Genomic DNA, 48,523 nt, shown 5'->3' on the forward strand with positions numbered 1-48,523 from the left:
TCCGTCGACGCCGGTGATCGTCACTCCCCCGGCGCGTTGCGCTCGCTCGAGGGCGTCGCGGTCGACGGGATAACTCTCGAAGACGGTGAGGGTGTCGAACAGTTCACCGATCCCGACGGCGCGCTGCACCTCGGACAGGCCCAGGTACTGGTGATCGACGGTGCGCGACTGCTCGAGCTGTACGCGTCGCAACAGTTCGGTGACGGTCGCGGCGGGATCGAGCCGCACCCGCACCGGAACGGTGTTGATGAACAGCCCGATCATCGATTCCACGCCGACGAGTTCCGGAGGGCGGCCCGAGACCGTCGCGCCGAAGACGATGTCGTCGCGGCCGAGCAGACCGGACAGGAGCATCGCCCACGCGGTCTGCAGCACCGTGTTGAGCGTGACGCCGCTCGCGCGGGTGAGCTCCGCGAGCTTCGCGCCGAGCCCGTCGGGGACCGGAACCTCGAGTTCGCCGCAGCGTTCCGACGAGCGGGTCGCTCCCGGCGGTGCCACGAGCGACGGCTCGCTCACACCGTCGAGCGCCTCCCGCCACAGCGACCGGGCGGCCTCGTGGTCCTGGCGCCCGAGCCACGCGAGATAGTCGCGGTAGGGGCGCACGGACGGCAGGCCCGACGCCGATCCCCCGGCGGCGTAGATCTCGAGCAGCTCGCGCACGAGAATCGGGGACGACCAGCCGTCGACGACGATGTGGTGGGCGGTGAGCAGCAGGCGCACCTCGTCGGCGCCGAACCGCACGAAGGTCCAGCGAACGAGCGGCGGTTGCGTCAGGTCGAACCAGTCGTACAGGTCGTCCTCGACGATCCTCAGGAGCCGACGTTCCGCCTCGGCGCGTTCGAGACCGGACAGATCCTCGCTGCGCCAGGGATTCTCCACACCCGACACGACGAGACCCGCCGTACGGCCGTCCTTACGGGGACGGAAGCACGTGCGCAGCGCCGGATGACGGTCGAGCAGCGCCTGCGCGGAGGCCGCCATCCGCTCCTCGTCGACCGCCCCCGAGAGTCGCACCACCGATTGCACCGTGTAGGCGTCGGGATCGGCCGCAGCCGTGTCGTCGGATGTCGAGCCGGTCGGCGCCGCAACGGTACTCAGGTAGAGCAGGCCCTGTTGCAGCGGCGAGAGCGGAACGATGTCTTCGAGCGCAGTGGAACGGGTCATCTGTCGCTTTCGGTATGGACGGTCATTTCGGGCACGGACGACGAACGGCCCCCGCGCCGGGACGTCGGGGGCCGTTCGGTCGGTGGTGCGGGGCGGCCCGCAACAGCGACTACTCCTGGTTCTGGTTGGCCGGAAGTTTCGCCAACTCGGCATCGATGGAATCGAGTGCCAGCAGAGCGGTTTCGTAGGTCGCTGCACTGGAGTGCTTGACGGCGACGAGGTTGCCGGCCTTCACGGCGGGAAGATCCTGCCACAGCGGGGAGGCGAACAGTTCCTCCAGCTCGGGCGGCAACGAACCGTCGGCCTCGACACCGTAGACGATCACGTCGGCCTCGCCGAGGTTCTCGGGCAACTGCTCGACCGACAGGTACTCGGCGTGAACTCCCTCGGGATCGGTCGGCTCACCGAAGAAGTCGAACCCGAGATCGTCGAACAGGTTGGTGGTGTACGACGAGGCGTATTCGCGGGAGAACTCACCGGGCTCGGTACCGCACACACCGCAGACGCCGGCGAACTTCAGGCCCCCGAGCGAGTCGGCGTACTTGTCGGCGATCTCGGCAGCGCGATCCTCGTACTCCTCCTTGAACTCCCCGTAGGAGTCGCTGACGTTCGCGGCATCGGCGTACTGCTCACCGAGTTCGCGCCACTCGCCCGGGACCGTGAGTCCGACGAAGACCACCGGGGCGAGCGCCTCGAGCTTGGCCACGTCGACCTGCTCCTGCACGCGGGCCGGGACGCCCATGATGATGAGGTCGGGATCTGCGGCGGTGACTGCCTCGTAGTTGAGCTCCGAGACGGCGCCGTCGGGAGCGACCTTCGGCAGCGCCTCGTAGGCGGCCAGGGTCTCCTCGTCCATGTTGTCGAGCTCGCGGCTCCACTCGCATACGGCGGCGAGGTTCGCGCCGGCCTGGATGAGCGGGAGGGTTGCGTAGCCGCAGGACACGATCCGCTGGGGGTCGGCCGGGATCTCGATGCTGCCGTTCTGCGCTTCGAAGGTGCGCGTCGCGGCGGAGTCGGTGCCGCTCTCCGCGCTGCTGCTGTCGCCGTCGCTCGAACATCCCACAAGTCCGACGGCCAGCAGGGCTGCCGCGCCGAGCGCCGCGGCGCCCCGCGCGCGCTTGCGTTCCAGAACGCGCATCGTTGTTCTCCCAGAGTCTCCCGCCGGGGCGCGTTGCCCCGGTCATGATTGGTTAGGCTAACCGAAAGAGACCGCCCCGCCAAGCGCTCCGTCCTCAGCCGAATTCGAGCGCGAAATCGTCGATCTCCGACTGGTCGAGGTCGTCGAGCGTGAGGTCGGACGGTGTGAACCCGCCCGCGTCCTCGTCCGACGCGTGCCCGGCGAGCGCACGCAGCGCCGCGATCCACTCGTCGGCCAACGCCGACACTCTCTCCGCAGGAACGAGATCGGGGCTGTACCCGAACATCCCGCGCAGCACCGGCTCGGCACCGGAATCGTCGGTGAGCACACCGATCTCGACGGCGTGCGCTACGGGCATGTCGGCTTCGGTGGCCCCACCGAGCGCCGAACCCTCCGGAGCACCGGCCCACGCCTGCCCTTCGGTCTCGCCCAGCGTGAACCGGCCGAGATAGTTGAATCCGATGTCCACAGCGCCGACGCTCGCGAGTTCCGGACCGCCCACGGGATCGAGGTGCCGCAGCATCCCGAATCCGATTCCACTGTCGGGGATCTCCCGCAGCTGTTCCTTCACGCGTTTCAGAGCGTCACCCGCGCTCGCTCCGCCGGCATACGCGTCGGCCACATCGAGTCCCGCGACGTCCAGGCGCACCGGATAGAGCGTGGTGAACCAGCCCACCGTGCGCGACAGATCCGCCCCCGGAACGGCCTGTTCCTCACGGCCGTGCCCTTCGAGGTCGACCGCGACCGCCCCTTCGCCGCACACCCGCGCGGAGGCCAACGCCAATGCTGTGAGCAGGACGTCCTCGACGCCGGCGTGGAACCGCTCGGGAACGGTGGTGAGCAGCGCGTCGGTGAGCTCGGAGGGAACCTCGACCTGCACCCTCGCGGTTTCTGCCATGGTGTGCCGCGTGGGATCCGGATCACCGGACGCCAGACGCACGCGTCCCGCCGGGGCGAGGATCCGCCGCCACAACGACAGTTCGGATCTGCGCGCCGGCACCCCGTCGAGCAGTCCCCGCGCCCAGCGGCGCAGCGACGTGCCTGCGCGCACCGGGGCGACACCGTCGACCGCACCGGCGAGATCGGGCACCAGGATGCGCCACGACACACCGTCGACGACGAGGTGATGCACTGCGACGAACACCCGTCCCGGCGCGTCGGGACCGGCGTCGAAGAAGATCACGCGCACGAGCGCGCCGGCGGCGGGATCGAGTTCGGCATAGGCGATCCCGGTCGCAGCGACGATCGCCTCCTGCAGGTCGGTCGAGTTCGAGACGTCCACGCGGGTCACGACATCGGCGGCGTCGACGGAACCGACCGGGCGGACGTCGAACGTGCGTGCCTGCGGATCGAAGACGGCCCGCAGGGCGTCGTGCGTGTCGAGCAGGGCCTGGACGCCGTCGGTCAGCCGGTCGAGCGTCAGCCCTGCGGGCGCGAGGAGCAGCCGCGACTGCGCGTAGCGGGCGTACGGTCCACCACGGTCGAGCATGTCGTGGACGATCGGAGTCGCCGGGACGTCCCCGAGTGCCGCCTCGACGTCGACCGTCCCGGGCCCGTCCTCGATCTCCGCGACGCGGGCGAGTCCCGCCGGGCTGCGGTGTTCGAAGACGTGCCGCGCGGTGAACCGGATCCCGGCGGCGCGCACCGCGGACACCAGCTGGATGGACACGATCGAATCGCCACCGAGAGCGAAGAAGTCGTCGTCGGGGCCCACGGCATCGAGTCCGAGCACCGACGCCGTCAGCTCGCACAGGCGTTGTTCGAGTTCGTCCGCCGGCAGGCGACTCTCGGTGGCCGGCGTGAAGACCGGCTCGGGAAGTGCTCTGCGGTCGATCTTTCCGTTGCGGGTAACCGGGAGCTCGTCGAGCACGACCGTGACGGCGGGGACCATGTGGTCGGGCAGCCGGTCGGCGACGTACATCCGGAGGGTGTCGGGGTCCGTCGTTCCGGCCGCGTAGGCGACGAGCCGCTTTCGACCCGGTTCGTCCTCGCGGACCACGACCGCCGCGGCACTCACCGCGGGATGGCCGCCGAGCACGGTCTCGATCTCACCGAGTTCGATGCGGAAGCCGCGGATCTTCACCTGGTCGTCGGTGCGGCCGAGGTAGTCGAGCACCGGGCCGTCGGTGCCGGAGATCCTCCAGCGCACCAGATCGCCGGTGCGGTACAGGCGCTCGCCGCCGGTGCCGAAGGGGTCGGCCACGAACCGTCCCGCGGTCTGCGCGCTCCGGCCGAGATAGCCGCGGGTGACGTGCGGGCCGCCGACGTACAGTTCGCCGGGCACGCCCGGGGGCACCTGCCGCAGGTGCGCGTCGAGGACGTACACCCGGCCGCCGTGGATCGGCGTTCCGATGTTCGGGGTGCTGCCCGAGGTGAGTACGACGCCGGTCGCGTCGACGGTGCATTCCGTCGGACCGTACATGTTGCTCACGCGCACATCGGTTTCCGCAGCGAGCCGCGACCACAGCTCACCCGGTACCGCCTCGCCGCCGAGCACCATGGACTCGGGACGGTGCGGCGCGGCGGGGTCGAGGAGCCCCTCGGTGAGCAGGCGACCGGCGAGCACCGGACCGCAATCGAGTGCGTCGATGCGGTGCCTCCGGACGTACCGGACGATCCCCTCGGCATCGGCCATGAGGTCCTCGGCGAGCACGTGCACGGTGTGGCCGCCCAGCATCGCGAGGAGAGGCTCGACGGACGAGTCGAACGCGAAGGTGTAGCTCAGCAGCACGGTGCGTCGGCGCGTCGCGGGATCGCCGACGGTACGGGTGCGCACCGTCTCCCACAGGTTCACGACACCGCGGTGCGGTACCACCACACCCTTCGGGGTGCCGGTGGATCCGGAGGTGTAGACGAGATAGGCGGTGGTGTCCGGGTGCACGTCCGGCAGGTGCACGTCCGGGCCGGGGCCGGTGATCGATCCGGCCGCGTCGACGTCGAGCAGGACGCCCACACCCGCGTCGCGGAGCATGAACTCGTTCCGGTCGGCCGGTTGCTCCGGGTCGAGCACCAGATAGGCCGCTCCCGACTTCCACACGCCGAGGATCGCCGCGACCAGCACGGATTCGCGCGGAAGACTCAGTCCCACGACGTCTTCGGGACCGATCCCGTTCGCGACGAGGTGACGGGCGATCCGGTCGGACCACGCATCCAGGTCACGGAAGGTCAGACGGCTCGACGACGTGACCAGCGCGGTCTCCTCGCCGTAGCGCTCCACGGTGCGAGCGAACAGTGCGGGCAGGCTCCGCGGTCCGGAGCGATCCGGGAGCGCGGTCGCATCACCGGCGCGCAACACCTCACGCTCGGAGGCGGTGAGCAGAGCGAGCTGCGAGAGCCTCGCGTCCCGATCGGCGCACACCGCGGCGAAGGCCCGCTCGACCCGCGCGGCGAAGGCCTCGGCGGACGACTCGTCGAACAGGTCGCGGGCGTACTCGACGCGCACGCACAAACCACCGTCGGATTCCTCGATGACGCCGAAGGTGAGGTCGAACATCGCGGTGTCGTTCGCGACGAACGAGGGTGTAGGCGTCAGGCCGTCGAATCCCGTGATCGCCGGCGGGCTCTGGTACTGCACCATCACCTGGAACAGGGGGTGCCGGGCCGCGCTGCGCTCGGGGTTGAGGGTCTCCACGACGCGGTCGAACGGGACGTCCTGGTGCGAGTACGCCGCGACGTCGGTGTCCTTGATCCGGGCGAGCAGCTCCCGCACCGTGGGGTCGCCCGAGAGGTCGGTGCGCAGCACCACCATGTTGACGAAGAAGCCGACGAGGTCCTCGAGTTCGGGTGCGGGCCGTCCCGCGGTGGGCGATCCGAGCGGGATGTCCTCGCCCGCGCCGCTGTGCGACAGTGCGACCGCCACCGCCGCGTGCACCATCATGAACATCGTGGTGCCGGTCGTGCGCGCGGCCTCCCGGATCGTCGCTGCGCGGTCGGCGGGGATCCGGTGCTCGACACCGCCACCCGCGTAGGAGGCCACGGTCGGGCGCGGGCGGTCGACGGGGAGGTCGAGTTCGGCCGGGAGACCGTCGAGCTCCTTGCGCCAGAACGCGAGTTGTCGTGCGGCGAGCGAGTCCTCGTCGTCCTGGTCGCCGAGGAGTTCCCGTTGCCAGATCGCGTAGTCGGCGTACTGCACGGGCAGCGGTGCAGGCTCGTGGGAGTCGCCACGTACGTGCGCGGAGTAGAAGGTGCCGAGATCGCGCAGCAGCAGCGGCGTGGACAATTCGTCGCTCGCGATGTGGTGGGCGAGCACGAGCATCACGTGCTCGTCGGGCGCCATCGTGAACAACCGGATCCGCAACGGGATCTCGCGTTCGAGATCGAACGCGTGCCGGGCCTCGGAATGCAGGCGCCCGGTGAGCGCGTCGCGGTCGACGGCCTCGACCGCGAAGGGAACTGCGACCCCGGCAACTTCTTCCACTCCGCGCACCTGCTGCATCCCCACGCCGTCGCGTTCGACGAGAACGGTGCGCAGACTCTCGTGGCGCGCGAGCACGTCGGAGACCGCCTGCCGCAAAGCATCCGGGTCGACCGGTCCGTGCAGGTCCACCGTGATGGGGACGTTGTAGGTCGGACTGGGCCCTTCCATGCGGTACATGAACCACAGCCGCTGCTGCGCATACGACAGTGGTGCAAGGGACAGGGCCGCCGGATCGTTCTCACCGCGCGGGACGAGCGCCGGTCCGGCCGGAGCGGCGGTCGGGTGGTCTCCACAGTGCGCGGCGAGCGCGACGACCTGCGGATGATCGAAGACCGTCCGGATCGGCAACTCCACACCGAGCTCGTCACGGATGCGGGCGAGCAGTGTCGCGGCGCTGAGCGAGTGCCCGCCGAGCGCGAAGAAGTCGTCGTCCGCGCCCACCGTGTCGAGACCCAGGATGTCGGCGTAGATCCGGCACAGCGTCCGTTCGGTCTCGGTCTCCGCGACGCGGGACGAGACCATCGACGAGAAGTCCGGTTCGGGCAGCGCCGTGCGGTCGAGCTTGCCGTTGGAGGTCAACGGCATCTCGTCGAGGACGACGAGGGCCGCGGGAACCATGTACCCGGGCAGGAACTCGGCGACGAGACGGCGCGCCTCGACCGGTTCGGGCACGTCCTGCCCCACGAGATAGCCGACGAGCTGCGCAGCACCGGAGGGATCGGTGCGCACCACCGTCGCCGCACGGGACACGCCGGGGATGCGCAGCAGAGCGGCGTCGACCTCACCGAGTTCGATGCGGAATCCTCGGACCTTGACCTGGTTGTCGACCCGGCCGCGGTAGACGATGCGGCCGTCCTCGGTCCACTGCACGAGGTCGCCGGTGCGGTACAGGCGGGCGTACGGACCCGAGGAGTCCTCCGAGTACGGATTCGCGACGAACCTCGTGGCGGTGAGTGCAGGCGCGTCGAGATATCCCCGGACCACACCCGGCCCGGCCACGTACAGCTCGCCCTCGGTTCCGGCCGGCACGGGTGCGAGTCCCGCGTCGAGGACGTGGACGCGCAGGTTGGCGACGGGCCGGCCGACCACCGGTGTCTCGGCGTCGGCGACCTCCGCGACGAGGACGTCGACGCTGCACTCGGTGGGGCCGTAGAAGTTGAAGGCCGCGCCCCGGCGTTCGCGCAGGCGGTTCCACAACCGCTCGGAGACGGCGTCGCCGCCGAAACCGAGGGTGGGCACGGTGCCGTCCGGGAACAGGCCGTCGTCGACGAACTGCTCGAGTTGACTCGGTGAGAACTCGACGAAATCCCATCCCTCGTCGAGGGCGCGGCGTGCGAGCGCCGCCGGGTCGCGCTGAGTCGCCTCGTCGACGATGTCGACGGTGTGCCCGGCGAGCATCCACAGCAGCGGCTGCCACGACGCGTCGAACGCGAGCGACCAGGCCAGGCCGAGGCGGACGGATTCGCGGCCGGCCTCGCGGGCGGCACGGGTGAACACCTGGGCGCGGTGGCTGTGGAACAGGTTGACCAGCCCACGGTGGGGTACGACGACGCCCTTCGGTCTGCCGGTGGAGCCGGACGTATGGATCACGTAGGCGATCGAGTCGGGTGTCAGCGGGCCGCGCTCCGAGTCGTCGAGCGGAGCGTCGGACACGGCGTCGAGGTCGAGATCCTCGAGCACGACGCGCTTCGGCACCCCCGTCACCTCGGCGACCCGGTCGTCGGTCGTGCGGGTGGTGAGGATGCAGACGGGGTCGGTGGAGCCGAGGATGTGAGCGAGGCGTTCGAGGGGCTGATCGACGTCGAGCGGGACGTAGGCGGCGCCGGTCTCGAGGACGGCGTGGATCGCGATCAGCGCGTCGACGGTGCGGGGCAGCGCGAGGGCCACCCGCGCGTGCGGCCGGTCGAGATCGAAGCTCGAGACGAGGTGGCGGGCCAGGCGGTGCACCCGCGCGCCGAACTGTGCGTAGGTGAGCGTCACATGGGCGTCCGCCGCGGCCGGTGCGTCGGGGGCCGCCTCGATCCTCTCCCGCAGCAGGTCGACGAGGGTCAGGCCGGGGTCGAACGGGATGTCCGGGCTGCGGCTCCAGTCGTCGAGGATCGTCCGTCGCTCGTCGGCGGTCAGGACGGACACCTGCGCGAGCGGGGTGTGCAGATCCCGCTCGGCCACCGAACCGAACAGCATCTCCAGCCGCTCGGTGTGGATCGTCAGATCCGCCTCGCTGTAGACGTCGGCGTCGACGTCGACGAACACTTCGAGTCCGGCACGGCCGTCGAGGGGCCGCACGGTGACCATGAAGTCCTGCAGGGGTCCTCGGGCGACCGAGTGCACGGCCGCACGCATGTCGCCGAACCGGAGCGAGTCGCCGAACGGTTTGACGTTGACCGACGGGCCGATGACGCCGCGGGATCCGGTCGGTAGTCGCAGGTCGCGCTGTATGTCCTCGGTGCGGTAACGATAGTGGTTGCGGCACAGCGCCACTCCGTCGCGCACCTGCGCGACGAGCTCGACGAGCGTGGCCGATGCGGTCGGATTCAGGCGCAGCGGAACGACATTGACCGCGGTGATCGGCACCCGCAGTGCGGCGCTGCCGAGCCGGTTCATGACGGGGAAACCGAGCGTGAGGTCCTCGCGGCCGGTAACTCCGCGCAGGTAGGCGGCGACGAGCGCGGTGACCGCGTCACCCCAACTCGCGCCGACCTCCTTGCCGAGAGCCACCAGACCGCGCTGCCGGTCGGCGTCGAGGGTGAAGCGCGTGCCACGGGAGCGCCGCGCGATGCCACCCGGGCCGGGCCGCAGGGCGACCGCTTCGTCCACGCCGTCGAGGTACGCGCTCCAGAAGTCACGGTCTGCGTCGAAGTCGGCCGAGTCGCGATAGTCCGATTCTTCCCGTATCACCGATTCGACCGAATCGAACCGTGCGGCAGCAACTTCCGTACCGGCGACCGCGGCACTGTAGCGCTCGGCGATGCGCCGGTTGAACAGCGAGAACCCGAAGGCGTCGAGGACGATGTGATGGGCACGCAGGTAGAGCAGGACGTGATCGTCGGCGAGTCGCAGGACCGCGGCCCGGACGCACGGATCCACCGACAGGTCGACGGGCCGCTCGAGGTCGCGCGCCATCCACTCGTGGGCCGCCTGCCAGGGGTCCGCCGCGGAGGTGAAGTCGACGGTCGGGGCGAGATCGAGTGTGCGCGCACCGGGAATCCGGACGACTGTACCGTCGGCGAGGGTCTCGAACCCCGCGACCAGCACCTCGGCCTCGGATGCCGCCTTGGAAACCGCTGTGACCAGCACTTCCTCGTCGACTGCGCCTCGCAGTTCGATGCATTCCGAGGTGTTGAACAGCGGGTTGTCGGGGTTCAGTTGCTGGGCGAACCATACGCCCGACTGTGCGCGCGACAGAGCGAGCCGTGAGGCGTCCGGTCCGGCTAGGGGCACTGGAGATCCTCTTTCCTTCGATCGAAACGATTGGCTGGGAACGGAATCCGCTGATGTGCGCGCTGCGGCGCCGGAGGGCACAGTACCAAAGGTTAGGCTTACCGTATATGTTGCTCAGTGATCGTGTGTCCTGTGGCGCGCTCCTGCCAGCAGACCTCCTCAACCGGAAGGTACGAGAATGCAAGTGCCGGTCCTCGGCGCAACCGCTACCGACCGGGCCGAGCGGCCCGTCGCGCACCCGTTCGTCCTGTCCCGCCCGCACGGCACGGTGATCGCCGAAGGCGTGAGCGAACACTTCGACCGCGCGTCCGCCGCCGCCGACGCCCTGCGCACCGGACAGGTCGCCGCGATCGTCGGAGCACTGCCCTTCGCACCCGACGGTCCGGCCGCACTGACCGCTCCGAACACACTCCATCACTCCCCCGCGCACTACGACGCACCGGCCGCCGACCTGCCCCCGATCACGATCACGGGCGCATTGCCGTCGGAAGGCGAGCACATCGATCGGGTCGAGACCGTACTGCGCCTGCTCCGCTCGGACGACAACGACCTTCTCAAGGTGGTCCTGGCCCGGGCACTCGCCCTGCGCGCCGACCGGCCCGTCACCCCGCACGACCTCCTCGTCGCTCTCACGCGAAACGATCCGCTGCACAACGGCTTCCTCGTCGACCTCACAGCAGCCGGTGGCGTGTGGACGGGACGTCACCTGGTGGGGTCGAGCCCGGAGGTGCTCGTGCGCCGTCGCGGAGATCGGGTCACCGCTCACCCCCTCGCCGGATCCGCACCGCGGCATTGCGACCCCGGGATCGATCGGGCGACGGCCGACAGGCTCGCCGGCTCCGCGAAGAACCTCGCCGAGCACGCGCACGTGATCGATGCGATCCGCGCCGCGCTCGAACCGTTGTGTGTCGACCTCGACATCCCCGAGCAGCCGACCGTGACGAGCACGCGCCAGCTGTGGCATCTCGGCACTCCCATCGAGGGTCGCCTGCACGATCCGGGTGTCACGGCCCTCGATCTCGCACTCGCGGTGCACCCCACCCCCGCGATCTGCGGCACGCCGACCGCGGCCGCCCGCGATCTGATCCTCGCGACCGAGGGTGACCGGGGCTTCTACGCCGGTGCCCTCGGATGGTGCGACGCCGCGGGCGACGGCGAATGGTTGGTCACGATCCGCTGCGCCGTCCTCGATGCCGACGGTGTCGGGCTCACGGCCTACGCCGGGGGCGGTATCGTCGCCGACTCCGACCCTGCCGACGAACTGGCCGAGACGACCGTCAAGTTCGGCACCGTCCTCGATGCACTGGGAGTACTCCGATGACCGAGACCGCACCATCCCCCGTCACGCTCGTCGTCGGAGCCGCGCAGGGTATCGGCCGCGCGACCGCCGAGGCCCTGGCGCGTGCCGGTCACCGTCTCGTGCTCGCCGACCGCAACGCCGAAGGACTGCGCAAGACTGCCGCGCTGCTCGGCGGCTCCGTCCCCACCCACCCCGTCGACATCCGCGACCACGACGCCGTCGCCTACGTCGTCGAGAACATCGAATCCGAGCACGGACCGATCGAGCATCTCGCGCACGTCGCAGGTGTCTTCACCACGGGCTCGGTGCTCGACTCCGATCCCGAGGACTGGCAGCACATGTACGACGTCAACGTCACCGGCCTGCTGTCGGTCCTGCGTTCGGTCGGACGGGCCATGCGGGAGCGGAGGTCGGGTTCGATCGTCGTCGTCGGATCGAACTCCGCGGGCGTGCCGCGCATGGGCATGGGCGCCTACGGATCGTCCAAGGCCGCGTCCACGATGATCGTCCGGATCCTCGGACTCGAGCTGGCGCAATACGGGATCCGCGCCAACATCGTCGCGCCGGGCTCCACCGACACCGCCATGCAGCGCTCGCTGTGGGAGGACCCCAACGACGACGCCGGCGCACGCAGCGCCATCGAAGGTGACCTGTCGCAGTTCAAGGTCGGCATCCCCCTCGGCCGCATCGCCGAGCCCGCCGACATCGCCGAGGCCATCGAGTTCCTGCTGTCCGATCGTGCTCGTCACATCACCATGCAGGCGCTCTACATCGACGGCGGCGCCACCCTCCGCGCCTGACCGACAGACCTGCATCGACCCTGACCCCGAAAGGAACCGTTCCGTGACAACCGGTTTCGAGCGCACGCCGCTCGCCGACACCGCACGCTACCCCGAGGAGTTCGCCGAGCGGTATCGCGCAGCCGGTTACTGGACGAACGAGACCTTCGGCGAATTCCTCCCGGCCCGCGCCGCCCGGTTCGCCGGTCGCATCGCCGTCGTCGGACACGACGCGACGGGCACCTGGCGGCGCATCACCTACCGCGAACTCGACGACGCCTCGGCCCGCGTCGCCGCCGGTCTCGCCGACCTCGGGGTCCGGAAGGGCGACCGAGTCGTCCTGCAGTTGCCGAACATCGTCGAGTACACCGAAGTGCTCTTCGCGGTCTTCCGCCTCGGCGCGCTCCCCGTCTTCTCCCTGCCCGCGCACCGCGCGTCGGAGATCGGCTACTTCTGCCGGTTCAGCGACGCCGCAGCGTACGTGATCGCCGCCGAACACGGCGGATTCGACTACCGCGTGCTCGCCCGGCAGGTCGCCTCCGAAATGGAGAATCCGCCGGTGGTCGTGGTCGCCGGTGAGGCCGAGGAATTCACTGCGCTCGGGTCGTTGCGCGACCGCGAAGCGGCGCCGATCACGGAGAACGACGCCGGAAACGTTGCCTTCCTGCAGCTGTCGGGTGGCACGACCGGAACGTCGAAGCTCATCCCCCGCACCCACGCCGACTACCTGTACTCCGTACGCGAATCCGCGGTGATCTGCGGAGTGGACGAGAACACCCGCATGCTGGTCGCGCTGCCGGCGGCGCACAACTTCCCGATGAGCTCGCCGGGCATCCTCGGTGTGCTGCACGCCGGCGGCACCGTCGTCCTCGCTCCGGATCCGAGCCCCGACACCGCGTTCGCCCTCATCGAGAGCGAGGGCGTGACGATGGCGTCGCTCGTCCCGCCCCTCGCGCAGGCGTGGCTGTCGGCGCGGGCCCGCACCGAACGCGACCTGTCGTCGCTCGAGGTGCTGCAGGTCGGTGGTGCGAAGTTCCCGGCCGAGGCCGCCAAACGCGTTCGCACCGAACTCGGCTGCACGCTGCAGCAGGTCTTCGGTATGGCGGAGGGTCTCGTCAACTACACCCGGCTCGACGACGACGAGGACACCATCGTCACCACCCAGGGCCGGCCGATCAGCCCCGACGACGAGATCCGCGTCGTCGACGACACGGACGAGCCCGTCGCCGCGGGCACCACCGGCCACCTGCTCACCCGCGGCCCGTACACGATCCGGGGCTACTACAATGCGCCGGAACACAATTCGATGGCATTCACCCCGGACGGCTTCTACCGCACCGGCGACATCGTCCGGCTCACCGAGCACGGCTACATCGTCGTCGAGGGACGCGCGAAGGACCAGATCAATCGCGGTGGCGAGAAGATCGCGGCCGAGGAGGTCGAGAATCATCTGATCGCGCACCCGGCCGTGCTCGACGCGGCGGTGGTGTCGATGCCCGACAAGTATCTCGGCGAGCGCACCTGCGCCTTCGTCGTCACCGAGGGGGAAGCGCCGAAGGCCCTCGCGCTCAAGAAGTTCCTGAGGGAGCGAGGGCTGGCCGAGTACAAGATCCCCGACAAGGTGCAGTTCGTCGACGCCTTCCCGGTCACGGGAGTGGGCAAGATCAGCCGGAACGAACTGCGGCGCGCCCTCGCGGCCACTCTGAAGGACTGATCTCGCTCCGCGACGAGGGGATGACTTCACCCCGTTCGGCTCGAGCGGCGAGGATTGCGTAGCGGCCACCGCGGGCGACGAGGTCGTCGTGCGTTCCGCGTTCGACGATGTGGCCCCGGTCGAGGACCACGATCTCGTCGGCGTTGCGCACGGTCGAGAGCCGGTGCGCGATGGTGATGGTCGTGCGTCCGCTGCGCGCGGCGTCGAGGGCCTGCTGCACGGCGTGCTCGGTGTCGTTGTCGAGGGCGCTGGTCGCCTCGTCGAGCACGAGGACACGCGGGTCGCGCAGGAGCGTGCGGGCGATCGCCAGTCGCTGTTTCTCACCACCCGAGAAGCGGTATCCGCGGGCGCCGACGACGGTGTCGTAGCCGTCCGGCAGCGAGACGATCAGGTCGTGGATGTGTGCGGCGCGGGCCGCGGCCTCGATCTCGTCGTCGGTCGCGTCCGGCTTCGCGTAGCGCAGGTTCTCCCGGACGGTCGCGTGGAGGAGGTAGGTCTCCTGCGACACCACGCCGACCAGTCCGGCGAGATCGGCGAGCCTCATGTCACGCAGGTCGACACCGTCGATGCTCACGCGTCCCTCGACCGGGTCGTACAGTCGTGCGACGAGCGAGCCGAGCGTGGTCTTGCCCGAGCCGGTCTCGCCGACGAGCGCGACCTGCGCCCCCGCCGGGACGTCGAGATCGATGCCGTCGAGGGCGTTGCGGTGCGCTCCTTCGTAGCGGAAGCTCACGTTCTCGAACCGCACCCGGCCGGCGACGGTCGCAGGGTCGACGGGCACCGGATCGCGCGGGTCGTCGATGTCGACCGGAAGGTCGAGGTATTCGAAGATGCGGCTGAACAGGGCCAGCGAACTGGTGACGGAGACACCGACGTCGAGCAGGCTCATCAGCGGCCGGAACAGCGCGCCCTGCAAGCCGGTGAAGGCCACCAGGGTGCCGATCGTCATGCCGCCCGAGGTGGCCGGCAGACCGGCGACGAGATAGAGGACGGCGGGGATCGCCGCGAAGACGATGTTCATCGTGGCCATGCGCCAGCGGCCGGACAACTGCGCGTGCACCTCGAGATCGGCGAGTTCCTCCGACGTGCGGGCGAACTTGTCGGACAGTGCCGGGCCGGTGCCCAGCGTCTTGACGAGCAGCACGCCGCTGACCGACAGTCCTTCGTCGATCTGCGACTGCATGTCGGCGAGGCGCCGTTGCTGACGGGCGGTGACGGCGCGGCGCATGAGCGCGACCCGGCGCGTGAGCCAGATGGCCGGCGGGAGCACGATCAGGGAGAGCAGAGCCAGTCGCCAGCTGAGGACCGCCATGGCGATCGCCGTGCCGACGACGGTGGTGACGTTGGACGCCAGTGAGGTCGCGGTGTTGGTGACCACGGATTGCATGCCACCGATGTCGTTGGTCAGCCGCGACTGGATCTCACCGCCGCGGGTGCGGGTGAAGAAATTCAGCGACTGTCGCTGCAGGTGGGAGAAGACCCGGGTACGCAGACCGTGCATGACGTTCTGGCCGACGGTCGTGGAGATCCAGGTCTGGACGACGGACAGGAGCGAGCTCGCGACGGTGACGGCCAGCATGCCGCCGACGGCCCACAACAGCAGGCTCACGTTCTGGTGCGGGATGGCGTCGTCGATGACGGCGCGGACGAGGAAGGGCGTCGCGAGGGAGATCACCGACGAGGCGATGATGAGCGCGACGACGAGGGTGATCTTCCACCGATAGGGCGCGAAGAGGGCGCCGATACGGCGCAGGCTCACCGGGGCCTCGCGGAGCTGCTCGAGATCCTTCTTGTCGATCCTGCCGCGGCTGCCCGGCTTGCCGCCGAGAGTGGGTGGGGGCTGCATCATGTGCGCCACCTCGATTCGTGGTTCGTGACTCGTACTTGTTGAGGTTGACTCATTGAGTGGGAACCGTCAAGTGAGGTACTGTGACCACCATGTCGGATTCACCCGTCGCACTGCGCGATCTCCTCCTCACCACCACGCGTACGCTGCGCCGACGCTGGCACGACCTCCTCCAGCCGTGGGGATTGTCACCCCACGAGTACCGGGCGCTCGACGTCATCGGACGCGCCGACGACCCCATCCGCCTCGGCGTCGTGGCCAAGGAACTGCGCATCGTCCCCCGCTCGGCCACCGAGGTCGTCGACCGCCTCGAGTCGCGGGGTCTCACCGAGCGACTCCCCGATCCCGCCGACCGACGCGCGGTCTGCGTGCGGCTGACCGACGAGGGCCGCAGGATCCGGGCCGAGCTGGCCTCGGCCCGCGATGCCGACGCCGTCGAGATGTTCGACCGGCTCGACGCCGAGGAACGCGCACGACTGTCCGATCTGCTGCACAAACTCGTCGACGACCGGCCGCGCTGATCCCTTCCGGTTCCGGGTACTCACATTCCCGACGGCAGCGACGTCTTCCCTACGAGTGTCCGTGCCGATCGAGGAGAGCCCTGTGAAGACCATCGACAGTCTGCAGTCGCGCGTCGACGCACTGAACCTGCCCGAGCTGACGAGCGAACTCGACGAGAACGGCTGCGTCCTCACCGGGCCGCTGTTGAGCGACGACGAATGCGCCGAACTCGCGGCCCTGTGGGACGACGACGCCCGCTTCCGCACCACGGTCGACATGAGCCGCTACGGGTACGGGCACGGCACCTACAAGTACTTCGGCTCACCCGTCCCCGACGCCGTCGCACACCTGCGCTCGGCGTTCTACCGGCAGCTGCTCCCCGTCGCGCGCTCGTGGGCCGAACGCCTCGGCGATCCGGCACCCTGGCCCGACGACTTCGACGACTGGCTCGACATGTGCCACGCGGCCGGCCAGACCGACCCCACCCCGCTGATGCTGCGCTACACCACCGGCGACTGGAACGCCCTGCATCGCGATCTCTACGGCGACCTCGTGTTCCCACTGCAGGTCGTGATCGGGCTCGACCGGGCGGGCGTCGACTACACCGGCGGCGAGTTCCTGTTGGTCGAACAACGGCCCCGCGCGCAGTCGCGGGGCACCGTCACCGTGCTCGAGCAAGGCCACGCGCTGATCTTCACCACCCGCGACCGACCGATCCGGTCGGCGCGCGGATGGTCGCGGGCGCCGGTCCGGCACGGCGTGAGCACCGTCCGATCGGGCCTGCGTCGCACGCTCGGCTTGGTACTGCACGACGCCGCCTGAGCGTCCTCGGTGCTACCCGACGCGACCTACGCCGCTTCAGCGTTCGAAGATCCGCCTCGGATTGTCCACGAGCATCGTGGTGATCTGCTCGTCGGTCACGCCCCGTTCGCGCAGGGCCGGCAGCACCTCGTCGCTGATGTGGTTGTAGTTCCAGTTGGGCACGGCGGTCTGCTTCACGTCGTGCGGGAACCAGTCGATGAAGCACGACGCATCGTGCGAGAGCACCATGCGCTCGGTGTAACCGGCCTCCACGAGCGCGACCACCGTGTCGACGCGCTGCTCGAACGGCAACAGCAGATCGAGGCCGAAGCGGTCCATCCCGAGAATCGAACCGGCGTCGGCAATGCGACGCAGGTAGTCCAGATCGGTCGAATCACCGCTGTGCCCGATCACCACCTTGGTGAGGTCGACACCTTCCTCCGCGAGCACCCGCTGCGCCACCTGCCCCGACCCGGTATGCGGATTGGTGTGCACCGTGATCGGCACACCGGTCTCGACGTGCGCCTGCCCCACCGCTCGCATCACGCGCTCGACTCCCGGCGTGAGTCCCGGAATCTCGATGGCGCACTTGAGCATTCCTGCACGCACCCCCGTGCCGGCGATGCCCTCGCGGATGTCTTTCACGAACAGTTCGGTGAGCGGCTCCGGTCCGTCCACCAGCAACCCCGGCCCGACGTTGTGGAACTGGAACGGCAGGTCGTTGTAGGTGTACAGGCCCGTCGCGACGACGATGGAGATGTCCACCCGTTCGGCGACGCGCTGGATACGCGGGATGTACCGGCCGAGACCGACCACCGTGGGATCGACGATCGTGTCGATGCCGCGCTCCGACAACGCCTTCAACTTCGCGACCGCGTCGTCGACGCGTTCGTCCTCGTCCCACGGGCTCGGGTAGTCGGGAAAGTTGGTGCGGATCTCCTCGCCGAGTACGAAGACGTGCTCGTGCATGAGGACTCTGCCCAGACGGCCCGTGTCGAGAGGGCCGCGAACGGTGTCGACGGATGTCATGACCGGTGACGCTAGGACACCAACGTGGGCAGAGGCAATCGATTTCACGAATCGGTGGGAGTCGACTCCTCGAGGGCCTGACGGTAGCGACGCATGCCGCGCAGCCACCGGTCGTAGTCGGCGCCCTTGTTCCGGTACATCTCGAGGACCTCCGGGTGCGGAAGGATCAGGAAGTGCTCCTCCTCCATTGCCGCGAACACCGTCTCCGCGACGTCGACGGGTTCGAGCACCGCACCGGCGGTCGTGACGGCCCGGGTGGCGAGTTCACCGAGTGCGTGCCCGGATGCGTCCCCCGAGTACAGCAGAGGTGTGTTGACGCCCATCGGGCACAGGCAGCTCACCCTCACACCCTTGTCGCCGTAGGTCACCGACAGCCACTCGGCGAATCCGACGGCCGCGTGCTTGGTGACCGAGTAGGTGGCCGAGCCGATCTGTGTGAGCAGGCCGGCCGCCGACGCCGTGCTGACGAAATAGCCCTCGCCACGTTCGACCCATCGGGGTACCAGCAGTCGCGCCGCACGGATGTGTGCGCGCAGGTTGACGTCGAAGGACTGCTCCCAGACCGAGTCCTCGATCTCCAGGCCGGGCACACCGGTGACACCCGCGTTGGCGAAGTACAGGTCCACGGGACCGAACTCCGCTTCGGCGCGCTCGACGAGGCCGCGGATGTGTTCGTCGTCGGAGACGTCCGCCGCCACCGCGACGGCGCTCCCCGGCGTCTCCTCCTCGAGCGTCGCGACGACGCGCTGCGCCGCGTGTTCGTCGAGGTCGGCGACCACCACTCGTGCACCTCGCTCGACGAGGCCGGCAGCGATGGCGCCGCCGATTCCGCCGCCCCCGCCTGTCACGACGGCCACTCTGCCTTCGACCTTCATCGCTGATACCTCCCCGTCGAATCGCAGTGCCGTCCCGTGCGGCACAGTTGGTACTGAACCTGTCTACACGTATCACCGGCTGTAGGTACCGCTCACACGCACGGAGGTCGAGCACCCGGGATGGACGAATTGTTCTCCGTCTCCCGTCCGCGACGCGAGATCGCGCCGGGCGCCGTGCATGTGCCCGACTGGCTCGACCCGGGCGAACAGCGCGAGCTCGTCGAGCTGTGTCGTGATTGGGCGCGCCCGCCGGCGCCGATGCGGCACACCCGGCTTCCGGGTGGCGGACGGATGTCGGTGAGCACGGTGTGCCTCGGATGGCACTGGTCGCCGTACCGCTACACCCGCACCGCGGTCGATGTCGACGACGCTCCCGTTCCGCCGCTTCCCGACCGGCTCGTCGAACTCGGGCGGCGTGCCGTCGCCGATGCCTACGACGATCCGGCGGCCGGGGGCGGGTACGAGCCCGATACCGCTCTGATCAATTTCTACGACCGCGACGCGCGGATGGGCATGCATCAGGACAAGGACGAGCGGGTGAGCGCGCCGATCGTGTCGCTCAGTCTCGGGGATGCCTGCTTGTTCCGGTTCGGCAACACCGAGTCGCGCGGCCGGCCGTACACCGACGTGCGTCTCGAGTCCGGCGATCTGTTCGTCTTCGGCGGTCCGTCGCGGTTCGCCTATCACGGGGTGCCGGTCGTGTATCCGGACACCGGCAGTTCCCGCTGCGGACTCACCGCGGGGCGCCTCAACATCACCCTGCGGAGTACCGGACTTGCTTGATCGAACCGCTCGAAAATTCCGAACGTTCGGTCTGTGACTTTGTAACCAACTACACTCGGAGTAGCGTTTCGCCGGCGAGAAATACGTCAAATCGGACGATATTCTCGTGCGGTAGTCATCGGTGTCGGGGTCGATCACAGGAGACTGCCATGCCCGACTTCGCTTGTCGTCGTGTCCTGGCGATCATCGCAGGACTCGCCCTCGGCCTGACCGGACCCGTCGTCGCCGCCGCCACTGACGGCACCGCGTCCACCGCCGGCGCGGAGACCTTCCGTCCGTGCCCGGAGCGGTTCGTCATCGCGGTCGACGGAACCCGCAACATCGACACCCCGGATTCGATCGATCCCGATTCACCCCTCGCGAAGATCTCGGCGCGGTACGCGGCACCCGGCACGGTGGTCGAGCACATCCGCTATCCCGCCGTCGTGGTTCCGGTGCCGGAGTCCGGGTCGAGCGAGGGATCGGGGCGACTCGCGTACGACGAGTCCAAGAGGATCGGGCATCAGCGCCTGCGCGAGACGATCACCGTCCGGCACGGTTCGTGCCCCGACAGCGAGCTCGTCGTCCTCGGTTACTCGCAGGGCGCGTCGATCGCCGGCGACGTCCTCGCCGAGATCGCGGCCGACGGTTCGGTGCCGCCGGAGCGGATCAGCGGTGTGCTGTACTCCGACCCGCGTGACACCCGGGGAGTCGAAACGCTGTTCCCGGGCGAGGTCGTCCCGGGCATCACGCTCGGTGGCGGTCGCGACGACTTCGGCACGATCGCCGTCGAACGGATCTGCATCGAGGGCGACGCGGTCTGCGACGGCGTGACACCGGAGGAGAGCGAAGGGTGGTTGGGCGAGAACGTCACCGGCTACCTGAGGCTGCACACGACCTATCCCGACTACGACCCGTGAGGATCGTCGCACCCGGGAGAACCCGGGCCGGGATATACCGGTTCGGTATCGTCGGTTCATGAGCGTCGAGTCCCCGGCCACCCACCTTCCTGCTTCCGGTGATGATCCTCTCGCGCTGGAGCGGCAGGTGTGTTTCGCTCTCGCCGTGGCGAACCGCGCCGTGCTCGCGGTCTATCGACCGATCCTCGACAGGCTGGGACTGACCCACCCGCAGTACCTGGTGATGCTCGCCCTGTGGGAACGCTCGCCGCTGACGAGCAAGGAAGTGGGGCAGTTACTCCAGCTCGACTCCCCCACGCTGTCTCCCCTGCTCAAGCGACTCGAGGCGCTGGGCCTGATCACCCGCGCGCGCAGCGCGGCCGACGAACGGCAACTCGTCCTCGAGCTCACCGACGCCGGCCGGGCGCTGCGTGCCGAGGCCGAGTCGGTGCCGGGACAGGTCGTCGATGCCCTCGGTGTCGGGCTCGACGAACTCCAGGACCTGCACGCCGCGCTCGTGCGCGTCAACGCGGCGGCGTTGAAGGCCGGAGCACTCTGACAGCTCGGTAGCTGCCGCAACCCCGACGGCTCGCGGCAGCACTGTCCGACCGTCTTCTATCGATACGCATCGGCACGGTGCGAAATCGCGGTGACCTCGACCGTGCGGTTCGCATCATCGATCAGATACAGGACGCGATATTCACCTCGCCGGGCGCTGTACGCCGGCGCAAGAGGCGGATTCAACGGCTTCCCCACCCGCTTCGGATTCTCGAGAAGGGGTCCTGTGACGAACTCGTATACCGCAGTTGCTACCTTCTCCGGCAACGACCTCGCCATGGCGCGTGCAGCCGACCTCGCCATCACCAGCCGATACGGGTGGTCCGGAGTGCTCATTCCTCGGACGACCGAGCATCACGCATCAGCTGCGTCAATTCCTGTACATCGACGACGTCTCCCGACTCGACCTCCGTTCGGCCCTCGACGTGCGCCCGCAGCAGATCCGTATCCGACAACACCGCGATCGTCTCCTGCATCGCGTCGTAATCGTCGGCACCGAGAAGCACCGCGGCGCGGTGCCCGTTGCGGGTGATCTCGAATCGCTCGTGTGTGCGCTCGGCCTCATCGACCAGTCGTGACAATTGCGCCCGCGCGTCGGCAACAGGAAGAGTCGTCATGTACATGATTCTAGCGAATTACTATGAGAAGTCTCAGGTCATTCCGTTCGCGCCGGTTCCGACACCGGCTTTCGACGGGAGGCCACGAACGCCAGGACGAGGCCGAAGGCCGCCCAGCACAGCAGGACGATCGTAGGTAAACCCGCGCCGGCGCCGTCGTGATCCGGCCGGACGGTCGGTGACCCGGGGCGCCGCACGCGCGAACGCCCCGGGACCGGCTCAGTGCGGGAGTTCGAGCGTCGTCGGCACCAGCGGAACCGAGGCCTCGCCGGTGTAGACGAGGAAGGTGAACGACTCCTGGAAGTACAGGTTCACCGTCTCTGCGTCGTGCGAGAGGTAGCCGATCGACAGATCCTGGCCGACCTGCAGGTCGTAGTCGCCGCCGCGCGTGGTCAGCACGAACGCGCCGTCGATCGCCGGGGCCCAGATGAGGTCGCCGTCGATGAGGCGGCGCAGTTGTTCGCGGATCGGGTAGCCGTGATCGGACGTCTCGCTGACCTTGGTGTACTCGTCGGCGCCGAGCAGGATCGAGTACGGGCCACCCACACCCGCCAGTCGCAGCTGCGACAGCGCCTGGCTGATGATCTCCGGGAAGTCGCGGGGATCCTCGGGCAGCTGCAGGGACGGGTTCGACGACGACGCCCGGATGCCCTCGATACCCGCGGCCGCGTAGCCTTCGAAGATCGCGCGATCCTCGGCGAAGGCGATCTGGCGGGCCGCTTCCTTGACGGGGTCGAGGTCGATGTCGCGGGAACCGCGCTCGACGCTGTCGATCTCCTCGCGCGACAGCGTGAACGGCACCCGCAGTTCGACGACCGGCGCGACGCGGTGCTGACGCGCCCGCACTCCGGCGGCCGGGGGTTCGATCTCGCGGGTGCGGCCGAGACCCACCGCCGCGAAGTCGGTGCCGTGCGGTCCGGAGAAGTCGACGACGGTGCGCCCGGCGACGTGTCGCTTGAAGGTGCGTGCGGCCTCCTCCTCGATCTCGGTCCATGCTGCCTCGGAAATCGGGGCGAGGTCGCGATACAGATTGTTCACAGGGTCGAACTCCTTCGCAGAGCGCCAACTCCGAGTGATCCGTCGGCAGGCCGGCCGGCGGTCGAGGCACTCGGATCTTCGTGGGAGGGAATTTCCGCCGGTGACGGCGGAAGATTTTCGAGGAACTCCAGCGAGGGGCAGAAGAACAGCGATCCCGTCACCGCGGTGGAGAAGTCCAGGATGCGGTCGGTGTTGCCGGGCGGGCTGCCCAGGAACATGTTGCGCAGCATCTGCTCGGTCACCTCCGGGGTGGCCGAGTAACCGATGAAGTAGGTGCCGAACTCGTCGGCGCCGAAGCTGCCGAACGGCATGTTCGCGCGCACGATCTGCTGCTCGACCCCGTTCTCGTCGACGATCACGTTCAGTGCGACATGCGAATTCGCGGGTTTGGTCTCGTCGTCGAGCTCGATGTCGTCGAGCTTGGTCCGGCCGATCGCCCGCTCCTGCTCCTCGACGGTCAACGAGTTCCACGACGCGAGGTCGTGCAGGTATTTCTGGACGACGACGTAGCTACCGCCGGCGAAGTCCGGATCCTCGTCGGAGACCAGGGCCGCCTCGACGGCCTCGTCGTCCTCGGGGTTCTCGGTTCCGTCGACGAAGCCGAGCAGGTCGCGGCGTTCGAAATAGCGGAAGCCGTGCGTCTCGTCGACGACCCGAGCCGCACCGCGCAGCCTATCGTTGATCTTCGCGGCGAGTTCGAAGCACAGGTCCATCGTCGACGCGCGGAGGTGGAACAACAGGTCGCCGGGGGTCGAGGGGGCCTGGTGCCGACCGCCGTCGAGCGGGACGAACGGATGCAGTCCGGCGGGCCGGGGGCCGTCGAACAGCCGGTCCCACATATCCGAGCCGATGCCGGTGACGACCGACAGGCCGCCCTCCGGGATGCGGAAACCGACCGAGCGGCGCAGGCCCGAGAGATCTTCGAGCAGATCCCGCACGGTGTCCTCTGCGCCCTCGTCGACGGTGACGACGAGGAAGATCGCCGCTTCGGTGAGCGGGGTCAGTATCGGTTGTGCACGAACCACTCCGACAACGCTAGTGCACCCCGCACGAAACAGGCGTTCGCGGCACGCCGACGTTCGTCACTGCACAACTGCAGCGTCAAGGCACCATCCAGCCCAGCACCGAGGTGGACTGCAGCCACACGAGGACGGCGAGCACCGCGAGACCGGCGATGCTCAGCGGCCAGATCCGGCGCATGAGCAGCCCGTCCTTGCCGGACAGTCCCTTCACCGACGACACCAGCGCGAGGTTCTGCAGTGCGATCGGGGTGCCGGTGGTGCCGCCGGCCATGTTCCCGGCGACCAGCACGGTCGGGTCGAGTCCCGACTGCTGGGCCGCGGCGACCTGCAGGCTGCCGAACATCGCGTTGGAGGCGGTGTTCGAGCCGGTGACCACGACGCCGAGCCAGCCGAGCACCGGCGACAACAGCGCGAACGCCACGCCCGCACCGGCGAGGAAACCGCCGATCGTGGCGGTCTGCCCGGACAGGTTCATCACGTACGCGAGGGCGAGGACCGCCGTCACCGTCGCGAACGACCACCGCAACTGCACGACCGCCGCGACGAAGCATCGCACCGCGTCGGCCACCGCGACCTTCAGCACCGGTATCGACAGCAGCGCGGCGACGAAGACGAGGCTGCCCGGGGCAGTGAGCAGATCGATGGTGAAGGTCTCCGCGGTGGGAACGTCCCCGTCGGCCGTAGTCACGTCCACACCCGGCCAGGGGAACGACAGGCTCGCGTTCGACAACAGCGACGCCACCGGACCGAACCGGCTGACGAGGAAGACGACCACGATCAGGGCGTAGGGGGCGAACGCCTCGACGACGCGTCGACGCGAGTCGTGGATCCGGTCGGATGCGGCCCGGCGGGCCTCCCGATGCATGGGGTGCACCTTCACCGCGACCAGCAGCACGAGCAGACCGGCCACGGCACCGGCGATGTTGCTCAGCCCCACGGCGAGATAGCTCGCGCACACGAACTGGGCGGCGCCGAAGGCAAGTCCGACGACGAGCGCGACCGGCCACGTCTCGCGAACTCCGCGCCATCCGCCGACCACCGCGACCAGCACGAGCGGAACGAACACCGCGAGCAGGCAGACCTGACGCGCGACGACCGGTCCGATCTCGTCGATCGGGATCTCCGAGACGCGCGACATCGTCAGGATCGGTGTGCCCATGACGCCGAGCGGGGTGACGACGGAGTTGGCGAGCAGCGACGCCGCGGCCGCACGCACCGGCGGCAGACCGGCACCGATGAGCACGACGGTCGCGACGACGATGGGGGTGCCGAAACCGGCGACCGCCTCGAGCAGCGCGCCGAACAGGAAGGCGATGACGATGGTGAGGATCCGCGGATCCGGGGATATTCGCCCGAAGGCGCGGGTGAGGACGTCGAAGTGCCCGGATTCGACGGTGAGCCGGTACACCCAGACGGCGTTGACCACCGTCCACATGATCGGGAAGAGACCGAAGACCGCACCTTCGACACCGGCACTGAGCGCGGACCCGACCGGCATGCCGTAGACGGCGGTGCCCACGATCAGGGCCACGACCACCGCGATTCCCGCGGCCGAATGCGACCGCAGTCGGAAGACGGCGAGCAGGACGAGCATGGTCAGCAGCGGGAGTACCGCCACCAGTGCCGACCACGCGAGCGACCCGCCGACCGGCGCGATCGGCTGAACGTATGCACCTGTCACTGCATCACGACCGGTGTGTCTGCACGGCGGTGCGGATGGTGGCGGCCGTGCCGTCGAGCACGGTCCGGTTCGGTGTCCGCCAATCGGCTCGGATCCCGAAGCCGTCCCCGGCGCTGCGCGGCACGAGGTGCAGGTGCACGTGGAAGACCTCCTGGCCGGCGGCGACGCCGTCGGCGAGGAACATGTTCACGCCCTCGATCGGGAGTCCGGACGCGCGCATCGCCGTGGCGATCCGTTGCCCGGCGGCGAACACCTTCGCTCCGTCGTCGGGATCGAGCTGTGCCAGTCCGGAGGCGTGCCGCTTCGGAATCACGAGCAGATGCCCGGGAGTGAACGGGCGGATGTCCATGAACGCGAGCACGTCGGGTTCGTCGAGCACGACGCTGGCCGGCGACTGCCCGGCCACGATGGCGCAGAAGATGCAGTCCGTCACTGTGGCGTGGACTCCTCCGCACGTGCGGGTCCGCGGGCGGTTTCGAGCAGGCGTAGCAGTTCGCCCTGCACCGTAGGACGGGCGCGCACCGGGTCGTCGCTGTGCGCGAGACACAGCATCGCTTCCTCGACGGCCGCGACGAGCAGGTGCGCGAGCACCGACGTCCGCGTGGGCGACGCCTCGTAGGTCTCGGGATCGAGGGTGACGAGCATGCGCTCGATGGCCTTCAGCGAGGAGTGCCGGTGGGTCTCGCGGACCTCGGCCCAGCCGAGGACCGCAGGGGCTTCGATGAGCAGCAGCCGGCGGGTCGCGGGGTCGTAGACCGCGTCGAGCGAGGCGAGCACGGCCTGGGTGAAGCCCTCCCAGGCGTCCTCGACCGGTTCGGCCGGGACCAGGGAGCTCTCCGCTTCCGACTGGAGTCGTTCGATGACACCGCGGAACAGATCCCGCTTGTCGGCGAAGTGGTGGTAGAGCGCACCGCGCGTCACCCCCGCCACCGAGACGATCTCCTCCGTGGCCGCCGCCGCGTATCCGTCGCGCAGGAACACCTCGCGCGCTGCATCGAGCAGCGCGGTGCGTGTTCGCGCTGCGTCACGCAACCGACCCGTATTTCCCGGTTTCACCGACACTTCGTTCTCTCCTGCTGATACCGCCACCCCCATCGGACACTCCCCCCGGCAGTCGGTTCCCGTGATTCCTGTCGAATCGGCTTCCTACAGAATCGGCGCCGGCGTGTACTTCGCTGCTTCCGGATACTGCGTCACGAGGTCCTGCACCGCCGCGACGACCGCTTCGACCTGCGCGACCGCAGCTCCGGCGAAGACCTCCCGGTCGGCCAGTGCCGCGTCGAGCGCGGCGCGGTCGAGCGGCAGCCGGTCGTCGGCGGCGAGACGGTCGAGCAGATCGGGTTCGCGACCCTCCTCGCGCATCGCGAGTGCGACGGAGACCGCATGCTCCTTGATGACCTCGTGTGCGGTCTCGCGACCCACCCCGGCCCGGACCGCGGCCATGAGGACCTTGGTCGTCGCGAGGAACGGCAGGTACCGCACGAGTTCCTTCTCGATCACCGCCGGGTAGGCACCGAACTCGGCGAGGACCGTCAGGAAGGTCTCCATCTGGCCGTCGATCGCGAAGAAGGCGTCGGGAAGGGCCACACGGCGGACGACGGAGCAGAAGACGTCGCCCTCGTTCCACTGCGCGCCGGCGAGCTCGGCGGCCATGGAGGCATAGCCGCGCAGGACGACCTGCAGGCCGTCGACGCGCTCGCACGAGCGGGTGTTCATCTTGTGCGGCATCGCGGACGACCCCACCTGGCCGGGCTGGAAGCCCTCGGTGACGAGTTCGTGGCCGGCCATGAGCCTGATGGTGTGGGCGAACGACGCGGGACCGGCGCCGACCTGCACGAGCGCGGAGAGCACGTCGTGGTCGAGCGAACGCGGATAGACCTGGCCGACGCTCGTGAAGACGTTCGCGAAGCCGAGATGCTGCGCGACCTTCTGCTCGAGCTGCGCGAGCTTGGCGGAATCACCGCCGAGCAGGTCGAGCATGTCCTGTGCGGTGCCCATCGGGCCCTTGATCCCGCGCAGGGGGTAGCGGGCCATCAGTTCCCGGACGCGCTGCAGCGCGATGAGCAGTTCGTCGGCGGCCGACGCGAAACGCTTGCCGAGGGTGGTGGCCTGCGCCGCGACGTTGTGCGAGCGACCGGCCATGACGAGCGAGGCGTACTCGGTGGCGCGCTCGGCGAGGCGTGCGGCCACGGCGACACCGTGGGAGTGGACGTGCTCGAGCGACCGCAGGATCTGCAGTTGCTCGACGTTCTCGGTGAGGTCGCGGCTTGTCATGCCCTTGTGGACGTGCTCGTGACCGGCGAGGGCGTTGAACTCCTCGATGCGGGCCTTGACGTCGTGGCGGGTGACGCGCTCGCGCTGGGCGATGGACTCGAGGTCGACCTGCTCGATCACGCGTTCGTAGTCGGCGATCGCCTCGGCGGGAACGTCGATCCCGAGTTCGGCCTGCGCCCGCAGCACCGCGAGCCACAGCTGCCGCTCGAGCACGATCTTGTACTCGGGCGACCACAGGTCCCGGAGTTCGGGGCTGGCGTAGCGGGTGGCGAGGACGTTGGGGATGTGGCTCACACAAGTGAGTTTACGGTCCGGGTCTGCTCCCGTATTCCCCGACCTCAATCCTCGACCGGGGGCGCGACGGTCTCGACGACGTCGAGCAGGATGCCGCGCGCGAGCGAGCGCGGGTCGGGATCGAGCTCGCCCAGTCCGCCGAGGACCGCGCCGTCCACGACCGCCACGAGCCGGCGCACCTCGCGGGGCCGCACCGATCGGCAGCAGCGTTCGAGCAGGTCGGTGAGCAGGTGGTCGATCTGCTCGCGCATGCGGACCTGCACGTCACGCAGTTCCGGATAGCGGGCTGTCGCGACGCACCGCTCGTACCGGGAGATCAGGCGTTCGCGGTCGATGCCGCCGTCGCAGTCCCGCGGTCCGATGAGCAGTTCGACGATGAGATCGGCCGTGCCCTCGAGACTGCGCGGGAGCGGCTCGATGTCGCGGACGCGCTCCCGCATCGCGTCGAGTTCCCGCTCGCTGTTGTAGTCGACCGCGCATGCGACGAGGTCGTCGAGCGATTCGAAGTAGTAGGTGGTCGATGCGAGCGGCAGGCCCGCGCGGGTGGCGACGGCCCGGTGGCGGACGGCGTCGATCCCCCCTTCGAGGATGAGGTCGGCCGCTGCCTCGACCAGCGCCTGACGGCGCCGTTCGCCCTTCGGAGTCGCAGCAATCGACACCTTCTCATGGTGACAGTCCCGACCGTCTCACCAGGGGAAAACGGAAGTGGAGACCAACCGGTACCATTGCGCCCGCCCGCGCGTGTCGAGTCCTCGGCGAGCGCAGCCCCGCGAGTAGATCATCGAACGATCGGAGCCGTACCGGATGAGACGTCGACGCTTTCTGCAGGCATCGCTTCTCGGGGCCGCCCTGGCGGGTGCCGGCGCCGCGGCGCCGGGCATGTCCGGTATCGGCCTCCCGCGTGCGGACGCGCTGCCCGTCGGGGTCGACGAGTACCGCCGACTCGTGCCCGAACTGTTCGTTCCGCCGCCCGCCCCGCCGGAGCATTCCGAGGTCGTCGTGGTGGGCTCCGGTTTCGGTGCGAGCGTCGCCGCGCTGCGCCTGGCCGAGGCCGGGAACCGGGTCACGATGCTCGAGCGCGGCATGCGCTGGCCCCGCGACCCGCACCGCGAGATCTTCACGACCGACCTGCTCGCCGATGGTCGCGGCTACCACCACCGCACCCATTTCACCGGACCGACGGGCATCCCGGTGGTGTGCGACGACTTCGCCGGTGTCCTCGATGTGGTCGACTACCCGAACATGTCGGTGTGGCGCGGCGCGGCGGTGGGTGGCGGATCGATCGTGTTCACCGGAGTGATGATCGCTCCCGAACGGCACCTCTTCGAGCACGTCTTCGGCGGCCGTCTGTCCTACGACGAGATGACCTCCACCTGGTACCCGAAGGTGCGCTCGATGCTGCGCCTCGACCCGATGCCCGACGACATCTACAACGCCGCCGAGTTCACGCACTCGCGGCGATGGGACGACGACGCGCGCGCCGCCGGTTACAGCCCGCACCGCATCGACGGCATCTGGGATTGGGACGTCGTGCGCGCCGAACTCGCCGGCTCGGTCCGCCGATCGGCCGTCGCGGGCGAGAGCAATCTCGGCAACTCGAACGGCGCGAAGTTCGATCTCACGCAGAACTACATCCCGGCGGCAGAGGCGACCGGGCGCACCCTGGTGTGCCACGGTCACCGGGTGCTTGCGATCGGTCAGAACGGCGACGGCCGCTACCGGCTCGACGTGCAGGCCGTCGACCCGACGGGGGTGGTGCTGCGCACTACCACGATCACGTGCGACCGCCTCGTCCTCGGCGCCGGATCGATCGGCACGACCGAACTGCTCGTCAAGGCGCGGCACACCGGTTCGCTGCCGAACCTCGACGAGCGCGTGGGCCGGGGCTGGGGCACCAACGGCGACGCGGTGCTCGTCCGCTCGTTCGCGCTCACCGAGGGTTTCGGCGGCGACCAGGGCGCGCCGTCGGCGTCGCGGATCGTCGACGAGTCCGGTCTGCCGCTGAGCCTCGAGAATTGGTTCGTCGCGGGCACCGCGAAGGACGTCGGGATGCTCGCCTCCCTCGGCATGACCCTCGACCCCACCCGTGCCGACTTCGCGTACGACCCGGGTGCCGATCGGGCGGTTTTGAACTGGCCGACCGGTGGCGAACGCGAGAGCGTCGACGCCCTGCGGGCCGTGCACAACGCGATGGCGCAGGCCGGTGGCACGATCCCGGGCGCATCGCCGATGGCCGAGGACGTCAACGCGACCTTCACTGCGCATCCACTCGGTGGTGCGGTGCTCGGCGAGGCGACCGACGGTTACGGCCGCGTGCACGGCCATCCCGGTCTCTACGTCGTCGACGGCGCGCTGATCCCGGGCAGCACCGGCACCGCGAACCCGTCGCTGACCATCGCGGCGCTGGCCGAACGGAACATCGCGCGGATCATCGCCGACGGGCGGTGACCCGGCCGCGGCGGTCCGGCACGGCGTTCAGGAGACGGGCAGCCAGGCCGCGAGCCGGTCGAGCGCCGCGGTGACGTCGGCAGTCGATCCCGCGAACGACAGCCGCACGGTCTCGCCGCCGCGCACGGTGTCGAAGTCGACGCCCGGTGCGAGCGCGAGCCCGGTGTCGTGGAGCAGCCGCGCGCACCACGCCGTCGAGTTCTCGCCGTCGAGCAGATGGCCGATGTCGGCATAGACGTAGAAGGCGCCGTCTGCCGGTGCGAGTTTCGTGATGCCGAGATCCGGCAGCCCTTCGAGCAGCAGTTCCCGGTTCACCGCGTAGCGGGAGACGTGCCCGTCGAGTTCGGTGCGGGCCTCGGTCCCGAACGCCTCGACCGCCGCGAACTGCGAGACCGACGGCGGGCACACCGTCATGTTCGACGCGAGTCGCTGCAGAGCCGGACGCATCGTCTCGGGCGCGAGCATCCAGCCGAGCCGCCAACCGGTCATCGAGAAGTACTTCGACACCGAGCCGATCACCACCGAGTCGCGCGAGGTCGCCCACGCCGTCGAGGTCGCCGGTGATCCGGTGCCCTCACCGGTCTCGGACCGGACGGTGCCGAACTCGATGCCGTGGTAGATCTCGTCGGAGATGAGCAGGCTGCCGTGCTCGTCGCACCAGCGCGCGAGCGCCGCGAGCTCGGACGGTTCGATCATCGTGCCGGTCGGGTTGGCGGGGCTGGCGACGACGATTCCCGCAGGCGGAGCGTCGAGTTCCTCGAGCATCGCGACGGTGGGCTGGTAGCGGGTCTGCGGACCGCAGTCGAGTTCGACGACGCGGCAGCCGAGCGCGGCGAGGGTGTTGCGGTAGGCCGGGTAGCCGGGGCGGGCGACGACCACGGTGTCGCCGACGTCGAAGGCCGCGAGGAACACCAGGGTGAAGGCGCCGGACGAGCCGGTGGTGACGACGACGTCGTCCGCGTCGACGTCGATGCCGTACTTGTGGCGGTGGTACGCCGCGATCTCCTCGCGCAGCGGCAGGATGCCGAAGGTCTCCGTGTAACCCAGCAGTTCCGCATCGATCGCCAGGTTGGCGGCCCGGAGCACGGGAGCGGGTGCGGGGGTCGACGGTTGTCCGGCGGCGAGACTCAGGACGTCGCCGTGGCTGCGCTGCCGCTCGGCGGCCGCCTTCCACACATCCATGACATGGAACGTCTCGATACCGGAGCGTTGGGATTCGGGGCGCACGTCGACGACGGTAGTACGCCCGCGTCGTTCGTCAGAGCCGGACGCGCTGAAGTCGGGTGAGGGCACCCCACGCGATCGGATAGTCCTGACGATCGACGACCTTCACCTGCGTGGCCTCCGCGTCGGGTTCGGGCGTCGGTTGCGGCACGACCGGCAACAGCAGATGCGAGTCGAACTGTCCGCCGGCGTGCACGATGTGGAAGCCCTTGTTGATGGTGCGATCGTGCCCGACGCGTGGGTTCTCGTCGAGGTCGTGGCCGGCGATGACGAGCACGAGGCTCGATCCGGCTTCGAAGAAGGTGCTGTGCGGCATGATCTCGATGTCGACGGGCACGATCTGGTCGGGCAGCAACGGCCAGTACTTCGTCTGGTCGTGGACGGGCCGGTAGGCGGTGGAGGCCTCCGGGTCCAGCGCCCGCCGCGAGACCCGCATCCACCCGTGGGCTACGAATCCCTTCTCGTAGCCGCCGTGGCCTTCGAACCACACGTCGCGGCCGTGCTCGTCGCGCTTGGCGAGCCCGACGAACAGGTCCATGTCGTTGGCGTCCTTCGCCTGCACCCACAGACGCAGCGCCGCGTGCCCGGTGATCTCGGTGTCCTCGTCGAAGGTGTGGGTGAAGACGAGTTCGTCGCCCGCGACGGGGAAGGTGCGGCGGAACTGGCTGCTCTCGCACGGGGTGGTGCTCAGGTCGGCGTTCGCGTGGTCGAGGTGGAATGCGACGTAACGGGTGTCGGGGACCGGCCACTCGGATTCGAGGCGTTCGGAATAGGTGCGCAGGTCGTGGCGGGTCTCGAGACGGATGCGCGGGGTGTCCTCGAAGCCGTTGTCCTCGTCCTTGAGGAAGCGGTCGAAGAATCGTCGCTGGTAGTCGAGGGCCTCGTTGCCGTAGAAGGTCTGCCACATCTTCCGGCCGTGGGTGTAGAGCCACTTGTGCTCCGACGCGATGCGGCGGTAACCCTCGACCGACCCGCGGGCGCGTGGGCCCTGATCGGACCACGAGACGCCGACGAGCGCGGGCACGGTGACGTCCTCGAGCCGGGGCGGCGGGGCGAGGTGACGGAAGAAGTCGGGGAAACGGCGCCGCAACCACGGGGTGAACCGCCGGAGGGAGGCGGCGCCGCAGCGGGCCCCGGTGTTCATCGCGCTGTACCAGAACTCGCTGTAGCGGGTCTCGGGGATGCCGCCCTGGGTGAGGATGTCGCGGCAGGGATCGCTCACACCTTCCCAGGGTGCGATGGCCGCGAGACAGGGCGGGTTGAGCGCGGCAGTGTACCACTGCAGTGTGGCGAGATAGTCGGCGCCGGCGAGGCCGACGCGGCCGTTGCTCCACTCCTGACCACCGGCCCATTCCACGACGGACGCGCAGTCGAGCGCGGCCCGGCCGAGCAGCAGGCGGGGACGGCCGCCGCTAGCGTGATGACCGCGCATGTCCGCGACGACGAGGACGTAGCCGCGAGGAACCCAGTAGGCGGGGTCCGGTGCTTCGAAGGAGGTGCAGTCACTGATCTCGAGATCGCCGATGTGGTTGCCGGATTCGGCGAGGTCGTCGAAGTCGACGGGATACCGGTCGACGCCGGCGTCCTTGCCGTAGGGGGTGACGGCGACCAGCACGGGGCAGCGGTCGTGCTCACCGGAGTCGGCAGGACGGTAGACGTCGGCTCTCAGTACGGTGCCGTCGCCCGTGCGGATGGGCACGTCGCGCTCGACGAGGACGTCGTCCGGCAACCCGTGGACGACGACGTGGTGGTGCCGTAGCGGTGTCGGGTCCGGCGTCGGCGTTCGTCTTCGAGAAACCATGCAGTCACCCCTGGCGGCATCGAAATGCACCGAGTGTGCAACATACACCCGGTAGGTGCAAGGGTGAAGGACGAGAGTGAAAGGCTAGACCGAGATCCGGCCCTCGACGGCCGCCAGACCGATGTCGCGGCGGAAGTGACCGCCCGGCAGCTTGACGTCGGCGAGCCGATCATAAGCGGCCTCGCGCGCGGACGCGAGATCGGCACCCACACCGATCACGTTGAGCACGCGCCCACCTGCGGAGACCAGCGCGCCGTCCTCGCGACGCTTCGTGCCGGCGTGCAGCACCGTGTCGCCCTCGGCGCCGGTGATCACATCGCCGGTGCGCGGGGTGGACGGGTAGTACTCGGCGGCGAGCACCACGGTCACCGCGGCGCCGTCCTTCCAGCGCAGCGGCGGGAGCTCGGCGAGCGTGCCGGCGGCGACCGCCTTCAGGGCCTCGCCCAGCGGGGACTCGAGCAGAGCGAGCACGGCCTGGGTCTCCGGGTCGCCGAAACGGCAGTTGAACTCGACCACGGCCGGGCCCTCGGCGCCCATCGCCAGACCCGCGTAGAGCAGTCCGGAGAAACCGCATCCGCGGCGCACCATCTCGGCCGCGACGGGCTCCACGACCTCGGAGACGATCCGCTCGACGCTACCCTCGGGCAACCACGGCAGCGGCGTGTAGGCACCCATGCCACCGGTGTTGGGGCCGGTGTCGTCCTCGCCGACGCGCTTGTGGTCCTGCGCCGGGAGCAGCGGCACGACCGTCTCGCCGTCGACGAGGCAGAACAGCGAGACTTCGGGGCCGTCGAGGAAGGACTCCAGCAGGACGGGGTGCCCGTTCTCGAGGATCTCGGCGGCGTGGTCGCGGGCGGCGGCGCGATCGGTGGTGACGACGACGCCCTTACCGGCAGCGAGACCGTCGTCCTTGACCACCCAGGTCGGTCCGAACCGGTCGAGCGCCTCGTCGAGGGTCGCGGGTGTGTCGACGACCTCGCTGTGGGCGGTGCGCACACCGGCGGCGGCCATGACGTCCTTCGCGAACGCCTTCGATCCCTCGATGCGTGCGGCGGCGGCGGACGGTCCGAAGCAGGGGATGCCCGCGGCGCGGACGGCATCGGCGACCCCGAGGACGAGCGGAACCTCGGGACCTATGACGACGAGGTCGGCCTTCTGCGCGGTGGCGAGGGCGACGACGTTGTCGGCGGAGGCCGCATCGACGGGGAACAGCTCGGCGACGTTCGCGATACCGGGGTTGCCCGGCGCGGCCAGCACGGCGGTCACGCCGGGGTCGCGGGACAGGGCGAGAGCAAGAGCATGTTCACGGGCACCGGAGCCGATAACGAGTACGCGCACGCAGGACAGACTACGGGACCGGTCTCCACACGAGATCGGCGCGGGAACGCGTGCGCTGAACGGCTTCCGCATTGGGCAGATCGACGGTCCGCACCCATTCGCGTGCGCCGTCCTCGTCCCGTCCGTGGTGGCGGTGCCGGCGCACGAGACGTCGCGTGAGCGTGCGGCGGGGTGCGTCGATGTAGATGACGAGGTCGAGCAGCGGGCGGATGTGTTCCCATCCCCCGGTCTCGAACATCAGGTAGTTGCCCTCGGTGACGATCACCCGGGCATCGGCCGGCACAGCGTGCACCGCCGCGATCGGTTCGTCGAGCGGCCGGGAGAAATCCGGGGCGTAGATCGTCTCGTCGCGGCACTGCCGCACCCGGCTCAGCATGTCGCGGAAGCCGGCCACGTCGAAGGTGTCGGGCGCCCCCTTCCGGTCCCGCGCGCCGAAGGTGTCGAGCTGCCGGTTGGACAGGTGGTAGCCGTCCATCGGCACCTGTCCGGTGGAGACCCCCGCGCATCGGAGGGCGTAGACGAGCAGCGCCGTGGCGCGACTCTTCCCGGCACCCGGCGGCCCGCACAGACCGACGACCGTGCGCCGATCCGCGGGAAGCCCGACGAGGACGTGTGTGACGAGTTCGTCCACGAGCACGCGCAGCGGCGCCTCCCGCACGCTCCCGTCACCTCCCATGAGCCCGACGATACGACCGCTCGCGACGTCGGAGTCGCCGTGAGCTCTCGACACGCCCACCCGGCCGGTCTATCGTTATTTCGTAAGTTCGAAATTCCGAACTAACGACCCCGACACGGACGGATATCGCCATGCCGAACAGGATCGGAACCACCCTCGCCGCGACGAGCGTCGTGATCGCACTCGCCGGATGCGGACAGACCGACCCCTCGGAGCCCGACGTCGCCGCATCTTCCGGTGCCGGAGCCTCCGCGCCGACCGGTGAATGCGTGCCCACCCCCGCCGCCGACGTGACCACCGCCGAAGGCTGGATCGGCTACCTCGCCGAGAACTCCGACACGGTCGCCATCGCGGTCGACGACGGCAACGGCGGGACCTTCGAACAACGACCCGAGGAGCGGCAACCGCTCGCGTCGGCAGTGAAGGTCGTGCATCTCGCCGCCTATGCCCGCGCCGTCGCAGCCGGCGAACTCTCCCCCGACGAACGCGTACCGCTCGCCGACTGGGAACGCTGGCATCTCCCCGGCACCGACGGCGGCGCACACCCCCGGGCTCTCGAACGCCTCGGCGTGAACGACCCGGAGGACACCGTCACCCTCGACGAGATGGTGTCGGCGATGATCCAGGAGAGCGACAACGCCGTCCCCGACTACCTGCGCGACCGGCTCGGCGACGACGCCCTGCGCGAGGCCGCTGCCCAGGGCGGCTGGGACGACTTCACGCCACCGACGATGCTCGGCAACACGCTCGCACTGCTCGACCCGACACTCGACGACTCGTCGGCGGTCCGGGACGCCGCGCGCCGCTATGCCTCCGACCCGGCCTACCGCACCGAAGTGGCGCAGAACCCGGTGCCGGAGGATCTGTTCGCCCGGGTCGACCGCGTCCAGCGCTTCGACAACACCGGATCGGCCGCCGAACTCACCGCCCTGCATCGCGCGATCGCCGACGGCTCGTTCGGTGCCGGCGGCGACCTCGCGCGCACCCACCTCGAATGGCAACCGTCCCCGCTTCCGGGATTCGAGGGAATCGGTTTCAAGGGCGGCAGCCTGCCCGGCGTCCTCACCGACGCGATCACCTTCCGCCGCGACGACGGCACGATCGCGACCACGGTGATGCTCGCGTCCGGCATGTCGGACAGCGACTACGCGGGAGCCCTCGAATCGTTCGCCCACCAGGAGATGCTCGCCGCGGCAGCGAACGATCCCGATTTCCTCGAGCGGATACGCTGCGCGATGTGAGCGACGGCGACGTGAACGACGAGTACGAGGCCCGGCTCGCGGATCTCGAACGCCGTGTGCGGATCCTCGAGGGCGACGCGACCCGCCCGGGCGCCGGGGACGGTCCCGGTGGTGCCGGTCCCGTGGCGGCGGGCACCGGGTTCGTGACCTACGGGGGCGCGGTCTCCCTGCACGGGAACGTCCGCTGGAACATCGAGTACGACGCGGGTGCATCCCTCGCGCTCGATCCGGTTCCCGTCGCCGCCGTCCTCGACGCGCTGGGCAACCCCGCGCGACTGGCGATCGTGCGGACCCTGCTGCGCGGTCCCGCCACCGCCACCGAACTCCAGGAGGCCACCGACCTCACGTCGACCGGCCGGCTCTACCACCATCTCCGGGCACTGTCGGCTGCGCGCGTGGTCGAGCAGGAGAGCCGCAACCGCTACCGGATCGCACCGGAGAAGGTCGTGCCGCTGCTCGTCCTCACCGTCGCCGCGGCCGATGTCGGGGAACAGCTCCGGTGAACCAGGTGTCCCTTATCCTCCCGGTATGACTTCCGTGTTCAGCAAGATCATCGCCGGTGAACTGCCGGGCCGCTTCGTCTGGCAGGACGACGACGTCGTCTCCTTCCTGACCATCAACCCCTTCACCGAGGGGCACGTGCTGGTCGTGCCGCGGCAGGAGGTCGACCACTGGCAGAGCGTGGACGACGACCTGTGGGCGAAGGTGAACGACGTCGCCCGCATCCTCGGCCGCGCCGTCACCGCCGCCTTCGACGCCCCGCGCGCCGGCCTGATGATCGCCGGCCTGGAGGTCCCCCACCTGCATCTGCACGTCTTCCCCGCCTACTCCCTCGGCGACTTCGACTTCGCGACGGCCGAGAAGGATCCGTCGCCCGAATCGCTCGACCGCGCGCATCGGAAGATCAAGGACGCGCTGCGCGAACAGGGTCACGGCGAGCACGTCCCGGACTGATCTCCGCTCGACGGGATATCGGCGGAACAATTCCGACCGGTATCCCGTTGAGTTCCTCGTGTCTTCTACTCCACCGAGTTCCCCAGCCCCGGCCGGTACGGCCGAGCCGCAGGCCGCTGCCGCACCGCGCGCCGGTCTGCTGATCGCCGTTCTCGTCGGGGCCGCATTCGTCGTCATCCTCAACGAGACGATCATGAGCGTCGCGTTGCCGAAGCTGATGGTCGAGTTCGACGTCGGCGCGGCCACCGCCCAATGGCTCACCACGGCGTTCATGCTGACCATGGCCGTCGTCATCCCGATCACGGGTTACCTGCTCACCCGGCTGTCGCTGCGCACGGTCTTCGCGATCGCGATGGGCAGCTTCCTGCTCGGCACCCTGATCGCCGCGAGCGCCCCGATCTTCCCGGTCCTCGTGCTGGGTCGTGTCGTCCAGGCCGTGGGCACCGCGGTGATGTTGCCGCTGCTGTTCACGACGGTGCTCAATCTGGTTCCCGCCGATCGTCGCGGTCGCACGATGGGCGTGATCTCGATCGTCATCGCGGTCGCTCCCGCGGTCGGCCCGACCATCGGTGGCGTCGTGCTCGACCAGCTGAGCTGGCGGTGGATGTTCTGGCTGGTGCTGCCGATCGCGGTCGTCGCGACGGCGCTCGGCCTGAGCTGGATCCGCAGCGTCACCGAACCGGTCGCGGTTCCGCTCGACGCTCCGTCGGTGGTGTTGTCGGCCCTCGGGTTCAGCGGTCTCGTCTTCGGTCTGAGCAGTCTCGGTGAGGCCGCCGAGGGCGATCCGCTCATGCCGCCGTGGCTGCCGCTGGTCGTCGGCATCGCGTCCTTGACGGTCTTCGTCCTGCGTCAGATCCGCCTCGGCGACGGCGCGCTGCTGGACATGCGCGCGTTCCGTACCCCGGCGTTCTCCCTCGCGGTCGCACTCGTGTCCGTGAGCATGATGTCGCTGTTCGGCACCCTCATCCTGCTGCCGATCTACCTGCAGAACGTGCTGGGTCAGTCGACGCTGACCACCGGCCTGATGCTGCTGCCCGGTGGTCTGGTCATGGGTCTGCTCGGCTACATCGTCGGACGCCTGTTCGACCGGTTCGGTCCGCGGCCGCTCGTCGCACCGGGCGCGATCATCGCCTGCGTCGCGATGTGGGGCATGACGACCTTCGACGCGACCACCGCGATCGGCACGGTCATCGCCTGGCACGTGCTGCTCAACATCGGCCTCGCGTTGATGTTCTCGCCGCTGCTGACCTCGGCACTCGGGGCGCTGCCGCGACGGCTGTACTCCCACGGCAGTGCCATCGTCAGCACGATGCAGCAGGTCGCCGGCGCGGCCGGTACGGCGCTGTTCATCACGGTGCTGACCCGCACGACCGTCGCGGGCGCCGAGAGCGCCGAGAGCGCCGGCGATCCCGCCGGTGCCCTCGCGGACGGTGTCCACGGCGCCTTCACATGGGGCGCGGTGATCGCGGTGATCGCCGTCGTCGGCTCGCTGTTCGTCCGGCGGGCCCCGGAGCCCGAGGCGGATGCGGTGGAGGTGTCGGTCCCCGAGACCGCCGGAACGCACTAGCCGGTAGCACTCACCGGCCCGGCACTCACGCGCCGGTCGTCACGACTTCCCTGTTCGACGGGAAGCGTGGCGGCCGGCGCGTTGCTGTCCGCACACGGTTCGTGGAGGAAGGCGTCCAGTTCGACCCACGAGGTGTCGCGTGCGGCGCTGCCGGACGGATGCTGGATCTCGCGTTCGATCGCGGTGAGGCGGTAGGCCGTGCGGACGATGGGTGCGGGCACCCCGCCGAAGACGGCGTCGAGCAGGCCGAGTGCGGGCTCGGCGACGAACAACGACCACGCGTTCCGCGGGGCCTTCCCGACCACGTCCGTGATCCCCATGTATGAGCTCGGAGAACCTGTCCGACGGCAGTGCTATCAAGTGATGCATGACGTGTTCACAGTGCAACCACGATCTCGACCACTGCCACGGCACTCTCGTGCTCCACGCCGATACTCGGGTCGACTGCACCGAACCCGACTGCGTCGACTTCGAGATCGTGCGGCACACCCTCGTTCTCGACTGCATCGAACTGGACGGCGGATGTTCGTGCACGGTGATTGCGCAGGAATCGCAGCTACTGCGCGTGTCCTGAGCAATTTGCCAATACTCGCCCGGAATTCCTAACCTCGACGGAGGTGGCCGCCGGTCGGCCTCCCGGACGAGCGCACCGTACCCGGCCAGCGACAAGACGGTGCAGGAGCGTTGTACGTCATGGCCTGGATCGTTCTCGTCCTCTCCGGTGTGCTCGAAGCCGTGTGGGCTACAGCCCTCGGCAGATCTGCCGGTTTCAGCCGGCTCACCCCGACACTGGTGTTCGTCGTCGCCCTCGTCCTGAGCATGGCCGGGCTCGCGTATGCCCTGCGCACCCTGCCGGTCGGGACGTCCTACGCGATCTGGGTGGGTATCGGCGCCGCTCTCACGGTCGGATATGCGATGGTCACCGGCACCGAGACCGCCTCGCTGCTGAAGCTCGCACTGATCGCGGGCATCGTGCTGTGCGTGGTCGGTCTCAAACTCGTGCACTGACGTTCTCGGGCCTCACGTTCTCGGACTGACGTTCTCGAGCACTGACCGTTACAGTCGGTTCCATGAACCTCGGGTCCGTACTCGTGATGCCGGTGCGTGTGGGTCTGACCGCCGCAGAGGTCGCCCTGAGCGTCGCCGAGACGGTCGTCGGCACCGTGCGGGTCGCGGTGTCGCCCACCACCTACTCCGCGCTCGGCGCGGTCGGCCTGCCCGACACCCGCAGTTCGGTGGGTCTGCTGCAGCAGATCTCGAAGCTCACGTCGGAGGACCGTGGACTCGGTCACGCGTTGCGTCCCGGCGGTCCCCTCGACCGGCTGCTCGCGCCGGGCGGTCCCGTGGATCGGCTCACCGAGCCGGGTGGCCTGCTCGATCGGTTGCTCGAACCGGGCGGACCCGTCGACCGGCTCACCGCACCGGGTGGTCCCCTCGACCGGATCCTCGCCGACGACGGTGCCCTCGACCGTCTCGTGTCGGAAGGGGGTCTGCTCGATCGCCTCACCGCGCACGACGGCCCGCTCGAACGGCTGCTCGCCCAGGACGGCGCGGTGGAACGGCTCACCGCGCCGGGCGGCATCGTCGATGTGGCGATCCGGCCCGGTGGGGTCGTCGAGCGGGCCCTCGCCCAGGGCGGCGTCCTCGACGTCCTGCTCTCCGAACGGGGCGCCCTCGAACGACTGCTCGCCGAGGGCGGTCCGCTCGATCAGATCGTCTCGCTCTCGGAGACCCTCGCGCATCTCACGCCCGGCATCTCGCAGATGAACGCGAGCATCGACATGTTGCAGGAAACGGTCGAGCTGCTGCGCGGGGCCGTCGGTCCGCTCGGCGACCTCGCCGGCCGGCTTCCCGGGCGCTGGTTGCGCAGCGGCAAGGGCGAGCTGCTTCCGCCGCCCTGACGTAGTTCCTCGCCGTGTCAGCGATCGGAGCGGCGGGATGCGACCAGCCGGGCAGCGTCGGCCGATGCCCGGCGCGCTGCCGCGAACAGGTCCTCCCCCGTGCCGAGCAACGCGGCGAGCGTGCCGGCGAAATGATCGCCCGCCCCCGTCGTGTCGACGACGTCCACCTGCGGGACCCGCAGATGTTCGATCGCGTCCTCGGTTCCGACCACGACGTCCTCCCCACCACGGGTGATCACCACGGTGCGCACCTGTTCGAGCAGGCGGGTCACGATCGCGTCGAAGGGGGTCCCTGCGGGAAGACCCGCGTAGTGCAGGGCTTCCTGCTCGTTGAGTACGAGCGGATCGGCGCCGGCGAGGACGTATTCGTCCAGGTCGATCACCGGGCTCGGATTGAGCACGAACCGGCGGTCGTGATCGCGCGCCCACTGGGCGGCGGCCCAGGTCACTGCGGGGAGCAGCTCGAGTTGGGTGAGCACCACCGCGGGATCGAGGGCATCGAGTGCTGCGGTCACGTCCTCGGCCTCGAGCAACGAATTGGCCTCGGGTACGACGACGATCCGGTTCTGCCCGTCGTCGGAGACGAGGATGACGGCCCGGCCGGTCGGGCCCGGTGTGGTGCGCAGATGGGAGGTGTCGACCCCTGCCCTCTGTTGCACGCCGCGCAGTACGTCAGCGGCATGATCGCTGCCCACCGCGCCGACGATGGCGGTGGGAGCCAGGCGGGCAGCACCGATGGCCTGGTTCGCGCCCTTGCCTCCCGGATAGGTGCGCAGATGCCGGCCGAGTACCGTCTCACCTTCTTCGGGAGCACGTGCCACGACGACCGTCAGGTCGAGGTTCAGCGATCCCACGACCGCCACCACGCATCGACTCGACTCGGTCACGGGTCGAGCCTACGACCGATCGACCTGCGGGGCGGGCCTACGATCGATCGACCCGAAGGGCGGGCCTACGATCACTGCGCCTGCGGGTCCGGTTCCAGTTCGGGGCAGACGATGTGGACGACCTCGTCCGCCCAGGACTCCCCCACCTCGCCGTGACGCAGGTAGGCGCCGAGATACGCGCCGACGAGCATCGAGACGGCGGTGTCGACGTCGATGTCCTTGCGGATCGCGCCCGACTCGATCGCGGTGCGGAGCACGTCGGCGACGACCTCGCTCCGGGCATTGATGATCTCCCGGATCGACTCGGTGAACTCGGGTTCCTGGTCGGTGAGCAGTGCGCCGACACTGCCCATGCCCACTTCGTTCGACAGTCCGCGACGGATCAGCTCGAGGGTCCATTTGACGCGGTCGTAGACGCACAGCCCGTCGGGCACGCACGGGGAGGCGACCTGCGAGTGCAATGCCGCGTCGAGGATCTCCTCACGGTTCGCGTAGCGCCGGTAGATCGTCGTCTTCGCGACGCCCGACAGCGCCGCGACCGCCTCGACGGTGACGCGGTTGGGCCCGTGAAGCCGCAGGATCTCGAGCGCGGCCTTCACGATGCGCGCGTCGGTCCCGGCACGCTCCTTGACGGGGCGCCGCGACGTCAGGGCCACGGATTCCGTCTCGACCTCGCCCACCATGTCTACATCCTCCTCGCGCGGGCATACACCCGCAGGATTCCCGAGTCTCCCCGACAAGGCGACCCCGAATCAAACACTACGAAACGATACGCTACGATGAGCGTATCGTTCCAATCGTCGACGAAGGGGAACGCATGACAGATATCTACGCACCGACACCCGGGCACTACACCGAATCCGAAACCGTCCTCGAGAGCTACCGCACCTACGACGCCGTCGAGAGGGCCATCGACCACCTGTCCGACGAAGGCTTTCCCGTCGAGTACCTGCGGGTCGTGGGCCAGGGAGTCACCACCGTCGAACACATCGAAGGCCGCATGACCAACGGCAAGGCCGCCCTTCGCGGCGCCGCCGCAGGCGTCTGGACGGGCCTGCTCTTCGGTCTGCTCCTGGCACTGCTCCTGCCTGCCACCGGCATGGCCACCGTGATCCTCACCGCTGTCGCCTTCGGCGCGGTGTGGGGCGGATCACTCGGCTTCTTCACCCACTGGAGCACTGGGGGACGCCGCGACTTCGTCTCGAGAAAGAGCATCGAGGCCTCGCGCTACGACCTCATGGTCGATTCCGAGTTCGTCGATCAGGCGCGCGAGAAGCTCGCACTGCGCTGACCGGCCATTGTTTCTCCGATTCGAGAACCTCTTCGCCCACGCCGACCGGCGTGGGCGAAGTCGTTTCTGGTGGAAAGAACAACACGAAAGGGATATTCCACCCGAATCGCCACATTCGTCCGATGCGGATAATCCGTGTTTGCCCGGTCGATTCTTTCCACTGATGGCATGATTCGAGTTATGGCCGGATCGTCGAATACTCCCCCGAAGCCTGCTGTGGGCTCGAAGGTCGTCGTACGCGCGGGTGTCGCGGGCACCAAGGCCTGTCCCGGCACGATCGTCGAAGACTTCGGTCCAGCACAGGAAGCCGTGGGCGACAAGCTGGGTCGCGACTGGGCGCGCGTGCGCCGCTGGGCTGTGGCACTCGACGACGGACGGCTGATATTCGTCGATATGGACGCATTCGAATCCTCGAAGTCCTGATATCCGATCCATTTCGTCACTTCCGTATTCACACGCCCCTGCAGTGACATGCGGAGGGTGAACAACCGGGTGAACTGCGGCGGATCCGTTGACGCTCCGTGCGCCCGAACCGTTCTCCGGATATGACCTGGATCGATTGGCCGCTGCTCGGATGGCTCACGGCATCCCCGGTGGTCGCCCTCGTATTCGGGCGCGTCGCCGCGGCGCACGACCTCCACGAGGCGCCGCACACGATTGCGCCGGTGATCGACCTGTCCGAGCGCCGAGCACTCCGCCTCGGTGAACACCACCGGCCGGAGCAGGACGGCAACGGCCCGGCAACCCTCCCGGAGCCCCGTCTTCCGATGTAAATTGTCCTTCTCGCCTTCGACGGGACAGGGATCCGGTCCGGGCGAACACCCGCCCGTGCATGTGTGCCTCCCGGATCGAGGGACGATGACCGCAAACCGCTTGACCCCGGTCCCGCCCCGCAACGGCGCCGGAAACACGGCACTGACCGCAGGGATCGTCGCGCTCGTCTTCGCCTTCGTACCCGTCATCGGCGACTTCGTCGCGATCCCCGCAGGTCTGGTCGCAGTGGTGTGCGGATGGATCGGTCTCGAACGGGTCGACAGGGGCACGGCGACGCATCGCCGCGAAGCTCTGATCGGTGCGTGCCTCGGCGTCGCGGCACTGTTCGCCGTGTTCGTGGTCTTCGCAGCGGTTCACAGCAGCACCGGATGAAACAGGCCCGCGCGGTACGCGACGGGCCCTACTGGAGCCCCCTGTCAGGATTGAACTGACGACCGCTCGCTTACAAGGCGAGTGCTCTACCACTGAGCTAAGGAGGCACAGAACTCGACGGTCGCGGACGACGCGTGAGCGACGCCATCATATAGCGCGTCACACTCTCGGCGCGCACCCACCCGCCTTCGTTACGGTGGATTGCATGCCCACCCTCCCCGTTTCCCCCAGCCGTACCGGAGGCCGCGGACGGTGAGCCGCTTCGACGACTTCCTCGATCGGGTTCTCGGTACCCGCCGCGCGACCATCGACGCGGTCACCGAGGCGCCGGCGCCACTGCAGCCGATCGATCTGACCGACGATGCAGTGGTCGCCGAGGCGCTCGACGTCGCCGTGCGTGTCGGTGAGGTCCTGCTCGCCTCGGGCACCGGCGCGATCGACACCGCCGAACAGGTGCGGTTCGTCGCTGCCACCTACGGTCTGGCGCAGTGCGACGTCGACGTCACCTACAACTCGATCGTGCTGTCGGCCTATCGCGGACCGACCATGCCGCCGTCGAGCACGATGCGGGTGGTGCACTACCGCTCGATGGACTTCACGCGGCTCGCGGCCGTCGACCGTCTGACCCGCCGCGTCCGCCGCGACGCGATCTCCCCGGCGCAGGCGCACGAAGAACTGCTCGCCATCACCACCAAGGCGCATCCGTACAACCGTTGGGTGGCGACGATCGCGTGGTCGGCGATGGCCGCCTCGATCTCCGTGCTCCTCGGCGGCGACGCGCTGGTTGCGCTCGTCGCCTTCGGTTCGACGTTCGTGATCGACCGCGTCAACCGCAAACTCAACGCGGCCGGGTTGCCGTTCTTCTTCCAGCATCTGGTGGGCGGCATCGTCGCGACAGCCCCGGCGATCACGCTGTACGGGATACGGGAGACGATCGGGATCGAAGTGTCACCGGGACTCATCATCGCGGCCGGCGTGACGGTGCTGCTGTCCGGTCTGTCGCTCGTGGGTTCGGTGCAGGACGCCATCACCGGGGCCCCCATCACGGCGTCGGCGCGTTTCTTCGAAGTGCTGATGATGACGGGCGGCATCGTCGCGGGTGTCGCGACGACCCTGCGGGTCGCGTCGGTGTTCGGCGCCGAACTCCCTCTCATCAGTTACGAGGCACTTCCCGACCTCACACAGCTGCCGACGAAGATCCTCGCCGGTGCCGCGGCGGCGTTGTTCTACGCCGTCGCCTGCTACGCCGAACGTCGCGCTCTCACGGTCGCCGCGCTCGCCGGCGCCACCGGCAGCCTCGGCTACCAGCTCGCGCTCGGGTTGTCGCTCGGTCCGATCATCTCGTCGGCGCTGGCCGCGACCGTCATCGGTTTCGCCGGTGGTCTGATGGCCCGCCGCGCGCTCACGCCACCGCTGGTCGTCGCGGTCGCCGGCATCACGCCGCTGCTGCCCGGTCTCGCCCTCTATCGCGGCCTGTACGCGATGCTCCGCAATCAGATGGCTACCGGCATGACGGCGCTGTTCTCGGCGTTCGGTATCGGGTGCGCGCTCGCCGCGGGTGTCACGCTCGGTGAATGGCTCGCCCGCCGCACGCGCAACCCGCGCGGTGTCCTCCGCGTCGGCGCGCTGCGTCGCCCGCAGCTGCGGCGGATCCCCCGGATCCGGCTCGACAAGAGCCGCCCGGTGTGGCGTCCGGCGCCCGGCCCCGCCACGGGTCCCATCCCGGTGGGATCGCTGCACACCGGCCCGATACCCACAGCTCCCGGGACGGGCCCCATCGCGACAGGACCGATCGCCACCGGTCCGATCGCCACCGGCCCGATACCGACGGGCCCGATCGCGTCGGGTCCCCTGGCCACGGGCCCGATACCTCTCGACCCACACGGGTCGTCGTCGGGCCGGGAGGCAGGATCGTCCGTACAAACGACGAGAGCCACGCTGCGCTTTCGGCGCGGGCGTGACTCTCGGCGGATCTGACGGAAGCGTTCAGCTGCCCTGGCGGGCCTTCTCGTCGGCTTCCATTGCGTCGCGAAGGCTCTTCGGACGCATATCGGTCCAATTCTGCTCGACGTACTCGACGCAAGCGGCGCGCGACTCTTCGCCGAATACCACCCGCCACCCCTGCGGAACCTCGGCGAAGGTCGGCCACAGCGAGTACTGCTCCTCATCATTGATGAGGACGTAGAAGCGGCCGTCTTCGTCGTCAAATGGATTCGTGCTCATCTCGCCTCACTTGTTGCGTAGGTGTGATGGTCCGATATCCTACCAAGCTCGTCGATTCCTCCCCCGGCTCCGGGCAGACGGAGCTCTCGGCGTTCGACGATCGAGGTCAGGATCTCACCCGCGCGGATCGCTGCGTTGGACAGCAACGACGCGGTCAGACCGTGTGTCTTCTCGGTTCCGCCCTGCAGGTAGACGTCGGCCGTGACGTTCTCGGGCAGCGGCAGACGGTAGTCGCGGGCGACGGACAGAACGGGTGCCTCGGGCGCGAGATCACCCAGCAGCGGCGCGAGAGGCGTGGGCTCGAAGCCGGTCGCGAGGACCACCGCATCGCACTCGAGGGTCTCGGTGTCGCCTTCGAGATTGTCGCGGATCTCGACGGTGACTCCCGCCTCGCTCTCGATCGCCGACACGACCTCCGAGGCACGACGCATGAACAAGCGGCGACGACCGCTCACCCGTTCGCGGTATTCGGTCGCGTAGAGCGCCTCGATGAGTTCGGGCGAGACGACCGAGTAGTTGGTGCTGCGGTGCAGGGCGAGCAGACGCTCACGCTCGGACAGCGGGGCCGCGTGCAGTTCGTCGACGACCTGCGGGTCGAAGATGCGGTTCGCGTACGGGCTGTCGTCGGCCGGGCTGTACCCGAAGCGGTTGAAGACGTTGTGGACCTCGGCCTGCGGGTAGTGCGTGTGCAGGTACTGCACGACCTCGGCCGCGCTCTGCCCCGCACCGACCACCACGAAGCGCTGGTGCTGCGGCTCCGGCATGTCCTCGATGTGGAAGAGGAAGTGGTGGTTGTGGAAGCAGCGGGCGGACTCGGTCGCCCACTTCGGGAGCCGGGCACGCAGTCCGACTCCGACCACGACGCTGTGCGCGTACACGACGGCGCCGTCGGCGGTCCGCACGGCGAACAGATCGGCGACCCCGTTGTGGTTGCGGACGGTCTCGACCGAGACGACCTCGAGTCCGTAGCGGACGTCGGCGTCGACGCGCGTGGCCGCCCACTGCAGATAGTCCTGGAACTCGTGACGTGTGGGGAAGAAGGTCTGGTGGTTGACGAAGTCCACGAGACGGCCACGGTCGTGCAGGTAGGAGAAGAAGCTGTACGAGCTAGCGGGGTTGCGGAAGGTGACCAGATCTTTGGGGAACGCGATCTGCATCGTGGCGCCCTCGAGCAGCATGCCCGGGTGCCAGGCGAAGGCCGACCGACGTTCGAAGAAACGTGCCCGGATCGCCGAGGAGGGGTTGTCGGTGTTGTGCTCCTCGACGGCGATCGCGAGCGCCAGGTTCGAGGGGCCGAAACCGATACCGACGAGGTCGAAGACGTCTCCTTGCGAGTTGCCCTCCGACCTCCCCGCGTCATCGGCGACAAGGCTGGAACGGTCGGTCATCACTCAACTTCCGTACTAGGGGGTCCGGAGGGGCCCGTGATCGGTTCGTACGAGACTCGAAGGTAGCTCAGGCTAACCTTTGTTCGGTGAGCGTACCAGTGCCCGACGGTCCGCGGGACGTCCCGATCTCCCGGATCACAGGGACCTTCGTCGCATTTCGACGACGGCGGGGGGGGGGGGGGGGGGGGGGGGCCCCCCCCCCCCCCCCCCCCGTTTGGCGGTGGTTGGGGGGGGCTATGTATCCCCGGAGGGGACCCCCGGGTTTTTTTTCCCCGAGGGGGCCGGGGG

General features: G+C 69.0%; 44 protein-coding genes, 1 tRNA gene, 1 pseudogene and 1 riboswitch (1 of these 47 running past the window's edge). Of the genes and pseudogenes, 21 read left to right on the forward strand and 25 right to left on the reverse strand.

Features of this window, described 5'->3' with window-relative positions:
• The 3 genes from A5767_RS17640 to A5767_RS17650 form a co-directional block, all read right to left on the reverse strand.
• A protein-coding gene (locus A5767_RS17640; protein WP_064852808.1) for a non-ribosomal peptide synthetase crosses the window boundary here: on the reverse strand, positions 1-1,164 show its 5' portion. The gene continues 8,214 nt to the left of window position 1, outside the view; only the first 1,164 of its 9,378 coding nucleotides appear in the window; it begins with the start codon at positions 1,162-1,164; its stop codon lies beyond the left edge, outside the window.
• A 109-nt stretch (positions 1,165-1,273) separates the two neighbouring features.
• The gene (locus A5767_RS17645) at positions 1,274-2,302 is read right to left on the reverse strand and encodes an ABC transporter substrate-binding protein (protein ID WP_064852809.1); all 1,029 of its coding nucleotides are present in this window, start codon (positions 2,300-2,302) and stop codon (positions 1,274-1,276) included.
• A 94-nt stretch (positions 2,303-2,396) separates the two neighbouring features.
• The gene (locus A5767_RS17650) at positions 2,397-10,160 is read right to left on the reverse strand and encodes a non-ribosomal peptide synthetase (RefSeq protein WP_064852810.1); all 7,764 of its coding nucleotides are present in this window, start codon (positions 10,158-10,160) and stop codon (positions 2,397-2,399) included.
• 178 nt (positions 10,161-10,338) lie between these two features.
• Here A5767_RS17650 and A5767_RS17655 point away from each other — a divergent pair, with 178 nt between their 5' ends.
• From A5767_RS17655 to A5767_RS17665, 3 genes are read left to right on the forward strand one after another with little or no spacing between them, the layout of a single operon-like run.
• The gene (locus A5767_RS17655; RefSeq protein WP_024102991.1) at positions 10,339-11,481 is read left to right on the forward strand and encodes an isochorismate synthase; all 1,143 of its coding nucleotides are present in this window, start codon (positions 10,339-10,341) and stop codon (positions 11,479-11,481) included.
• Positions 11,478-12,260, forward strand: a complete 783-nt coding sequence (locus tag A5767_RS17660; RefSeq protein ID WP_064852811.1) for a 2,3-dihydro-2,3-dihydroxybenzoate dehydrogenase — start codon at positions 11,478-11,480, stop codon at positions 12,258-12,260. Before A5767_RS17655 ends, A5767_RS17660 begins: the two co-directional genes overlap by 4 nt.
• Before the next feature lie 43 nt (positions 12,261-12,303).
• A complete protein-coding gene (locus A5767_RS17665) occupies positions 12,304-13,953 on the forward strand; it encodes a (2,3-dihydroxybenzoyl)adenylate synthase (RefSeq protein ID WP_033096846.1) in 1,650 nt (549 codons plus the stop codon).
• Here A5767_RS17665 and A5767_RS17670 read toward each other — a convergent pair.
• A complete protein-coding gene (locus tag A5767_RS17670; RefSeq protein WP_024102988.1) occupies positions 13,904-15,802 on the reverse strand; it encodes an ABC transporter ATP-binding protein in 1,899 nt (632 codons plus the stop codon). The genes A5767_RS17665 and A5767_RS17670 overlap by 50 nt on opposite strands.
• 89 nt (positions 15,803-15,891) lie before the next feature.
• Between A5767_RS17670 and A5767_RS17675 the strand changes: the two genes are divergently transcribed.
• Both A5767_RS17675 and A5767_RS17680 read left to right on the forward strand, forming a co-directional pair.
• Entirely contained in the window at positions 15,892-16,320 is a 429-nt protein-coding gene (locus A5767_RS17675) for a MarR family winged helix-turn-helix transcriptional regulator (RefSeq protein ID WP_060654125.1), read from the forward strand.
• A gap of 82 nt (positions 16,321-16,402) precedes the next feature.
• Entirely contained in the window at positions 16,403-17,122 is a 720-nt protein-coding gene (locus A5767_RS17680; protein ID WP_041803971.1) for a 2OG-Fe(II) oxygenase, read from the forward strand.
• Between the two features lie 36 nt (positions 17,123-17,158).
• Here the strand turns inward: A5767_RS17680 and A5767_RS17685 are convergent, their stop codons facing one another.
• Together A5767_RS17685 and A5767_RS17690 are read right to left on the reverse strand one after the other, a co-directional pair.
• The gene (locus A5767_RS17685) at positions 17,159-18,130 is read right to left on the reverse strand and encodes a phosphotriesterase family protein (RefSeq protein WP_006551850.1); all 972 of its coding nucleotides are present in this window, start codon (positions 18,128-18,130) and stop codon (positions 17,159-17,161) included.
• Positions 18,131-18,174: 44 nt separating this feature from the next.
• Complete coding sequence (locus A5767_RS17690; RefSeq protein WP_006551851.1) at positions 18,175-19,005, reverse strand: SDR family oxidoreductase; 831 nt, start codon at positions 19,003-19,005, stop codon at positions 18,175-18,177.
• 120 nt (positions 19,006-19,125) lie between these two features.
• On the opposite strand from A5767_RS17690, the gene A5767_RS17695 reads away from it, so the two are divergent.
• From A5767_RS17695 to A5767_RS17705, 3 genes are all read left to right on the forward strand, one after another.
• Positions 19,126-19,788: an alpha-ketoglutarate-dependent dioxygenase AlkB family protein gene (locus A5767_RS17695; protein WP_064852812.1), complete on the forward strand. Its 663-nt coding sequence runs from the start codon at positions 19,126-19,128 to the stop codon at positions 19,786-19,788.
• 149 nt (positions 19,789-19,937) lie between these two features.
• Complete coding sequence (locus A5767_RS17700) at positions 19,938-20,687, forward strand: cutinase family protein (protein WP_024102983.1); 750 nt, start codon at positions 19,938-19,940, stop codon at positions 20,685-20,687.
• Positions 20,688-20,745: 58 nt separating this feature from the next.
• Entirely contained in the window at positions 20,746-21,225 is a 480-nt protein-coding gene (locus A5767_RS17705; protein WP_006551854.1) for a MarR family winged helix-turn-helix transcriptional regulator, read from the forward strand.
• Between the two features lie 56 nt (positions 21,226-21,281).
• On the opposite strand, the gene A5767_RS17710 is transcribed toward A5767_RS17705, so the two are convergent.
• The 9 genes from A5767_RS17710 to A5767_RS17750 all read right to left on the reverse strand — a co-directional run bounded on the left by A5767_RS17710 (position 21,282) and on the right by A5767_RS17750 (position 28,809).
• The gene (locus A5767_RS17710) at positions 21,282-21,560 is read right to left on the reverse strand and encodes a type II toxin-antitoxin system RelE family toxin (protein ID WP_024102981.1); all 279 of its coding nucleotides are present in this window, start codon (positions 21,558-21,560) and stop codon (positions 21,282-21,284) included.
• On the reverse strand, positions 21,557-21,847 hold the full coding sequence (locus A5767_RS17715) for a type II toxin-antitoxin system Phd/YefM family antitoxin (protein ID WP_006551856.1): 291 nt from the start codon (positions 21,845-21,847) through the stop codon (positions 21,557-21,559). Before A5767_RS17715 ends, A5767_RS17710 begins: the two co-directional genes overlap by 4 nt.
• A 213-nt stretch (positions 21,848-22,060) precedes the next feature.
• Positions 22,061-22,879 carry a family 1 encapsulin nanocompartment shell protein gene (locus A5767_RS17720; RefSeq protein ID WP_006551857.1) on the reverse strand — a complete coding sequence of 273 codons (819 nt, stop codon included), beginning with the start codon at positions 22,877-22,879 and terminating at the stop codon, positions 22,061-22,063.
• Positions 22,876-23,904, reverse strand: coding sequence for a Dyp-type peroxidase (locus A5767_RS17725; protein WP_064852813.1), 1,029 nt, complete (start codon positions 23,902-23,904; stop codon positions 22,876-22,878). The genes A5767_RS17720 and A5767_RS17725 overlap by 4 nt, the downstream gene beginning before the upstream one ends.
• 76 nt (positions 23,905-23,980) lie before the next feature.
• Positions 23,981-25,582: an L-lactate permease gene (locus A5767_RS17730; protein ID WP_039585873.1), complete on the reverse strand. Its 1,602-nt coding sequence runs from the start codon at positions 25,580-25,582 to the stop codon at positions 23,981-23,983.
• A 4-nt stretch (positions 25,583-25,586) separates the two neighbouring features.
• Positions 25,587-26,015 carry an HIT family protein gene (locus A5767_RS17735; protein WP_024102975.1) on the reverse strand — a complete coding sequence of 143 codons (429 nt, stop codon included), beginning with the start codon at positions 26,013-26,015 and terminating at the stop codon, positions 25,587-25,589.
• Positions 26,012-26,614: a TetR/AcrR family transcriptional regulator gene (locus tag A5767_RS17740; protein WP_033096851.1), complete on the reverse strand. Its 603-nt coding sequence runs from the start codon at positions 26,612-26,614 to the stop codon at positions 26,012-26,014. The genes A5767_RS17735 and A5767_RS17740 overlap by 4 nt, the downstream gene beginning before the upstream one ends.
• Before the next feature lie 114 nt (positions 26,615-26,728).
• Complete coding sequence (gene purB, locus A5767_RS17745) at positions 26,729-28,150, reverse strand: adenylosuccinate lyase (protein ID WP_006551863.1); 1,422 nt, start codon at positions 28,148-28,150, stop codon at positions 26,729-26,731.
• 44 nt (positions 28,151-28,194) lie between these two features.
• Positions 28,195-28,809: a TetR/AcrR family transcriptional regulator gene (locus A5767_RS17750; protein WP_006551864.1), complete on the reverse strand. Its 615-nt coding sequence runs from the start codon at positions 28,807-28,809 to the stop codon at positions 28,195-28,197.
• A 145-nt stretch (positions 28,810-28,954) separates the two neighbouring features.
• On the opposite strand from A5767_RS17750, the gene A5767_RS17755 reads away from it, so the two are divergent.
• Positions 28,955-30,598: a GMC oxidoreductase gene (locus tag A5767_RS17755; protein WP_006551865.1), complete on the forward strand. Its 1,644-nt coding sequence runs from the start codon at positions 28,955-28,957 to the stop codon at positions 30,596-30,598.
• 27 nt (positions 30,599-30,625) lie between these two features.
• Here A5767_RS17755 and A5767_RS17760 read toward each other — a convergent pair whose 3' ends face one another.
• The 4 genes from A5767_RS17760 to A5767_RS17775 form a co-directional block, all read right to left on the reverse strand.
• Complete coding sequence (locus A5767_RS17760) at positions 30,626-31,825, reverse strand: pyridoxal phosphate-dependent aminotransferase (RefSeq protein ID WP_019290068.1); 1,200 nt, start codon at positions 31,823-31,825, stop codon at positions 30,626-30,628.
• Between the two features lie 31 nt (positions 31,826-31,856).
• Positions 31,857-33,623, reverse strand: coding sequence for a CocE/NonD family hydrolase (locus tag A5767_RS17765; RefSeq protein WP_231913211.1), 1,767 nt, complete (start codon positions 33,621-33,623; stop codon positions 31,857-31,859).
• An 84-nt stretch (positions 33,624-33,707) separates the two neighbouring features.
• Positions 33,708-34,961 carry a phosphoribosylamine--glycine ligase gene (gene purD, locus A5767_RS17770; RefSeq protein ID WP_006551868.1) on the reverse strand — a complete coding sequence of 418 codons (1,254 nt, stop codon included), beginning with the start codon at positions 34,959-34,961 and terminating at the stop codon, positions 33,708-33,710.
• Between the two features lie 10 nt (positions 34,962-34,971).
• On the reverse strand, positions 34,972-35,637 hold the full coding sequence (locus A5767_RS17775; RefSeq protein ID WP_064852834.1) for a nucleoside/nucleotide kinase family protein: 666 nt from the start codon (positions 35,635-35,637) through the stop codon (positions 34,972-34,974).
• 131 nt (positions 35,638-35,768) lie between these two features.
• Between A5767_RS17775 and A5767_RS17780 the strand changes: the two genes are divergently transcribed.
• From A5767_RS17780 to A5767_RS17795, 4 genes are read left to right on the forward strand one after another with little or no spacing between them, the layout of a single operon-like run.
• Positions 35,769-36,878, forward strand: a complete 1,110-nt coding sequence (locus A5767_RS17780; RefSeq protein WP_064852814.1) for a serine hydrolase — start codon at positions 35,769-35,771, stop codon at positions 36,876-36,878.
• Positions 36,875-37,381, forward strand: coding sequence for an ArsR/SmtB family transcription factor (locus A5767_RS17785; RefSeq protein WP_231913212.1), 507 nt, complete (start codon positions 36,875-36,877; stop codon positions 37,379-37,381). The genes A5767_RS17780 and A5767_RS17785 overlap by 4 nt, the downstream gene beginning before the upstream one ends.
• A 25-nt stretch (positions 37,382-37,406) precedes the next feature.
• Entirely contained in the window at positions 37,407-37,832 is a 426-nt protein-coding gene (locus A5767_RS17790; protein ID WP_006551872.1) for an HIT family protein, read from the forward strand.
• 58 nt (positions 37,833-37,890) lie between these two features.
• Positions 37,891-39,399: an MDR family MFS transporter gene (locus A5767_RS17795; protein WP_064852815.1), complete on the forward strand. Its 1,509-nt coding sequence runs from the start codon at positions 37,891-37,893 to the stop codon at positions 39,397-39,399.
• On the opposite strand, the gene A5767_RS17800 is transcribed toward A5767_RS17795, so the two are convergent.
• Positions 39,396-39,719, reverse strand: a complete 324-nt coding sequence (locus tag A5767_RS17800; protein WP_064852816.1) for a hypothetical protein — start codon at positions 39,717-39,719, stop codon at positions 39,396-39,398. The genes A5767_RS17795 and A5767_RS17800 overlap by 4 nt on opposite strands.
• A 47-nt stretch (positions 39,720-39,766) precedes the next feature.
• On the opposite strand from A5767_RS17800, the gene A5767_RS17805 reads away from it, so the two are divergent.
• The 3 genes from A5767_RS17805 to A5767_RS17815 all read left to right on the forward strand — a co-directional run bounded on the left by A5767_RS17805 (position 39,767) and on the right by A5767_RS17815 (position 41,300).
• Positions 39,767-39,973 carry a hypothetical protein gene (locus A5767_RS17805; protein WP_006551874.1) on the forward strand — a complete coding sequence of 69 codons (207 nt, stop codon included), beginning with the start codon at positions 39,767-39,769 and terminating at the stop codon, positions 39,971-39,973.
• 40 nt (positions 39,974-40,013) lie between these two features.
• Positions 40,014-40,079: riboswitch (guanidine-III (ykkC-III) riboswitch) on the forward strand.
• 13 nt (positions 40,080-40,092) lie between these two features.
• Complete coding sequence (locus tag A5767_RS17810; protein WP_006551875.1) at positions 40,093-40,407, forward strand: DMT family transporter; 315 nt, start codon at positions 40,093-40,095, stop codon at positions 40,405-40,407.
• Positions 40,408-40,469: 62 nt separating this feature from the next.
• Positions 40,470-41,300, forward strand: a complete 831-nt coding sequence (locus A5767_RS17815) for a hypothetical protein (protein ID WP_019290078.1) — start codon at positions 40,470-40,472, stop codon at positions 41,298-41,300.
• Between the two features lie 17 nt (positions 41,301-41,317).
• Here A5767_RS17815 and A5767_RS17820 read toward each other — a convergent pair whose 3' ends face one another.
• The gene (locus A5767_RS17820) at positions 41,318-42,187 is read right to left on the reverse strand and encodes a ribokinase (protein WP_080678535.1); all 870 of its coding nucleotides are present in this window, start codon (positions 42,185-42,187) and stop codon (positions 41,318-41,320) included.
• Between the two features lie 71 nt (positions 42,188-42,258).
• Positions 42,259-42,870 (reverse strand): TetR/AcrR family transcriptional regulator, encoded by a 612-nt coding sequence (locus tag A5767_RS17825; protein ID WP_006551878.1) that lies wholly within the window; start codon positions 42,868-42,870, stop codon positions 42,259-42,261.
• A gap of 134 nt (positions 42,871-43,004) precedes the next feature.
• Between A5767_RS17825 and A5767_RS17830 the strand changes: the two genes are divergently transcribed.
• The 4 genes from A5767_RS17830 (at position 43,005) to A5767_RS17845 (ending at position 44,624) form a co-directional block, all read left to right on the forward strand.
• A complete protein-coding gene (locus tag A5767_RS17830) occupies positions 43,005-43,478 on the forward strand; it encodes a general stress protein (RefSeq protein ID WP_064852817.1) in 474 nt (157 codons plus the stop codon).
• 180 nt (positions 43,479-43,658) lie between these two features.
• Complete coding sequence (locus A5767_RS17835) at positions 43,659-43,901, forward strand: hypothetical protein (protein WP_024102965.1); 243 nt, start codon at positions 43,659-43,661, stop codon at positions 43,899-43,901.
• A 122-nt stretch (positions 43,902-44,023) separates the two neighbouring features.
• Positions 44,024-44,251, forward strand: coding sequence for a hypothetical protein (locus tag A5767_RS17840; protein ID WP_064852818.1), 228 nt, complete (start codon positions 44,024-44,026; stop codon positions 44,249-44,251).
• Between the two features lie 85 nt (positions 44,252-44,336).
• Positions 44,337-44,624, forward strand: a complete 288-nt coding sequence (locus tag A5767_RS17845) for a hypothetical protein (protein WP_064852819.1) — start codon at positions 44,337-44,339, stop codon at positions 44,622-44,624.
• 32 nt (positions 44,625-44,656) lie between these two features.
• On the opposite strand, the gene A5767_RS17850 is transcribed toward A5767_RS17845, so the two are convergent.
• Positions 44,657-44,731 (reverse strand) — tRNA-Thr (locus tag A5767_RS17850).
• A 145-nt stretch (positions 44,732-44,876) separates the two neighbouring features.
• On the opposite strand from A5767_RS17850, the pseudogene A5767_RS17855 reads away from it, so the two are divergent.
• Positions 44,877-46,274, forward strand: a pseudogene (locus A5767_RS17855) (threonine/serine ThrE exporter family protein); the annotation flags it as partial.
• Positions 46,275-46,610: 336 nt separating this feature from the next.
• Here A5767_RS17855 and A5767_RS17860 read toward each other — a convergent pair.
• Together A5767_RS17860 and A5767_RS17865 are read right to left on the reverse strand one after the other, a co-directional pair.
• A complete protein-coding gene (locus A5767_RS17860) occupies positions 46,611-46,847 on the reverse strand; it encodes an MbtH family protein (protein WP_006551884.1) in 237 nt (78 codons plus the stop codon).
• The gene (locus tag A5767_RS17865; protein ID WP_033096857.1) at positions 46,844-48,235 is read right to left on the reverse strand and encodes a lysine N(6)-hydroxylase/L-ornithine N(5)-oxygenase family protein; all 1,392 of its coding nucleotides are present in this window, start codon (positions 48,233-48,235) and stop codon (positions 46,844-46,846) included. Before A5767_RS17865 ends, A5767_RS17860 begins: the two co-directional genes overlap by 4 nt.
• Between the last annotated feature and the right edge of the window lie 288 nt (positions 48,236-48,523).

The organism is Rhodococcus sp. 852002-51564_SCH6189132-a, assembly GCF_001665495.1.
GTDB classification, from domain to species: domain Bacteria; phylum Actinomycetota; class Actinomycetes; order Mycobacteriales; family Mycobacteriaceae; genus Rhodococcus; species Rhodococcus pyridinivorans.

Bases quoted from the DNA above. Each gene is read 5' to 3' on its own strand.
- A5767_RS17645 (WP_064852809.1), bottom strand. From the start codon at position 2,302: ATGCGCGTTCTGGAACGCAAGCGCGCGCGGGGCGCCGCGGCGCTCGGC.
- A5767_RS17655 (WP_024102991.1), top strand. From the start codon at position 10,339: ATGCAAGTGCCGGTCCTCGGCGCAACCGCTACCGACCGGGCCGAGCGG.
- A5767_RS17660 (WP_064852811.1), top strand. From the start codon at position 11,478: ATGACCGAGACCGCACCATCCCCCGTCACGCTCGTCGTCGGAGCCGCG.
- A5767_RS17670 (WP_024102988.1), bottom strand. From the start codon at position 15,802: ATGATGCAGCCCCCACCCACTCTCGGCGGCAAGCCGGGCAGCCGCGGC.
- A5767_RS17675 (WP_060654125.1), top strand. From the start codon at position 15,892: ATGTCGGATTCACCCGTCGCACTGCGCGATCTCCTCCTCACCACCACG.
- A5767_RS17685 (WP_006551850.1), bottom strand. From the start codon at position 18,130: ATGACATCCGTCGACACCGTTCGCGGCCCTCTCGACACGGGCCGTCTG.
- A5767_RS17690 (WP_006551851.1), bottom strand. From the start codon at position 19,005: ATGAAGGTCGAAGGCAGAGTGGCCGTCGTGACAGGCGGGGGCGGCGGA.
- A5767_RS17695 (WP_064852812.1), top strand. From the start codon at position 19,126: ATGGACGAATTGTTCTCCGTCTCCCGTCCGCGACGCGAGATCGCGCCG.
- A5767_RS17700 (WP_024102983.1), top strand. From the start codon at position 19,938: ATGCCCGACTTCGCTTGTCGTCGTGTCCTGGCGATCATCGCAGGACTC.
- A5767_RS17705 (WP_006551854.1), top strand. From the start codon at position 20,746: ATGAGCGTCGAGTCCCCGGCCACCCACCTTCCTGCTTCCGGTGATGAT.
- A5767_RS17710 (WP_024102981.1), bottom strand. From the start codon at position 21,560: ATGAGCACTCCGGACCACCCGTATCGGCTGGTGATGGCGAGGTCGGCT.
- A5767_RS17715 (WP_006551856.1), bottom strand. From the start codon at position 21,847: ATGTACATGACGACTCTTCCTGTTGCCGACGCGCGGGCGCAATTGTCA.
- A5767_RS17755 (WP_006551865.1), top strand. From the start codon at position 28,955: ATGAGACGTCGACGCTTTCTGCAGGCATCGCTTCTCGGGGCCGCCCTG.
- A5767_RS17765 (WP_231913211.1), bottom strand. From the start codon at position 33,623: ATGGTTTCTCGAAGACGAACGCCGACGCCGGACCCGACACCGCTACGG.
- A5767_RS17775 (WP_064852834.1), bottom strand. From the start codon at position 35,637: ATGGGAGGTGACGGGAGCGTGCGGGAGGCGCCGCTGCGCGTGCTCGTG.
- A5767_RS17780 (WP_064852814.1), top strand. From the start codon at position 35,769: ATGCCGAACAGGATCGGAACCACCCTCGCCGCGACGAGCGTCGTGATC.
- A5767_RS17790 (WP_006551872.1), top strand. From the start codon at position 37,407: ATGACTTCCGTGTTCAGCAAGATCATCGCCGGTGAACTGCCGGGCCGC.
- A5767_RS17800 (WP_064852816.1), bottom strand. From the start codon at position 39,719: ATGGGGATCACGGACGTGGTCGGGAAGGCCCCGCGGAACGCGTGGTCG.
- A5767_RS17805 (WP_006551874.1), top strand. From the start codon at position 39,767: ATGACGTGTTCACAGTGCAACCACGATCTCGACCACTGCCACGGCACT.
- A5767_RS17810 (WP_006551875.1), top strand. From the start codon at position 40,093: ATGGCCTGGATCGTTCTCGTCCTCTCCGGTGTGCTCGAAGCCGTGTGG.
- A5767_RS17815 (WP_019290078.1), top strand. From the start codon at position 40,470: ATGAACCTCGGGTCCGTACTCGTGATGCCGGTGCGTGTGGGTCTGACC.
- A5767_RS17825 (WP_006551878.1), bottom strand. From the start codon at position 42,870: ATGGTGGGCGAGGTCGAGACGGAATCCGTGGCCCTGACGTCGCGGCGC.
- A5767_RS17830 (WP_064852817.1), top strand. From the start codon at position 43,005: ATGACAGATATCTACGCACCGACACCCGGGCACTACACCGAATCCGAA.
- A5767_RS17835 (WP_024102965.1), top strand. From the start codon at position 43,659: ATGGCCGGATCGTCGAATACTCCCCCGAAGCCTGCTGTGGGCTCGAAG.
- A5767_RS17840 (WP_064852818.1), top strand. From the start codon at position 44,024: ATGACCTGGATCGATTGGCCGCTGCTCGGATGGCTCACGGCATCCCCG.
- A5767_RS17845 (WP_064852819.1), top strand. From the start codon at position 44,337: ATGACCGCAAACCGCTTGACCCCGGTCCCGCCCCGCAACGGCGCCGGA.
- A5767_RS17860 (WP_006551884.1), bottom strand. From the start codon at position 46,847: ATGAGCACGAATCCATTTGACGACGAAGACGGCCGCTTCTACGTCCTC.
- A5767_RS17865 (WP_033096857.1), bottom strand. From the start codon at position 48,235: ATGACCGACCGTTCCAGCCTTGTCGCCGATGACGCGGGGAGGTCGGAG.